Origin of the sequence: Mycobacterium sp. E3339 (assembly GCF_001666915.1) — a bacterium.
GTDB lineage: Bacteria > Actinomycetota > Actinomycetes > Mycobacteriales > Mycobacteriaceae > Mycobacterium.
In genome coordinates this window covers 1-57,671 of sequence record NZ_LZIZ01000077.1, presented here as the reverse complement: position 1 = coordinate 57,671, position 57,671 = coordinate 1, and the positions used below count along the sequence as shown (strand labels likewise).

Sequence of the window (57,671 nt, the reverse complement as noted above, 5' to 3'; positions counted from 1 at the left end):
CCGCGGCCAAGCGCGAGAAGAAGGGCATCCCCAGCGCCCGCGCCCGCATCCACGCGCTGGTCGACCCGGGCACGTTCATGGAGGTCGGGGCGTTGGCCAAGACGCCGAACGACCCGAACGCGCTCTACGGCGACGGGTGCGTCACCGGGCACGCCATGATCGACGGCCGGCCGGTCGGGGTGTTCTCCCACGATCAGACCGTCTTCCAGGGCACGGTCGGCGAGATGTTCGGCCGCAAGGTCGCCCGGCTGATGGAGTGGTGCGCGATGGTCGCCTGCCCGATCATCGGCATCCAGGACTCCGGCGGGGCCCGGATCCAGGACGCGGTCACCTCGCTGGCGTGGTACGCCGAGTTGGGCCGCCGGCACGAGGCGCTGTCGGGTCTGGTGCCGCAGATCTCCCTCATCTTCGGCAAATGCGCCGGGGGAGCGGTGTATTCGCCCATCCAAGACGACCTGCTCGTCTCGGTGCGAGACCAGGGCTACTTCTTCGTCACGGGCCCGGACGTCATCCGCGAGGTCACCGGCGAGGAGGTCACCCTCGACGAGCTGGGCGGCTCCGACGCGCAGGCCCGCTACGGCAACATCCACCAGGTGGTGGACTCCGAGGCGGAGGCGTTCCAGTACGTGCGCGACTTCCTCTCGTTCCTGCCGTCGAGCACCTTCGGCAAGCCGCCGATCGTCAACCCCGGCCTGGAGCCGGAGATCACCCCGACCGACCTGGAGCTCGACGCGATCGTGCCGGACTCCGACAACGCGGCCTACGACATGCACGAAATCCTGCTGCGCATCTTCGACGACGGCGACTTCCTCGACGTCGCCGCGCAGCACGGGCCGGCCATCATCACCGGATACGCGCGCGTCGACGGGCACCCCGTGGGGGTGATCGCCAATCAGCCCATGCACATGTCGGGGGCGATCGACAACGAGGCCTCCGACAAGGCGGCGCGGTTCATCCGGTTCTGCGACTCGTTCAACATCCCGCTGGTGTTCGTGGTGGACACCCCGGGCTTCCTGCCGGGTGCCGAGGAGGAGAAGCGCGGAATCATCAAGCGCGGCGGGCGCTTCCTGTACTCCGTCGTCGAGGCCGACGTGCCGAAGGTGACGATCACCGTGCGCAAGTCCTACGGCGGCGCCTACGCCGTGATGGGGTCCCGGCAGCTGACCGCCGACTTCAACTTCGCCTGGCCCACCGCGCGCATCGCGGTGATCGGCGCCGAGGGGGCCGCGCAGCTGCTGATGAAGCGGTTCCCCGACCCGACGACGCCCGAGGCGCAGCAGATCAAGAAGGACTTCATCGAGGGCTACAACCTCAACATGGCCATCCCGTGGACCGCCGCCGAACGCGGCTTCATCGACGCGGTCATCGACCCGCACGAGACCCGGCTTTTGCTACGCAAGTCGCTTAGGCTGTTGCGGGACAAGCAGTTGTGGTTCCGCACGGCCCGCAAGCACGGGCTGATCCCGGTCTAGCGTTCCGGTTGAACCGGCCTGGCAGGCAAGGGGATCTGCATGTCGGAAAACCAAGAGGCCGAGGTTGATCCGGTCACGGCAGCAGTACAGAAGTGGCAGTCGGTGCAAGCCACGCTGGGTCCGCAACACGAATCGACTGTCGCCGCGCTGCTGGCGCTCGCCGAGGCGCGCCAGACCGCCGGCGACACTGAGGGTGCTGTCCGTGACGCCGGCGCAGTACTCGATATGCGTCGCGATGTGCTCGGACCAGAACACCCGGAGACGCTCGTGGTGGCCGGCGCGGTGGCGCGGTGGCGTTTCCTCCTCGCTGACGTCGGTGCGGTCGACCAACTGCGCGAACTGGTTCCGACCATGGCTCGCGTGCTGGGCGCTGAGCACCCCGACACGCTCCGTGCAAGTCATGTCGTGGCCTACGTCGAGTATCCGAACGAGGATCCCGGAAGCCGGCTGGTGCGCTGGGTTCGGTTGTGCGGTGCCGAAACTCGCGCGTTCGGTGTCGAGCACGAGGTGACGCTTTCGGCTGCCTACATGGCGGCGCAGGCCCGCTACGATCTAGGTGACCCTTTCGGCGCCAGCTCGGACGCGGTGCCCGTCGTCATGTACCGCCGCCAGGTCCTGGGAAAGCATCATCCCGATACGCTGGCTGCCCAATTGGCGCGGCTGGGGTGGCTCGGGGAAGCCACAGGCGTCACCGATTTCGTTTGCAGAAGCCTCGACGAACTGATAACGGCCGCCGAAAACGCGCTCGGCCATGACGCTGAAACCAGCCTGCGGGCGCGTTACGTGCGTGCGCTTTGGGCGCCGAAAACGGCGGGTACCGAAGTGGACTGCATCTCCGAGTGGGAACTACTGGCCGAGGACCTGGCCCGCGGCCTTGGCGAGGGCCATCCGCTGAGCGTCGCTGCGCGCGAACAACGCACAGCGGCGCGCGCCGAGTGGGAGCAGGACCTCGACGAGGTGCGCGATCTTGCCTTCCATTTGTACGTCGACATGGAATCGGAAGAGCGCGGCATCGACCAGCCCCCGGGGCGGGGCTGGCTGGACACGGGAGACCTCGACGAAGACACGGTCGACAAGGTGACCGAGGATGCCGACGAGCAGCGCTCCGAGCGCGCCGAGTTGATGGAAAACATTGTGGCAGCGAAGAAAGCGCTGTCCCGAAGCGCCCGAACCGCGGGCAATGACGCCTACCAGACCCTGCTGTGGCGGTATTTCCTGGCCTGGCGGTTTTGGGAGGGGCACGAATTCGAGGCGGCCGGCGAGCGGACCCGGCGGTTGATCGACGATTGCGCGCGGCTGCTGGGAGACGACCACGAACTCACGCAGGCATCGCGAACAATGCTGCACTTCATCGACAACCGCACCTGGAGCGGTCTGCCCCTGTTCTGGGATGGCAGCGCGAGGGTCTGAAGAGGTTCCTGGTGTTCCACCACGATCCCGAAATCGGTTGTGGTTCCGCACGGCACGAAAGCACGGGCCGATTCGTCTAGATCGGCTGCCGCGCAACATCATTCGTCACACCGGCAGCGTCTCTCCGACCATACGCCGACCGTGAAACTTGATATCGCTTGCGATATCAAATCCGTGGATCGGGTGGTGTTTGTCGCACGACACGATCGGCGGCCAGTGATCGCTAGCCCGTGAACGCGCCGTCGACGAGTTCGTCGAACCGCTCCAGCGCCTCGTCGGAGTCGGCGTCGATGCCGCGCAGCGCCCCCCGATCCGCGAGGTACCGCTGCGCATAAAGCCGGGCGACCAGCGCCTTGCGCTCACCCCCACGGGTGGCGCGCTCCCAGGCGGCCTGCTCGGTGAGCAGCGCGCCGGCGTACACGTCGCCCATGAACTGAGCCAGCGGGAACAGCCGCGCCTCGGCCATGTCGCGGTCCAACTTGGACCACGCCGTGATCGCCGAGTCCAGGTCCTCGATGCGCCCGGCGACCAGCCGGGTGGTGTCGTCGTCGTCCGAGACGGACACCGCGTCGCGCAGCCGCGCCAACAACGCATCGTGCGCGCGGGTCTGCTCGATCCCGCGCCGCACATCCAGGCACAGGATGTTGTCCGGCCCCTCCCAGATGGTGTTCACCTGCGCGTCGCGCAGCAGCCGGGCCACCGGCCAGGTCTCGATATAGCCGTTGCCGCCGTGGATTTCGATCGCGTCGGACGCCGCGGTGATCCCGAGCCGGCAGGCCTTGAGCTTGGTGACCGGCACCGCGATGCGTTGGCGCATGCCGCGGGGCTGGCGATGATTGGTGGCGCCGGTACCGTCGAAAACCATTGCCTGCGCGGCTTCCACGTCGACGATCATCTCCGCGAGCTTGCGCCGCATCAGCGGCTTGTCGATGAGCGCGCCGCCGAACGCATGCCGTCGGCGGGCGTAGCACAGCGACTCGACCAGGGCGCGGCGCGCGTTGCCGAGCCCGAACAGGGCGATGCCGAGGCGCGCGGCGTTGGTCAGCTCCATCATGCGGCCCAAGCCCTTGCCGTCCGACGGGCCCGCCCCGCCGCTGGGTTCCCCGGACAGCAGAAACGCCTCCGCGTCAACGAATTCCACCTCGCCGGAGGCCACCGAGCGGGTACCGAGCTTGTCCTTCAGGCGGCGCACCCGCACCCCGTTGCGCGACCCGTCGCGGCGGGTGCGCAGCACCAGGAAGTTGGCCACGCCGCGCGTCGAGTCGGGGGCGCCCTCCGGCTTGGCCAGCACGACGAACGCCTCGCCGGCGCAGTTGGACGCAAACCATTTGAAGCCGTTCAGGATCCACGCGTCGCCGGCGCGCTTGGCGGTCGTCTCCAGCGCGCCCAGGTCCGAGCCGCCGGTGCGCTCGGTCAGTAGCTGCGCGGTCTCGCCGGCCCACTCGCCCGAGGCGAACTTGGCCAGCACGTGCTCCCGCACGTCGGGCGGCGCGTAGGCGGCCACCAGCGAGGAGACCATGCCGCCGCCGGTGCCCAGCGCGCAGCCCATTCCGATGTCGGCCTGGTTGAGCAGATAGTTGGACGCGAACAGGCTCAGGCCCGAGCTCACCTTGGCGGCGCGCGCGTCGTCGCGCAGGGCCTGCTGGGCGTCCAGGACCGCGCGCTTGGACTGGGTGAAGGACGCGGGCATGACGACCTGGCTGATGTCGTGTCCCCACCGGTCGTAGCGCTCCAGCCGCGGCGGGTTGTGGTCGGTCTCTTCCGCCCATCGAGCGACCGGGCCGCCCATCAGCTCGCCCATGCGCACCAGGTGCGGCTCCACGACCGCGAGTTCCTCGGGCTGCAGGTAGTACGCCATGGTGAATTGCAGGGTGGGGTCGGTGAGGTACCAGTTGTGACCGACGGCCCCGCGGTAGTTCTCGGTCCGGTAGCGCTGGGCTTTCTCCTCGGTGGAGAAAGGCAGCCTGTCCACCGCCTCTGCGGCGTAGTCGCTCATGGGACAAACGCTACGCGTTGGTGAGGAAGACCAGACGCACCCGGCCGATCTGGATTTCGTCGCCGTCGGCCAGCACCGCCTCGTCGACGGGCTCCCGGTTGAGATAGGTGTGATTCATGCTGCCCACGTCGATGATACGGAATTGCCCACCCGCGCTGTGGAATTCGGCGTGCCGGCGGCTGACGGTGATGTCGTCGAGGTAGATGTCGCTTTCCGGATGCCGGCCCGCGGACATGACGGGTTGGGTCAGCGTGAACCGTGAGCCGGTGTTGGGCCCGCGCTTGACGATGAGCAGCGCCGTGCCCGGGCTCAGAGTGGGCCTGTCGTCCTCCGCGGCGGTTTCCGGGGCGTCGAACTCGGCGGGAACCGCGGTGCCGATGTCACCGGTGAGTTCGTCCTCGCCCGCGCGTTCGGTTGGCCGGTGCGGTGGCGGCCCCGGGTCGCTCACGCGGCTCGCGGCAGATCCGGGTTGACCGCCGCCCCTTGAGTTGTCGGCCGTTTCGGCGCCGGTGCCCAGCCGACGTAGGTCAGGTACAGGCCGACCAGGGCGAAGACGACGCAGAGCGCGATCCACCAGCCTTGCGCGCCGATCATGTCGTTGGCCACCGAGGCGAAGAACTTGGGAAAGGCGACCAGCAGCACCCCGCGCAGGACGATCAGCCAGCCGAGCAGCGAAACGATGATCGCCGCGGCCCCCCGCCAGTTCTGGTGCGCGGCAACGATAGTGAGGCCGAGCAGCAGGATGAAGGCGCCGGTCACAAACGTCCACATCGAGTTCGCCTCGAACTGCGACAGCAGCGACTGCATGTCGGAGGCGCGGGCCACCGCCGTCACGTCGACGACGACGAGGAAGGGGCCGAGCACGCGGCACAAAAAGCGTGTCGGGGTCGTGGGCTGTTGTGGAGCGTTCATTGCCGTGCCTCTCATCCGACGCCGGTCATTCGGCGACCCCTTTATCGGAGCACTCGACCGCGGCGTCGAGATAGGGACTTAAGGCACTGGCTGCCGGGGCGGGAGTTAGACGGGCGCGACGAACTCGGAGGTGTAAAACTCCGCCGGATTCTGCGAGTTTCCGTTGGCCCGCTCGATAATCACCCACACGCCCGTGGTGCCGGGCCGAATGGTGTCTTGCACGACCGTCGTTCCATTGCCCGCCCCGTCGGTGTCCATCCCGGCGAAGGCGGTGCCGGGATCACCCGGTCCGCAGGTGCTCGACGACGGCCGCGGCATTTGGATGAGTCCGACGTCGAAGTGGGTGCCCGGCTCGGGTTCGTCGTACAGGTGCACCTCGGCGACCGCTCGTGAGCCGGAGGTATGGATCAGCGCCGAACCGGTGCCGAGCATCGGGCTCGGCACCTTGGGGGCCTCGGCCACGCGGCTGAAATCGCAGCGCCGCAAGTAGTTGTCCATGACGACCGTGGTGGCGCCCTCGGCGCCGGCCGTGGTGATTTCGAACGTCGCCGCCGGGGTGATCACCAACGTGATCGCCGCCGCACATGTTTCGACGCGTATCAGCGCGCGCATAATGCCACCTATTTGGGTCCCGTGTGAACTCGATCACAGCGGAATAGGTATTAGCCCGCCTTTGGCCGAATTAAACCTTTCCTCGGCAATTACTCAATCGTTAATTTATGCGGTTATTTGGCGGCTGCCGAATTAGGGCGAAAGCCTTTATTAATCGTCACGGCTTAATCCGGATTGGGCCCGGGGACCACCAGCCGCTGCGGGTCGCGGTGCCGAGATCGAGCTGGGCGGGCTGCGCGTCGGCGATGGTGTCGAACTTGCGCAGCGATCCCCAGTCCCGGCCCCAGTCGCGGGACAGGTAGGTGGACATCACGTGCGCCCGCAACAGCAGGTCTGTGATGCCCAGCAGGCCGCCGTTGACGCCGTCCTGCCAGGTGTCGGTGTCCTGCTTCTTGGCGTTGTAGTCCGGGGTGATCCGGAATTTCGGAATCTCGGTGACCCCGTTGACGTGCAGCATCGGCTGCTGGCACGGGAACGCCAACCCGACCGCCCAGTCCATCAGCACTGGCTGCGTCGAACCGACGTACTCCTGCAGGGAGCGCAGTTCCGGCACGCGGGGCGGGGTCAGGGCGACCCAGTCGTCCGGCGTCAGGGACAGGTCCTCGGCGACCACGCGCACCGCGACGGCGTCGGCGGGGATCTGGGCGCGCGGGAAGCGCAGGTTGCGCCACACCTTGGGCTGCTCACCGTAGAGGTCGTAGGGCACGATGCGCCCGGCCGGCAGCAGGTCGCCGCCGGGTCCCGGCTTGCCGTACTCCAGCACGACGGTCTGCCCGGTGGTGTGGTGGTGCAGCACGCTGTTGCCGGTGATCGTGCCCGCGGCGGTCACCGCCACCAGGGGGTGCCCATCGTCCGCCTTCGGCAGCTGGTACCACGCGGAGGTCAGCCTGCTCTGCTGTTGCGGCCCGGTCGTGTAGCTGCCGGCCACCGGAACCTGCTCGGGGTTGAGGCCGTACGGCAGCGGCACCGTCGACCCGTTGACGCCCGGGGTGGTCAGCTTGAGCGGCGCGTCCCAGTCGTAGTCGGTGCCGGGCTGCGGCACCGAGGTTTCCTTGACCGACTCGGCCAGGGTGCGGTCCGGCACGCCGTTGGGGGTGAACCCGGTCGGGTTGACGCCGCCCAGCGGGCCCAGCGGTCCGTAGTCGCCCGGTAAGGGCGCCATGAAGCCCGCATTGCTGTCGGGCTCGACGAGCACGTCGTCGGCCAGCCCGCATCCCCCGCTGAACTCCCGCAGGTTGTCCCAGGCGTTGGAGTAGGTGGGGTATTGACGCACGATGCCGGCCGTCATCGACGCGATGAACACCAGCGTCATGAAGCCGGCCGCCAGCGGGACGGGCGCGGCCGTCAGCGCCCGGGCCAGCCGACCCTCGCCATGGCTGGGGCCGGCGAAATGCAACCAGGCCGCGTACACCGCGGCGATCGCGAAGAGCGCGAAAAAGACTCCGCTGATGGTGATTCCGCCGATTTTCGGCATGCTGTTGTTGAACGGCACGCCGTAGCTGGAGACATACCACCAGCCATTGGTGGTGGCGAAGCACAGCGCCAACACGAACAGCACCGCCGCCAGGAACGCCATCCGGTTGCGCGACCAGCGCAGCACCTTCGGCGACACCAGCACCGTCGTCAGCGCGGCCATCGCGGCGCCCACCGCCGCGAACAGCCCGAAGTGGTGCACCCACTTGGTCGGGGTGAACATCAGGAAGAACATGGTGCCGAAGATGACACCCATCAACCGCCAGGCCGGACCGCGGGCGACGCCGGGAATTCGCTTGCGCCGCAACATGATGAACACGGCCGTGAAGAGGCACAGCGCGGTGATCAGGAAGCCGAAGCGCCGCGACAGCGAGCCGTCGACGGTGGGCAGGATCAGATAGTAGTAGCGCAGGTTCTCGGTGTACCAGGCCTGGCTGGGTCCGATCGCGGTCCGAATCCTGGTGGCTTCCAACACTGTTGACAGCGTCTGGTCGGCGAACACCACCGTCAGGATGACCGTGCCCGCGGCCAGCATGGGCGCCACCAGCGGCAAGGTGCCGACCAGCCGATGCCGGCGGACCAGGATGCGCAGGATCGGGCGGCCACCGGCGACCAGCGCGGCCACCGCGATCAGTCCGGTGGGCTGGACGCCGAGGGTGAACGCCGCGGTGATGACGGCCAGCGCGGCGGGCGTCAGCCGGCTGTAGCGCATGGAGCGCTCGATCAGCACGTAGGTGATCAGCGAGCCGACGGCGATGATCGGCTCGGGGCGAAGGCCGTTGTCGAACGGCATCCACGCGGTGAGCAGCACCATGCCCGCCGCCCAGTTCGCCGGCCTGCTGGCCGCGACCGCGGGCCCCAGTCGGGGCAGCACCTCACGGGAGAGCAGCAACCAGCACACGATCCCGGCGATCAAGTCCGGCAACCGCATCCACAGGCTGGCGTCGCTGACATGGGTCATCAGCGCCAGCAGGTTGTAATACCAGCCGAACGGGTCCTCGGGGCTGCCGAACCAGCGGAAGTAATTCGACATGTAGCCGGCGTGATCGGCCACCCGGGCCATGCCCAGGATGTAGCCGTCGTCCGACGAGTTCGCCCCGATCACGTGCCACAGCAGGAAGCCGAAGATCACCGCGACGTCGGCCAGGGTGAACGTGCGCCAGTTCGCGGGGATGAGCCGGCGCATCCGGTGGCCGTCCAACTGGTCGAGGCGCCACAGCGCGACCAGCGCGACGATCGTCGACAGGATCGCCAGCACCATCGCAGTCAGCTTCAGCGTCGTCGGCGTGGTGGAGAACCGGGTGTCGATGGTCGCCGACAACTTCAAGCCCGGCGGTGCGGGGCCGGTGAGGTCGGTGAACACCCCCACGATCTGCGGCCGCAGGTTCGGGTCGGCGAAACCACCGCTAATCGGTTTGCCCGCCGGATCATTGAGCCCGACGAAGGTGGCGAACGCGCCGGCCTTCGTCGAGGTGATCTCGATGCGCTGACATTGCGGGGACTCCACCCGGTCCCGCGGCGCGCTGGCGATCACCACATTGCGGTCGGTGACGTCCACACGCTTGCCGTTGACGACGACGAACAGGGCGTTCAGCGCGGCGTCCTTGCCCTTCTTGGGCGCCGTGCTCAGCACGACCCCGCCCTCGGCCGGCAGGGCGCGCACGGCTGAGCACGGCACGGTCGCCGTGATGTCGACCGGGGTCAGCGAAATCAGCGGCGCCGTAACGCTATTCAGTTGGCCGTTCTGTGGCCAGTTCAATGTGGCGGTGGTCTGCACGACGGGTAGCAACGGCGTGGCGACCGACAGGACGAAGCCGATCAGCCCGGCGATCGTCGCCACCCAGCGCGTCGCGCGCACGTTTTGACCGGCGGTCGCCTTGTCTTCGCGGTTGTTCACGGTCGTGACGCTCATGGCAGTGCCCGAATCGGTCCCTGCCGGCTCCAGCCGTGCACAGTCATCACACCCTGTTCGATAACGGCGTCCGGCGCCTGGTCAGCCGGCACCAACCGGAAGTACTGCTCCACCGATCCCCAGTCGCGATGCCAGTCGCCGCGCAGATACGTCGAGACCGTGGAGGTGCGCAGCATCGCCTGGGTGACCAGGAACGGGCCCCCGTCCTCGCCGGCCTGCCACCCGTTCGACGAGGCCGCCGTCTGCTTGTGATCGGGCAGGATCCGGTAGTCCGGAAGTTCGGCAACGCCAAGGTGTTCGGTGAACGGGTGCTGGCACGGGAAGTTCGCGGCGGTCGCGATGTCCATCAGCACCGGGGTGCGCGACCCGATCAACTGCTGCAAAGTCTCCAGCACCGGGACCCGCGGCGGCGTGACGGCGAACCACTGATCCGAGCTCAGGTTCGGGTCGTAGGCGACGATGCGCGCCACGTTCGCCTCGGGCGGTGCCCAGGTCAGCGGGAACCGCAGGTTGCGCCACGCCGGCTCCGGCCCGATGTCGATCGGATACACCTCTGCCAGCGGCTGCGTGGTGCCGTCGGGACGCGCGACGCCCCACTGGAGTTTTAGCTGCTGCCCATAGGTGAAGGTGCCGTCCTCCTTGTACGACCAGATGGCGCCGGCCGCCGTCACCACCACGATCGGCCGGTCCGGGCTACGCGGCGGCAGCTGGTACCACGCCGACGTCGCGGTGGCGGCCAGCGAGTTCTCGCCGTAGCTGCCCATCACCGGGGTGCGGGCCGGGTCCAGGCCGAACGGCAGCGCCGCGTGCGAGCCGTTGATCCCGACCGGGCCTTTACCGCCGGCGGTGCCGGCCGAGTCGCTCATGGTGGCATTGGGCTTGTTGGGTGACCCGGTGGAATTCACCACACCCGGCTTGGTGACTACCGGGTACGACCTCAGGTCGTCGCCGACGCCGTCGGGCTTGAAGCCGACCGGGTTGCTGCCGCCGAGCGGTCCGTCCGGGCCGAAGGTCTGCCCGGGCGCCGGCTGCAGCATGCCCGCATTCGGGTCGGGCTCGGCCAGCACGTCGTCGGCCATGGCGCAGCTGGTCGGCGAGAGCCCGGACGTCAGGGCGGCCAGGTTGGCCTTGCCGGTGGTGTAGAGCGGGTAGCGGAACACCGCGCCCTTGGTCAGGGAGGCGACTTCGCCGACCACCATGATTGTCGCGACCACCAGCAGCGGCGTCGACGCGAGAACCCGGTTGCGCCGGTTGTCCTTGACCTCGGTGTGGCCGGCGTAGTCCATCCGGAAGTGCTGCCAGGCGGCGAGCAGCCCGGTCGCGATCGACAGCGCCAGGAACATCGACGTCACCGGGTGGCTGGCGACGACCGGCTGAATGTCATACCAGGGCACCCCGTAGTTGCCGACGTAGAACCAGCCGTTGACGCCGGAGGTCGCGACCGCCAGCACGAACAGCAGCGCGGTCACGTAGAGCGTCAGGTTGCGGCGGTTGTGCAGGCCGATCCGGGCCAGGGCGAAGGCGGTCACCGCACCCAGCGCCCCGGCCAGCCCGGCGAACGCACCGAACTGGACCGCCCACTTCGTCGGCGTAAAAGTCAACAACAGCAGGCCGAACGCCGTGGTGCCGATCAACCGCCACGCCGGGCCGCTGGCCACGCCCGGGATGCGGCCGCGGCGCAGCAGGGTGACCAGCATGCCGAACATGCACAGCAGCAGCACCAGCACGGCGAATCGGCGCGCCATCGACCCGTCCGGGTTGGACTCCACCGTGAGGAAGTAGTAGCGCAGCCAGTCCTGGTACCAGGCGATGGTCGGCCCGACCTTGTATTTGATGCGCGCCGACTCCGCGACTCCTGCCAGCGTCTGACTGCGGAACACCACGATGGTGATCAACGACAGCGACGACGCCAGCACGGCGACCGGAGCCAGCAGCCCGTCGGTGGCCCGGCGCCGCCGGATGATCTGGACGATGGCCCGGGCGCCGGTCAGTAGCGCGGCGACGGCGATCAGGCCCTGCGGCGCAAGCGTCACGGTGAGCATCGCGACGAAGATCGCGACGGCGGCGGGGGCCAGGCGCTGCAGCGCGATCGCGCGCTCCACCAGCATCCAGGTGATGATCACGCCGAGCGCGATCAGCGGCTCGGGCCGCAGCCCGTTGTTGAATGGCAACCACGCGGCCAGGAACACCGCGCCCGCGGTGAACACCGCCACCCGATTCGCGGCGAGGCCGCCCCTGCCGGGGCCCAGCCTGCGCAGGATCCAGTGGCTGATGATCAGCCAGCAGGCGATCCCGGCCAGCGTGGCGGGCAGGCGCATCCAGACGCCGGCGGTGCTCACCGACGCCAGCCGGGACAGCACCCCGAGGTACCAGTCGAACGGCGCATCGGTCGCGCCGAAGTAGCGGTAGTAGTTGGCGATGTAGCTGGCCTTCGGGGCGACGCGGGCGATGGTCAGGTTGTAACCGTCGTCGGAGGAGGTGGCGCCGATGACGTGCCAGACCAGCAACGTCGCGATCACCCCGGCGTCGGCGATCCATGTCGCGATCCCGACGCGCCGCCACGAATTCCACCGGGCCCGCGGGCGGTAGCGGGCGAGCCAAGCGATCGGCGAGCGCCAGTTCACCAGCGCGCCGCCGCCGCGACTGCGGCGATCGAGCGCGGCCAACGCGACGACGGCCGTGAGGACGGCCAGGGCCCCGCCGGTCATCGCGAGCTGCTTGAGGGCGGTGGGGGCCGTGATGAACCGGGTGTCGATGTCGATGCGGGCCGACAGCCCCGGCTGGGCGGGCACCTTCAGATCCGTGAAGATGCCGCCGACTTGGGGCTTCTTTTCCGACGGCAGGATCCCGGAGGCGCCCGGGATGCCGACGAAGTCGGCCCCCGCGCTGCCCGCGTCGGCCCAGACGTGCAGCACGCTGCAGGCTCCGCCGGTGACCGCCGGGCGCGGCGTCGCCACGGCCACGGTGTCGCGGAAGGCGACCACCACCAGATCCTTGTCGGCCCGGACGAACAGCCCGTTCTTGCCGGCGTCCAACCCGCCCGCGGGCAGGGTGGAGACCACCAGGCCGCCGCCGGCGGGCAGCGTGGCGATCGCGGCGCACGGGATGGAGATGTCCAGCGCGCGCGGCGCGCCGGACACCAGGGCCGCGGTGACCTGGGTGACCTGCCCGTCGGCGGTGCCCTGCGGCCACAGCACGGTCGCGGTGGTCTGCTTCACCGGGAGCAACGGGACCAGCGCGCACAGCAGCAGTCCGACAAGCCCCGCGACGACGGCCACCAAGCGTGGGATCCGCTGGGATCGCCGATCATCGTCGTGGGGCACGAGGCTCGATCGTAAGCGAAGCCGCTATGTCCGCTGAGGACGCGGGGCCGCGCAGCGGGTCTTCGGACTGTTCAGCGGGGCAGCCGGGCGGCCAGCGTGTCCAGGCCCGGGCCGTCGAGCTCGGCGAGCGCCGCAGGTCGGCCGGACATCGCCATCAGGAGCGCCTCGCCGGGCCCGGTCACTTCGGGGCCGCGGCCGTGCGCCCACTCGATGTCGGTGGCGCGCAGGTGCAGCCCGCGGATCCGGCGGCCGGCCCCGAGCCTGGGATTGCCGGGGACCAGACCGAGCACCCGCTCGAGCCGATCGGCCGGCACGGTGCGCGGGCGGCCCAGCGCGCGGCGGATGTCCTGGTGGTGAATCGTGCCGTCGACGAGCGCGATCATGCCGCCGAAGCCCGCCGTCAGCCCGCGCGGTTCCAGATGGGCGCGCAGGAAGTCGAGCAGCTGCTGGGGGCTCAGGTCGGCGAACTCGTCGACACCGACCTGGTTGGCCCTGACCACCCAGCCCTTCGCGAAGCGCCTCAGCAGCCCCAGCGCGCCGAGCTCCTCGTAGCTGATCATATGCGCGACAACGTCTTTGACGGTCCAGCGCGTGCACAGGCTGGGCGCGTCCCACTGCTGTGGCGTCAGGGTGGCGAGGAATTCGGCCAGCTCGGCCCGCTCGTCGCGGGCCATGCTCATCAGGGTGGCCGTCATGTCCGCGGTGCCTACGTCTTGCGCAGCGGCGCGGGACTCCACAGCCCGCTGCGCGTGGTCGTACCCAGCTGCAGCCGGGCGGGCTGGGCGTCGGCGTAATACGGCGTCAACCGTTGCAGCGAGCCCCAGTCACGCGACCAGTCGTCCTTCAGATAGGTGGCCATGGTGGTCGCCTTCAGCAGCAGCTCGGTGACCCCCAGCGGGCCACCACCGTTGTTGTCCATCACCGGCGAATTCGCTTCGGCGCCAAAGCGATCCGGCAGGATGCGCCACTTCGGCGTCTCGTCGACGCCGTTCTGGTGGCCGAACGGCCGCTGGCACGGGAACGCCAGCCCGACCAGCCAGTCCAGGAACACCGGGTCTTTGGATCCGACCACGTCCTGCAGCGTGCGCAGCTGCGGGATCCGCGGCGGTGTGAGCGCGATCCAGTGCTGCGGCGCCAGGTCCTCGTCGTCGGCGACCAACCGCAGCTGGGTGGCGTTACTGGGGATGGCCGACAGCGGCAACCGCAAGTTGCGCCACGCCGGCGAGGCCCCGACGTCGGCGAACTGGAACGACCCGCCGGGGTGTCCGCCGGCGGCCTCCTCGTCGGTGGCCCACTGAACCTGGACCTCGCGGGGGTCGAAGCGGCCGGCCGCGCTGACCACCAGCAGCGGCCCCGCCTTGTCGCGGGCCGGCAGGCGGTACCAGCCCGACCGCAGGTGGGCGGGCACCTGGATGCCGGGGCGCCAGCTGCCCAGGACGGGCGTGCGCGAGGGATCCAGGCTGTAGGGCAGCTGGGCCACCGAACCGTTGATTCCCGGCGCCGGGTTGGTGCCGCCTTCCGTGCCGGCCTCGGCGCCGGTGACCAGCTTGTCGTCGTTGATGAAGCTGCGGTCGCCCGGACGCTCCATCACCGGGTCGGCGCGGACGTCGGCGGGAATGCCGTTGGGGGTGAAGGCTTCCGACAAGCCCGCTCCCAGCGCGTCGCCCACCGAGGCGCCCACCGGGGCCAGCGCCCCGGCGTTGGGATCCTGTTCCACGAGCACGTCCTCGGCCAGGCCGCAGGACTTGCCGGCCAAAGCCTGCAGGTTGGAGCGGCCCACCGACCAGGCGGGGTACTGGTCGGTCATCGCCAGGGTCAGCGACGCGACCTCGAACACGACCAGCAACCATGTCGCAATTGCCAAGGGGGACTGGATGATTCCGGTCGCGCGGGTCCGGGACGACCCGTTGTTCGGTGAAACGAAATGGAACCATGCCGCCACCAGCAGCACCAGAACGGTCAGGCCGAGCAGCGCCGTGGCGAAGGCGTAATGCCACGCCGGGAACGAATTCGACCATGGCACACCGAAATTGGACACATACCACCAGCCGTTGACACTCGCGAACGACAACGCCGCCAGGAACAGCACCACCGCGGCGAACATGGTGCGGTTGCGCCGGGACCTCATCGCTGCGGCGGTCACCGCGACCGCGGCCAGCGCACCCAGCGATCCGGCCAACCCGGCGAACACCCCGAAGTGATGGGTCCACTTGGTGGGCGTGAACATCATCGCGATGAACGAGATGATGGTGATGCCGACGATGCGGCGGCTGGGCCCGGCGGCCGTGCCCGGAATTCGGCCCTTGCGCAACGACATTGCCACGGTGATCGCCAGCGCCAGGATCAGCGCCAGCACGGCGAAGCGGCGCGCGACCGACCCGTCGGGGCTGGCCATGAACAACCGCTCGTATCGGATGTGCTCGTCGAACCAACTCAGGCTGGGCCCGACGGCGCGCTTGAGCATGCTGGCCTGGATCTCACCGGCCAGCGTCTGGTCCCGGAAGATCAGGATGGTGGTGACGGTGACCGCGGCGAGCAGCGGCGCCACCAGGGGCAGCGCGCCGAACCGTTTGGACCTGCGGTGCAGGATGGTGCGCAGCGGCCCGATCGCGACCAGCAGGGCGCCGATGGAGGCGATGCCCGTCGGCCCGGAGAACAGGGTCAGCGCGCCGATGATGCAGGCGACCGCCACCGGCAGCAGCCGGCTGGTGGCCACCGCGCGCTCCACCGAGCACCAGGTGAGCAGGATGCCCAGCGCGATGATCGGCTCGGGGCGCAGGCCGTTGTTGAGCGGCAGCCACACCGCCAGGAACATGCCGGCCGCCGTCCACGCCGCACCGCGGTTTCGTTTGACGGCGTGGCCCAGGCGGGGCATCACTTCCCGGCTGATCACCCACCAGCACGTCAGCGCCATGGCCAGGGTGGGCAGTCGCATCCAGATGCTGGCCGTGCTGACGTGGGCCCACAGCGCCAGCAGGTCGTAGTACCAGCCGAAGGGGGCCTCCGGCGTGCCGAACCAGCGGTAGTAGTTGGCCATGTAGCCGGCGTGCTCGGACACCCGGGCCATGGTCAGGATGTAGCCGTCGTCGGAGGTGTTCGCACCGACGAACTGCCACCACACCAGAACGGCGATGACCAGCGCGTCCAGCCCGCTGACCGACCACCAGCGCGACGGCAGGAAGCGGCGGTGCCGGGTGCCGTCGGCGGTGTCGAGCAGATGCAGCGCGACCAGTGCGGCGGCCGTCAGGACGACCCCGAGGATCATCGCGGCCATCTTCAGCTGCGTCGGGCTGCTGCTGTAGCGGGTGTCGACGGTCGCCGAGAAGCTCAGGCCGGACGGGGTCGGCCCGGCGAGATCGGTGAAGACGCCGACGATCTGGGGCCGGAAGTCGTAGCCGCTCTTCTCCCCGCGCAGCGGCGCGCCGGGGTGCTCGGTGTTGGGGCCCTGGGTCAGCCCGACGAATTCGGCGGTGACCTTCTCGGCGTGCGCGGTGAAGGTCAACCGCTGGCAGGCCGGGCTGAGCACCTGGCTGAGCGGCGCGGTGACGACCGCGACGTTGCGCACCACCACCACCAGGTAGTCGTTGGCGCGCTGGATGAGCAGCCCGCGGTCGACGGCCTTGGGCGCCTGCTTGGGCACGGTGGACAACAGCACGGTCTTGCCGGCGTTCTGCGGTCCGGCCAGCCCGGCGGCGGCCTGGCAAGGCACGGTGATGTTGAGGTCGGTGGCCACGTACCCGATCAGGGGGGCGTCGACGCTTGCGAACGTGCCGTTTTGCGGCCAGTTCAGCTGCGCGGTGGTCTGATTGACCGGCAGCAGCGGGGTGGCGAGGGCCAGCAAAGCCCCGAGCAGCCCGGCGACGATTGCAACCCACCGAGTGATCCGGTGGTTCGCTCCCGTGTCGGTCACGGTGGTAGATGCTAGTTCTTCGACGCCCGGCGGCCCCTTTTGAGGCACGGTGTCGGTGCTCATCAGCGGCTCGGTCCGGGCTTGCGGATGGCCACCACGAACGGGCCGGCGCTGTGGACGACGAACTGCGGGCTCTCGAAGAGCGCGGCCCGCAGGTCGACGGTGTAGCGACGGACGTTGGGCTGGTTGGGGTAGACGTCCTCGGCGAGCCGCAGGGTGTAGTTGCCGTTTGCGCCGCGGCGCATCAGAAACACCGTCGGCGGCGGCCAGGGGCAGGTGTCCAGCGCGTGGAGGAGCTCGTCGGCGGACTTGAGTTTGGACCACTTGTTGATCTGGGCGGCCCGCAGGTCGAACTGCGCCAGCGGGTTGGCGTAGTGCGACGTCAGTCCCTGAAATCCCCAATAGGGATAGAACGACAGGAAGCTGTAGTCGGCGGTCATCACGACGGTCTGGTCGCGCGGCCGGCCGGTCACGGTCGTGATGGTGTGGTCGATGTCGGGGTAGAACTTCTCCGAGCTCGGCGGCCTGCGGTCGCCGCGCTGCCCGTTGCCGTCGGTGTCGGTGTAGGCGACGGTGAGGTCGGGCCGCAGCACGTCGGGAATGTCCTGGCTGAAAGCGATCGCCGCGGCCAGGCCGACGGCGCCGGCCAGGGGGAGCACGGCCCGGCTGCGCGCGGACAGCGCCCGCGTCGCCTCGACGAACCCGAACGCCCCGGCGGCCACCAGCAGCACCGTCAGGGTGGGCTGCAACCGGAACGACAGCAGCGTGGTGCGCGCCAGCGTGGTGAGCATCGACAGCAGCGACCATAGGTAAACGGCCAGCACGCCGATGGCCAGGGCGCCGGCCCGGACCGACGACCTCGCGCGCACGACCAGCCACAGCGCGCCCAGCAGGCAGACCGCCCCCAGCAGGGAGAACTGCAGCATCGGGAAGGTCAGCACGGCGCCGTCGGCCGGCAGGTAATGCGCGGCGCTGCCGGAGTTGCTCACCGGGCTGCCGACCGCCCGCAACAGGAACGGCAGCCAGGTGGTGCTCGCGATGGCCGCCGCAATTACCGCGATGACGGCCAGCCGACGCAGCGGCTCGAGCGCCGCCCTGAAACCGCCCTGCCGCCAGCGCGACCCGGCCACCCACAGGCCCATCACGCCGAACGTGAAGGCGCTGAAGCCGAACAGCAGCGTGTACCACGTCGCGGTGAAGCCCAGGAAAAGGCCGGCGGCGATGACGGCGGCCCAGCCGCTTCGCGCCTGTGGCTCCGCCGCCGCCTCGAGCGTCACGCCAGTGTGGCCGTCGGCGTCCGGCGTCACGCTGGCGTGACGCTCGGGGGGATCCCGCCGTTCGCCGGCGCGCAGCCCCGACCAGGTCAGCACCAGCACCGGCGGCAGCAGCACGGTGATCATCGCGGCGTACGGCTCGGGCGAACCGTAGGCGAGCGTCGCCGCGGCCGTCGCGGTGGTGACGATCAGCGCGTACTCGAACCGGATCATCCGCCACCACAGCACCAGCGCGACGGCGACCGCGATGGTGATCGAGGTGACGGCCCAGGGCTTGTACACCTCCCAGGCCGGCGTTCCGCTCAGCGCCGCGGCCCGCCCGCCGATCCAGAACCAGCCCGGCGGGTAGAACGGCGGCAGCCCGATGTAGGTCATGTCGCGCAGGGCCGGACTGTCGGCCAGCCGGGTCAGGTACTCGGTGCGGAACTGCTGATCGACGGAGACGCCGAACAGGTACAGCTTGGTCGCGCCCAGCGGCATGCCTAGGGTCACCACGGTGAACGCCGACACGAACACCAGCCCGGCCAGCTGCGCGGGCCGGCGCCACCGTCGCCATGCCCAACCCGCGGCTACCAGACCGGCCAGGCAGCCCACCTGTCCCACCGTGGTGAGCGCGTGCAGCTGGTTGGACGACGGGAAGGCGGGCCACTGCACCCGGGAGATCGCGGTCAGCGAGACCACGGCGACGACGACGGCCACCGCCACCGCCACGAACATCTGGCCTAGGCTGGCCAGGGCGTTACGCATGATCAGATGGGCAGCTTGCGGAAGATGGGCCGCGGGATGTGTCGCAACACCATCATCACGTACCGGAATGCTCCTGGCGCCCAAACCAATTCCTTACCCTTTGCGGCCGAGGTGACCGCGAGGTTGGCGACGTACTCCTTGTCGACGGTCAGCGGCGCTTCCTTGACGTGCGCGCTCATCCGGGTGCGGACCTGGCCGGGGCGGATCACCAGGACGCGAACCCCGTACTCGCGCAGGGCTTCTCCGAGTCCGAGGTAAAAGCCGTCCAGTCCCGCCTTGGTGGAGCCGTAGACGAAGTTGGACCGCCGCACCCGTTCCCCCGCGGCCGAGCTCATCGCGATGATCTGGCCGAAGCCCTGGGCCCGCATCTTCTCGCCGAGCAGCACTCCCACCGAAACCGCTGCGGTGTAATTGATTTCGGCGGCGAGCACGGCTTTCCGCTGGTCTTGCCACAGCTCTTCGGCGTCCCCGAGAATCCCGAAGGCGACGATGGCCACGTCGACGTCGCCGTGGGCGAACGCCTCCTCGATCATCTTCGGGTGGCTGTCGGGGTCGGTGGCTTCGAAGTCGATCAGCTCCACCGACCGCGCGCCCGCGGCCTTCATCTGGGCGACTGCGGCGTCGCGGCCCGGGTCATCGGGCATGGCGGCCAGCACGATCCGGGCGTGCGCGTTCTGCAGGTAACGCTCGCAGATGGCCAGCCCGATCTCCGAGGTACCGCCGAGCAGCAGGATGGTCTGCGGGTTACCCACAGCGTCGAGCACCATTTACAACAGCTCCAAACGTCGGGCCATGTCCGAGGCGAACACCCCCGAGGGATCCACCTTGCGGCGCACCGCGATCCACTCGTCGATGCGCGGGTACATGGCGTGAAAGGTTTCGGCGCTGGCACGAGAATCCTTGGCCGTGTAGACCCGGCCACCGAATTGCAGCACGCGCCGGTCGAGTTCGTTGAGGAACTCGTTGATCCCCGGCTTGTTGGGGAAGTCCATCGCCACGTTCCACCCGGCCATCGGAAAGCTCAGGGGCGCGCGGTTGCCCGGGCCGAACAGTTTGAAAACGTTCAACGCCGAGTAGTGGCCGCTGGTCTGGATCCAGCGGATGATGGCCTTGAATTCGTCCATCGCGTCCGGCGGAACTAGGAACTGGTGCTGGGCGAAACCCATTGGGCCGTAGGCATTATTCCATCCGCTGACCAGGTCGAGCATGTGGTAGAACTGCGACAGGTTCATGACCTTGCCGGAATAGGTGCCGCCCAGCCGGTAGTACACCTCGCCGATGGCCATGAACGACAGCTTGTTCATCGCGCTGACCGGAAACACGTTCGGCACCGTCAACAGTTGCGGCGCATCGAATTTCAGCGGATTCTTGGCCAGCTTCGCCGGCAATTGGTCCAGCTTCGCCAGGCTGCCCCGGCTGACCGCGGCCCGGCCTAGCTTGGGCGGCGGACTGATCAGGTCGAACCAGGCGCTCGAGTAGGTGTAGTTGGCCTCGCTGCCGTCGAGGTGGACCGCGACCGTCTCGTCGAGGTCCTTGGTGGCGACGCCGTCGGCGATGAAATAGGCCGTCTCCGTGGGTGTCATCTCGATGGTCGCGCGCAGCACGATCCCGGTCAGGCCGTTGCCGCCGACCGTGACCCAGAACAGCTCGGCGTCCGAGGCGTCCGGGCCGTCGGGGGTGATGGTGCGGATGGTGCCGTCGGCCATCAGCAGGTCCATCGAGCGGACGTGGTTGCCGAAGCTGCCCGCGCTGTGATGGTTCTTGCCGTGGATGTCGCAGGCGATCGCGCCGCCGACGGTGACCTGACGGGTGCCCGGCAGCACCGGAACCCACAGCCCGAAGGGCAGCGCCGCCTTCATCAGCTGGTCCAGGCTCACCCCTGCGTCGACATCGACCAGCCGGGTGTCGGCGCTGATCGAGTGGATGCGATTGAGCCCGGTCATGTCGATCACCAGGCCGCCCCCGTTCTGGGCGTTGTCCCCGTAGGACCGGCCCAGCCCGCGGGCGATGACGCCCCGCCCGTTCGGGCCGCCGGACTCGGCCACCCGCGCGACGGCCTTGGCGATCACCTCCGGATCGCGGGTCGAGAGCACCTCGGCCACCGACGGCGCGGTGCGGCCGAAGCCGGTCAGCCGGGTGGGGGTGGTTCCAAGGTCGGTGCTCAACATCGTCAAAGAGGCTACCGCCTGCCCGCGCGACGATGCGGGACGCTTGCGTCCCGAGGAGGAGGCGGGCAAGACCGCCGTGCGCAGGTGGCTCAGCGGATGCGGAAGATAACGGCTCGCTGCACGACGAAGTTGATCACCGTCGCGGTGCCCTGCGCGATCACGAACGCGACGGGTATCGCCCACCCGCGATAGTGCATTAGCGCAAGGCACAGGTGGTTCAGCCCGACCTGCACGGCGAAGGTGATGCCGTAGAGGATCATCACCGCGACGAAACGCGCGGTGCTGGGCGCCGCCTGGAACGTCCACCGGCGGTTGATCAGGTAGGCGGTGATGGTGCCGACGACGAAGCTGGTCGCCTTGGCCAGGTCGACCTGGACGCCCACCGCTTTGTACAGCGCCAGGTACAGGCCGAAGTCGACGATCCCGGCCAGGCCGCCGGTGACGACGAAACGCATCACCTGAGTCGTCAGGCTCAACTGCGGGCTGGGCGGTGCGGCATCGGGCGGCGGGGCAACCATCGGGGGGAGTCTATCCGGGCCGGCGGGCTGCGCCGGGGACGCTACGGGACGCTTTAGCGGGGCAGCTTGACCGCTATCAGCTCGACCTGATCCTCGCCCTGCGGCGTGGAGTAGGTCACCGTGTCGCCCGCCTTGTGTCCGGCCAACGCCTGGGCCAGGGGGCTGCGCGCGGTCAGCGTCTCGCCTTCCCGACCCACGGGCGTCTCTTCCACGATCGAGATCACGTGCATGGTGACCACTTCGCCGTCGGAGAAGCGCAGGGTCACCTCGGTGCCACCGGGCAGCGTCTCCGAGGCGTCGGGGTCGGACGGTCCGGTGCGCAGCCGGCGGTCCAGCTCGTTGATCCGGTCGCTGAGCCCCACCAGCTCCTCGGCGCGCTGGATCGCCTCGGCGGCGTCGCCGTGATCGCCCACCATGCCACGGTCGTTGCGGACCTCTACCTCGAGGCGGTCGCGCCGCTGCCGCAGCCGGTCGAGCTCCGCGGCCAGGCTCTCTTTCGCCGCGTCCGCCACTGATTGGGCTTTCTTAGCCACTTCCGTCGACCTTTCGCCTGCGGCCAGTTGGTTCGCCAATTATTCATTCATACGCCGCATATCCGCGTACACGCTTTCCTGAGAAACCCCCGAGGCCGACCGGGCAGGGTCCGGGGGCGCCGTTTCGCCGGCTCACACACCCGGGCGTCCGTCGCTGTGCGTCGTGGAGATTTCGTCGACGGCGGTCCACCGGGCGCGCTGGCTTGCCCGGGTCCGGCGGGAACCCCGGGAATCCGACAGCGCCGCGTGGCCCTCACGGCCGATTGACCTTGCGGCACAGAGCATTTCAGTAAAGCCGCCGCGTTCGGGTCCGATGCCTGGCCGTGCTTCGAATTGTCGTGCAAGTCAATAGGTTTCCAGTTTCCGTACCGAAGGAATCTTTTGGTGAGTTTTCTATGAACTTCGTCCAATCAGCGATAGGATTTCGTTCGCTACGGGGGCCCACTGAACTGTTCGAAGAGAGCAGGCCATGGACTTTGGGTCGCTGCCCCCCGAGGTCAACTCCGGGCTGATGTACACCGGTCCCGGATCGGGCCCGCTGCTGGCCGCGGCGGCAGCCTGGGATGCGGTAGCCGCAGAGCTGGAGTCGGCGGCCGCGGGCTATTCCTCCGAACTGACGGGCTTGACCGGGCTCTGGTTTGGGCCGTCGTCGATGGCGATGAATGTGGCGGCCGCACCCTATGTGGCATGGTTGGCCGCCGCTGCCGCCCAGGCCGGGGTCACGGCCACGCAGGCGTTTGCGGCGGCTGCCGCGTATGAGGCGGCATATCTGATGACGGTGCCGCCGCCGCTGATCGCCGAGAACCGGGCGCAACTGATGGCGTTGATCGCAACGAACTTCTTCGGGCAGAACACGCCTGCGATCGCGGCGACCGAGGCCGAGTACATGGCGATGTGGGTACAGGATGCGGTCGCGATGTACGGGTATGCCGTCGATTCGGCGGCCGCCAGTGCCTTGCAGTCGTATAGCGAGCCGCCGCAGACGACCAACCCGGCGGGCCAGAACGCCCAGGGCGGCGCGGTAGCCCAAAGCGCTGCGAACACCGCGGGATCCCAGACGCAGTCGGTGATTCAACAGCAGCTGACCTCGATCGCGACCCAGCAGCTGACCCCGACGACGGACACGCAACAACTGACCTCGACCGCGGCGACCCAGCAGCTGAGCTCGGCCGCGGAGAGCCAGCAGCTGGGCATGCCCATCGCGACCCAACAACTCACCCCGACGGTTTCGCAGCAGTCCGTCACGCCGACGACGACCACGCAGTCGGTTACGCCGATGGCGACCACGCCGCAGTCCGTCACGTCGACGTCGACCACGCAGTCGGTTACCCCGATGGCGACCACGCCGCAGTCGGCTGCGCCCGCGGCGACGTCACAATCGGTCACGCCCACCGCCTCCACGCAATCGGTTGCCCCCGCGGCGACGTCACAGTCGGTCACGCCCGCCGCCACCTCGCCGCAATCGGCCGCCCCGGCGGCGTCCACGCAGTCGGTGGCGCCGGCCGCGTCCCAGCCGCCGCTGTCGATCACCCACGTCATCATCAACGGCGTCGATCCGATCGACCTTCAGGGCACGATCCTGAACGGCCAAGTCGTCGAAGTCACCGCGGGCAATCCTGCCGTCACCCTGCCCGGCCAGACGCTCACCGTCGCCAGTGGCGGGCAGCTCATCATCGATGCGAACGCCAGCTACACCGACACCGGCACCCTGGCCATCAGCTCCGGCGGCGTGGTCACCGACAGCGGCACTCTGACCGTCAGCTCCGGCGGCATCCTGACCGACAGTGGCTCTCTGACCGTCAGCTCCGGCGGCGCGCTCACGGTGAGTACGGGCGGCGCCGACACCGGCTTCCTCTCGGTGACCGGCGGCGGCACGCTTACCGTCAACGGCGGCACGGTCACCGTCAACTCCGGCGGTGTCCTGACCGTGGGCACCACCACAGCCAACAGCGGCACCCTCACCATTACCGGCGGCGGCACTGTGTCCGACGGCGGGACGCTCACGGTCAACAGCGGCGGCGCCCTCAACGTCAGCACAGCGACCACCGGGGACACCGGCAGCCTCACGGTGACCGGCGGCGGCAACCTGACCGACACCGGCGGCAGTTTCACGGTCAACAGCGGCGGCACGCTCAACGTCAGCAATGCCACCGTTACCGGTGACACCGGCAGCGTCACTCTGAGCGGCACCACCCTGACCGACAGCGGGACGGTCAACGTCAACAGCGGCGGCACGCTCACCGGCGGTGTGGGATTCAGCGAGGGCGACATCACCGTCACCAGCGGCGGCACCCTGAACGTCAACAGCGGCGGCACTGTTGCCCTCAACTTCGGCGCCCTCACCGTGGACTCCGGCGGCCAGGCCTTCGACGGCGGCGCTATCACCACCGGCGCGCCCGGCACCGCGGGTGGCCTGGAGGTCTACGGCAATCTCACCGTCACCCAGGGCGGCAGCCTCACCCTCAGTTCCAGCTGCGACGCCGATATCTGGACCGGCGGCACCCTCGCCGTCAACCAGGGCGGCCAGGTCACTGCCGCCGGCGGCAATCTCATCTTCAACGGCGGCAGCCTGGTCGACAGCGGCACCGTCACCGTCAACGGCGGACAGTTCGCCGCCGGCGGCGGCACCGTGACCGTCAACAGCACCGGCGTCCTCACCTTTAACGGCGGCCAGTTCGGCCTCAGCACCAGCACCGTCAACGACTCCGGCGCGATCACGCTCAACAGCGGTACCTCCGTGCAGCTCCTGGGCACCAACACCATCACGGTCAATAGCGGCGGCACGTTCACCAACGGCATCACCCTCAACCTCCCGGCCAACACCACCATCAGTGCCAGCGGCGGGACCGTCGAAATCAGCAATGGCGGTGCCCTCACCATCCCGTCCGGCAACACCCTCGCGGTCACCCAAGGCGGCGCGCTCACTGTCGACAGTGGCGGCAGTCTCACCGTCAGCCACGGTGGTGCGGTCACGGTGGGCACGGCCAGCACCAACAGCGGCAGCTTCACGGTCGGCGGCACTGCGTCCGACGCCGGGACGGTCACGGTCGGCCACGGCGGCACTCTCACCGTCGGCACGGGTGGCACCAATACCGGCAGCCTGACGGTGACCGGAGGCGGCACCCTGTCTGACGGCGGGGCGACCACCGTCAACTCCGGCGGCACGCTGTCCGTGGGCACCACCACTGCCAACAGCGGCACCCTCACGGTGACCGGCGGCGGCAGCCTGTCCGACGGGGGCACTCTCACCGTCAATTCCGGCGGCACCCTCAACGTCAGCACCGCGACTACCGGGGACACCGGCAGCCTGACGATCACCAGTGGGGGCTCGTTGTCCGACGCGGGGACGGTCACGGTCAACAACGGCGGCACGCTGACCGTGAGCACGGGTGGCACCGACACGGGCAGCCTGACCGTTGGCGGCTTCCTGAAAGACTTCGGCACGGTCGCCATCAACACCGGCGGCACTATCACCGATAACACCGGCGGCAGCGTTTTCGTCTATTCCGGTGGCACCTTCACCGACGCCGGCACCCTCAACCTGAATGGTGGTGCCCTTACCCTCTCCGGCGGCACGCTGGACGTGGCCAGCGGCGGGGTTGTCAACGACGCCGGCTCATTCTCGGTGGGCAGTGGCACCGGCACCCTGACCATCGACAATGGCGGCACCTTCACGGTCGAGAACGGCGGCTACCTGCTCAGCAACCCGGGCACCATCACCGACTCCGGCTCGGTGGTTGTCGACAATGGCGGCTATGTGGGCTTCGCCAACAGCAGCTTCAACGTCACCGACGGCGGCTCGTTGACCATTCAGTCCGGCGGTGCGTTCAGCGACAACAGTGCCATGACTGTGACCTCTGGCGGCACGGTGACCGACTCCGGCGCGTTGACGGTCCAGCATGGCGCCACGCTGACGATCAGCCAGGGTGGTACCGACACCGGCAGTCTGACGGTGAGCGGCGGCGGCACGCTGTCCGACAGCGGGACCATCACGGTCAATAGCGGCGGCACGCTGACGATCAGCCAGGGTGGTGCCGACACGGGTGGCCTGACGGTGACCAGTGGTGGCACGTTGTCCGACGCCGGGACAGTCACGGTCGGCCAGGGCGGCACCCTCACCGTGAGCACGGGGGTCGGCACCGACACCGGCAGCCTGACCGTGACCGGTGGCGGCACGCTTTCAGACGGCGGGGCGCTTGCGGTCAACCACGGCGGCACGCTCAGTGTCAGCACTACGACCGCCGGGGACACCGGCAGCCTGACCGTGACCGGCGGCGGCAGCCTGACCGATACCAGCGGCACCCTGACCGTCAACGGCGGCGGCACGCTCAACGTCAGCAATGCCACCGTCACCGGCGACACCGGCAGCTTCACCGTGAGCGGCACCAACACCACCGTCACCGTGAATTCCGGGGGCGCGCTCAACGTCAACAGCGGCGGCACCATGACGCTGAACGGCGGCAACATCCTCACCGTCAATTCTGGCGGTGCAGTCACCGACAGCGGCACCTTCACCGCCGGCTCCAACCTGAGTAGCAGCAGCGTCAATGTCAACGGCAGTTTCACCGTCAACTCCGGCGGCCTCGTCGACATCAACGACGGCACCCAGTTCGAAATGTTCAGCGGCGGCAGTCTGACCGTCAACCACGGCGGCACGGTCGTCGTCGGCGGCCATGGCACCTTCGGCGGCGTCCTGGGCGCCCAACCCGGCGGCGCAATCACCGATAGCGGCACCATCACCGTCAACAGCGGCGCCCAGCTCTTCGTCAGCGCCGGCCACCCCCTGACCGTCAACACCACGGCCTCCATCGTCTTCAACAGCGGCGGCAATTTCTCGGCTATCGGCGTAACCATCAACGACTCGGGCGCTATGACGTTCAATAACGGCTCGGTGCTACTTCAGGTGAGCGGCAACACCATTAACGACTCGGGCGCTTTCACGCTCAATAACGGCACCCAGATATTCCAGTTCACTGGCAACGCGATCACGGTCGAGCACGGCGGCACGTTCACTGAGGGCATGACCCTGAATTTGGGCACCAACACCGTTACCGACAGCGGGACGTTCGAGATCACCAATAGCGGCGCGTTGACTGTCCCGTCCGGCAACACCGTTCAGGTCACCCAAGGCGGCGCGCTCACGGTCGACAGCGGCGGCAGCCTCACCGTGAGCAACGGCGGTGGCCTCACCGTGAGTACGGGTGGCACCGACACGGGCAGCCTCACCGTCGGCGGCACCGTGACCGACAGCGGGACGGTCACGGTCGGTCACGGCGGCACGCTGACGGTCAACAGCGGCGGCAACGTAGTCGACTACGGCGCTTTGACCGTCAACTCGGGCGGCACGCTCACCGACGCCGGGACGTTCCAGGTCGTCAACGGCGGGACGATGACCATCGACAGCGGCGGCACGGTCACCGTCGACAACGGTGGCGTCTTCTCCAACTACGGGGCCCTTGCCGATTCCGGCACGCTGACCGTCGACAACGGCGGGCACCTCTACACCATCGATCCGATGACGGTCACTAACGGCGGCACACTGACCGTCGATCAGGGCGGCACGCTGTTCGACTACGGACCCTTGACGGTCGACTCGGGCGGCACCCTGACCGACAACGGCACCCTGACCATCACTCAAACGGGCAACCTGAGCGACGCGGGCACACTGACCGTGAGCCCCGGCAGCACCCTGAACGACTACGGCACCCTCACCGTCAGCAGCGGCGGCACCCTTACCGACTCCGGCAGCATGACCGTCTACTCGGGCGGCAGCCTGGTCGACAACGGCACACTCACTGTCAACGACGGCGGCAGCTTGGGAGTCTTCTCGGGCGGAACCCTGACCGACAGCGGCACTCTCACCGTCGATGACGGCAGCTTCCTCGGTAACTTCGGCACCACGACGGTCGATGCGGGCGGCACGCTGACCGTCGAGCACGGCGGCTCACTGGGTAACTTCGGCGGCACGATGGAAGTCAGCAGCGGCGGCACAATCAACGTCAACTCCGGCGGCACCTTCACCGAGGGCGCGGCGCTGACGATCGACCACGGCGGCGCGTTGATCGACAACGGCACGCTCACCGTCAGCCCCGGCGGCGTGGTCAACGACGCCGGTGCATTCTCCATCAACTCCGGTGGTGTGGTCACCATCGACCCCACCGGTGTCATGAGTGTCACCGGCGGGACGTTGACGGTCGACGACGGCTCCTATTTGATCGTCCACACCGGGGCCACCGTGCCGCTAAACCAGGGCGGCGCGCTGATTATCGGGCCCCACGAAATGGTCACCATCGGTCAGGGCGGCTCTTTCACCACCCACGGCGTCGTCGGCCAGGTGATCATCAGCCCGGCGGGCCCGCCGAGCCCGGTGCCGGAGGCAGTCGCCGGCGCGGCCTCACCTGGCCTGTCGGGGACCTCGGGCCTGTCGGGTCTCTCGGGAATCCAGTCTCAACGGGACAATGGGATGCTGGACATGGATCTCGGCGACCTGTCCAACGTGTTGTCCGACGACCTCGCCTACAGTGGCGATTAGTGTTGCAGCACAGGCGAATTCACGAATTACTTGATTCGGAGTTCGTGGTGAGCGGCGGCGCGGCGGCTTCGTCGTCGTAGTAGTCGACGGTGCCGCGCAGGGCGTCGAAAATGGCCCGGCCCTGCGCCACCAGCCCGCTGGCCACCTCGGTGAGTCCCTCGGCGCCGTTGAGCACCGTCACGTTCGCGTTGGCGAGCCCCCGGGCCGCCTTCTCCACGATCTCGGGCAGCTGATCGATCAGCGCCTTGTCCAGCGCGACCCGGTTGTGCGACGCCGCGGCCTCGGCCTGGATCTTCATCTTCTCCGCGTCGGCGACGGCCAGGATCCGCACGCGTTCGGCTTCGGCCTCGGCGGGCTTGACCACCTCGGCAACCAGTTCCTGCTGGCGCAGTTCGGCGGCGCGCTGGGCCAGCTCGGTGCGCATCTGCAGCACCTCGCGCTGGGCCTCGGCTTCGGCGAGCGGCCCCGCCTGCGCGGCCTCGGCCTGGGCCTTGTCGACCTCGGCCTTGTACTGCGCCTTGACGATTGCGGTCTCGCGGGCGAATTCCGCCTGCTTGCGCTGCGATTCCTGCTCGGCTTCGGCGGCCGCCTGATTCGCCTGGGCCTGGGCGATCTGGGCCTGCTGCTGGATGGCCGCGTTGTGCGGCGCCGACATCGCGTTGATGTAGCCGAGCCCGTCGTCGTCGATGGATTGGATCTGCAGCGCGTCGACGGTGAGCCCGATGCGGGCCATCTCCTCCTTGGAGCCGTCGAGCACCTCGGTCGCCAGTTTCTGGCGTTCCCGGATGATCTGCTCGACGGTCATCGAGCCGATGATCGACCGCAGGTGGCCGGCGAAGATGCGGCCCGTCAGCACGGACATCTGATCCTGTTCGGACAGGAATCGCTGGGCGGCGCTGATGATGCTTTCGGTGTCGTTGCCAACCTTGAACGCGATCACCGCCCGGACGTTGAGCGTGATGCCCTGCTGGGTCACGCATTTCTCGGCCACCTCGGCCTCACACATCGCCAGCGTGAGGAAGCGGGCCTTGCGGAAGAACGGCATGATGAAGGCGCCGTGGCCGGTCACGACGCGAAATGGGGCGTTGCTCTTGCTTCGGCCGCCCGAGATCAGCATCGCCTCGTCGGGGGAGGGCACCTTGTAACCGAGCATGGGGACTCCTTTTGGGTTTCGCTGTTGTATCCCGGACGATCCGGGCGGTCAATTCAGATCAGGCGAGGCCGTGCCAGGGTTCGACGACCACCGTCCGGGCTTCCCTGACCTCCACCACCAGCACCTCGGCGCCCTTCGGCAGCGGCTCGTCGGACCACGCCAGGAAGGCCTCCTTGGCGCCGCGCACGGTGACCAGTACCTCCCCGGCGCCGCGGTCGCCACGGGTTGCCACGGTCAACGTCCCAACGCAGCCGATTGCCGAGGCGTCGCTCACGAACGCATACTCCCGCATCGGCATTGCGAGCGTCGTGTTTCGTTCTAAACGGGTCCCGCCGTCAGGGTGACGACGTTGTTGCGGCTCTCGCGCGCCTTGATCCGCGATACCCAGACGCGGCCGCCGGTCGCCCGCTCGACGATGCGTTCGACCGTCTCGAAGGTCCAGGCGGCCGTGCCGGCCATCCCGGTGTCGTCCATGATCCGCAGGTCGATGACGCCCCGGTCGGCCAGCAACTCGAACAGGTCGCGCTGGGGGTCGTCGACGGCGATCAGCGTGGTGTGGTCGAACTGGTCGCGCAGCGCCGTCTTGACCTCGTCGAGGGTGCCCTCGTCGATCACCGCCTCGGTTTCGGGTTCGGTTTCGGCGCAGGCGAATTCGATGTCAAAGGCCCGCTCGAAGCCGTGCAGGAAGAAGCGTTTGCCTTGGTTGGCCCACGAGCGGTGGCAGCAGGGCAAGTTGTCGAACAACTTGCGCAGGTGGAACCGGGCCGTGCGGCCCAGCGGGGCGTCGGCGCGGTGCATCGTGGCCACGCGGGCGCCGTCGAGGTAGATGGTGTTGCCCATGGACCGCAGCCTCTGTCGCGCTCCTTGCGGGATCCTCAAAGGATCCTTGGAGGCCTATCGTTGATGACATGAACGTCGGTCCGGTGAAGTGGTCGACAGTCGTGGCGGCCCCGCTGTGCGCCGCGCTGCTTTCTGCCGCCCCGGCCGCGGCGGATCCACCCGACGATGCCTTCCTCGGGGCCCTCGCCGACAACGGGATCGTCATCAACGACCCGGGCACCGCGATCTCGATGGCCCGCTCGGTGTGCGCCGGGCTGGACAACAACCAGCGGTCGAGCCTGCTCGCGATGAAGGTGATGAAAGACACCAGTCTGACGGCGCGACAGGCCGGGTTCTTCGTCGGCCTTTCGGTGTCCGCCTACTGCCCGCAATACAAAGGGCAGATCGATGATTCGCTCGCCTGGCTCGATCCCGGCCCGCCGCTCATGTGAGCTAGACCCAGTACGGCACCCGGGCCCGGTATTGCCGCATCGCGACCGCCGCCAACAACCAGCCGACCACGGTGAGCACCGCCACCACGGCCCAGTGCCGCAACTCCTGATGGGCGCCGAGCAGCGGCGCGCGCACGATGTCGAGATAGTGCAGCAGCGGGTTGAGCTCGACGATCTTCGACCACCGGCCCGCGCCCTGCTGCCGCAGCGTGTCGTCGTTCCAGATGATCGGCGTCATGAAGAACAACAGCTGCACCACCGAGAACAGCAGCGGCCCGATGTCGCGGTAGCGGGTGGCCAGGATGCCGAAACACAGTGACACCCAAATGCAATTCAGCACGATCAACGCCAGCGCCGGGATCACCGACAGGTCCGCCCACGACCACGGCTTCGGATAGATCATCGCGATGACGACGTAGATGACGATGTTGTGCGCGAACAAGATCATCTGCCGCCACACCAGGCGGTACACGTGCACCGACAGCGGGGTGGGGAGTTGCTTGATCAGACCCTCGTTGGCGACGAAGACGTCGGCGCCCTCCAGAATGGCCGCGTTGATGAGGTTCCAGATGATCAGGCCGAGCGTCACGTAGGGCAGGTGCACGGACAGCTCGAGGTGAAAGAGCTTGGAGTACAAGCCGCCCATCGCGACGGCGGTGGTGCCGGTCGCGATGGTGATCCAGAACGGCCCCAGCACCGAGCGGCGGTAGCGCTGCTTGATGTCCTGCCAGCCCAGGTGCAGCCACAACTCGTGCCGGCGGAAGCCCGCGACCAGATCGCCCCGGGCGCGGGTGAAGGTCCGCGACTGGGCAGCGGCGTCCAGAAACGTCATTGCGTGCCTCCCGGACTCGATGGTGGCGACCCGCCGAACTGCTCCCGACGGCCCAAGCGGCGCAACCGAATCCACTCCGCCAGGCCCCTGGGGTCGCGGCGGGTCAGCAGAAAGTACCAGCCGAACCGCACCCACTCCTGCACCTGCAGCTTGCGCAGCCCCGGCTGGGACAACAGGTAGCCGCGGTTGCGATAGGTGTAGAACCGCTTGGTCGGGTCGTCGGGGTACTGGGTGTGCATGCGGCCGCCCAGGATCGGCCGGAATTCCGCGGACCCGCAGGGGTGCAAGTAGATCGCGTCCAGGCAGGTGCCGAACGGTAGGCCCGACCGCACCAGTCGCCGATGCATCTCGACCTCGTCGCCGCGGATGAACAGCCGCAGGTCGGGGACGCCGATCGCTTCGAGCGTGGACGCCCGGAACAACGCGCCGTTGAACAGCGACGCGATGCCGGGCAGCAGGTCCTGCCCGGGCTCGGTGCGCAATTCGCTTGCGCGCCTGCGCCATACCAGCCCGCGGCGCAGCGGGAACGCGAGCCGCTCGGGGTCGTCGAGGTTGCACACCATCGGTGACACCTCGGCCAGGCCGTGCTTCTGCGCGCACGCCAGCAGGGTGGCCAGCACGTGCGAGTCCTGCGGCCGCCCGTCGTCGTCGGCCAGCCACACCCAGTCGGCCCCCTGCGCCAACGCGTGCAACATGCCCAGCGCGAAACCGCCTGCGCCGCCGAGGTTTCGGCGGGAGGCCAGGTAGCTGGTCGGGATCGGCTGGCCGGCGACCAGGTCGCGGACCCGGCCGTCGCCGCACCCGTCGTTATCGACGATGATCAGGTGATCGGGCAACCTGGTCTGGCTGCTCAGGGTGCCCAGCGACTTGGCCAGCTCGTCGGGGCGCCGGTGGGTGACGACGACGGCGACGACGGACTCACTCATCCCCGGATGCTCTTTGCGCCAGCGGCTTTTCTGCGGCCGTCTCGGCCAGCACCTCGCGTACGTGCCGGGCCGCGTCCTCACCCTCGTAGGCGCGCACCACGTCTTCGATGCCGCCGGACTGGCGGATCACGCCGTGGTCGATCCACATCGCCGTCTTACAGAGGCGGGCGAGGAATTCGTTGGAATGGCTGGCGAATACCAGGATTCCGGACCGCTCGACCAAGCCCTGCAACCGGGACTGGGCCTTCTTCAAGAAGTCGGCGTCCACCGCGCCGATGCCCTCGTCGAGCAGCAGGATCTCGGGGTCGATGCTGGTGACCACGCCCATGGCGAGCCGCACCCGCATGCCGGTCGAGTACGTGCGCAGCGGCATCGACAGGTAGTCGCCCAACTCGGTGAACTCGGCGATCTCGTCGACCTTGGCCAGCATCTGCTTGCGGGTCTGCCCCAGGAACAGCCCGCGGATGATGATGTTCTCGTAGCCAGAGATCTCGGGGTCCATGCCGACTCCGAGGTCGAAGACCGGTGCGACCCGGCCGGTGACCTGCGCCCAGCCGCGGGTGGGCTCGTAGATCCCCGAAAGTAGGCGCAGCAGAGTCGATTTCCCCGCGCCGTTGTGGCCGACCAGCCCGACCCGGTCACCCAGCTCGAGCGACATGGTGATGTCGCGCAGCGCCTCGACGACGACCACGTTGGACGCGTTGCGGCCGATGGTGCCGCCCGCCTTGCCCAGGAAGGCTTTCTTCAGCGAGCGCGACTTCGCGTCGAAAATGGGAAATTCCACCCACGCGTTGTGCGTCTCGATGTGAGGACCCGCCACCGTGCTTCGCTTTACAGGTACTGACCGTGCCCGGATCCGCCGGGCTTGCCGATGCCCGGGGGCAGCGCGCCCTGACGCATCTTCTCCAGCTGCGCGCGGGCGGCCATCTGCTGCGCGAACAGCGCCGTCTGGATGCCATGGAACAGGCCCTCCAGCCAGCCGACCAGCTGCGCCTGGGCGATGCGCAATTCGGCGTCGGACGGCGCCGCGTCCTCGTTGAACGGCAGGGTGAGGCGGTCGAGCTCTTCGCGAAGTTCCGGCGCCAGGCCCTCTTCCAGTTCGCGGATGCTGGTCGCGTGGATCTCGCGCAGCCGGTTGCGGCTGGCCTCGTCGAGGGGTGCGGCGCGGACCTCCTCGAGCAGTTGCTTGATCATCGTTCCGATGCGCATCACCTTGGCCGGCTGCTCGACCAGATCGGTCAGTGAGCGCTCGTCGGAGTCATCCTCCGCCACCGCCATGATCCGCGGGTCGACGCCGCCGATGATCTCAATGCCATCGTCGTCGTTGCCGGTACTCATCCATCACCATCCTTTGCGCACTAAGAGTGCGGCGCCGCGCCGTCGTTTCCGCGCCATTCGTAGATTCGGGCTCCACCGTTGTCGTAGATCAGCGCCCACGACTTCGATTTATCCAGTGACACTAGTCCGTCGGGTACGGCGAAGCCCCGGACCGTCGGCATGCTCGTGTAGATGTACCGGATATTGAGCGCTTTGATCGCCTCGACCACCCGGGGATCGGACTCACCCTTGCGGGCGCCGGCCCAGAAGATGTAGCGGTTGGGGCCGGGGCCCATTTGCTGCGGGTAGTCGTAGTGGGTCCAAAGCGGGTGCAGGTCGGCGACGGCGTACATCCACGCCGTGCCGTCGGTGTTGGCGTTGCCGATCACGGTGGTGTGCGCCCCGGGCAGCTTGGACAGATAGGCCATGGCCATCAGGTCGCGCTGGTCGATCATCACCGAGTCGTACTTGTCGCCGAACAGGACCAGGTGCCGATAGAAGTAGTGGCGGGCGGTGAACACGGTCGTGGCCACCAGCAGGACCGCGGTGGCCGCGGTCCAGGCCGGCGCCGGCAAGGGTTTGAATCGGCCGGCGACTCGTCGGGCGCCGGCCATCACCACCATGACGATCAAGAACAATGCGACACCGGCCATCGGCTCGAGCAGCAGCGTGATGGCGGCCGAAATGCGGCGCGGGTCCTTGTAGAAAAACTCCCCGAACGCGCCGGCCACCGCGCCGAGCGGGCCGCCGAGCGGTGTTCCCGCGTCGACGTCGACCACCACGAGCAACAGCCACACCGCCAGCGGCCACCAGATCCTCTTGTAGGCGAAGATGATTCCGCCGACGATCGCCAGCGTCATCAGCCCGTACTGGTACGGGAAGTCGTTGAGATGACGCGAGTGCTGGAAGACGGCATCCCACACCCCCCGCTTCTTGCTGAGCTTGGTCAGGAATGAGTGCCCGGCGATGATGTCTTCCTGCTGGCGGACGCTGATGAACTGCGGCAGCAGGATCAGCGCGGTGGTCACCGTCACGCCGGCGAGCGTCATTGCGTCGGCGAGCCGCCCGCGCACCGGATTCCACAGCACGTCCAGCAACCACCAGGCCACCAGGAACAGCACGACGATGAACCCGCCGGTCAGGTGCACGGACATCAGCCCGACGAAGGCCAGCACCGCTAAGGGGATCCGGTCGCGGTGCCGCAGCGTCGAGGCGATCAGCACGAAGGTGGGGACGACGACGCCGTAGGCGGCCAGGTTGGGCATCGCGGCGACGCCGAACTCGACGTAGGGCAGGGAGGTGAACGAAACGGAGAGCGCGGCGGTGGTGGCGGCCGCCGCGGCGGTGCGCCATTCCCCCCAGCGCCCCCGCAGCAGCTTCCAGGTCAGCATCGCCGCGCCGGCGGGGAACAGCCACACCGAGGCCGCCACCGAGCTCACCGTGTAGCCGGTCGTGGGCGCCGCCCCGGTGAGCTGACAGAACACCGCCACCCACGCGTGGAACACCGACGGGTAGTACAGCGTCTGATGCGTCTCGACGTTGCGCAGCTCGCCCATGTGGGTGGACGACGCCTGCCCGGTGTCCAGGATGAACCGCACCTCGTTGGCGTGCCAGACGGCGTCCCACGTGCTCGGCACCGTCTGCCAGTGGGCGGCCAGGCCGCGGTAGGCCGCCCACATGATCAACAGCGCACCCAGCAGCACCCCGGCCGCCACGGTCAGCGCCGGCAACCGGCCGATCCCGCGCGCCTCGGCCTCGGTGTCGCGGAAGCGGCCGAGCAGCAGCTGCAGGACCGTCATCGCCAGGCACACCACGATCAGCGTGGCCAGCGCGGTCCAGCCGTTCCACGGGATTCCGACGGCGCCGAACGGGATGATCGCCAGCGCGATGGCGCCGTAGGTCAGCGCCGGGCCGACCGCGACGGCGATGGGCCAACTCAGCTGACTGATTCGCGCGATGACCGCCCCGGGCGCTATCAGCAAGAACAATGCGATCAGCGTTCCGAACCAGAGGCCCACTCGACTAGTATGGCTGGCCGGGTGTCCTGCCTCTTCGAAGCCACCGGCACGCTGGAACGGCTCGAGCGTCTCCGGGCACCCGCTACCGTCACAGTTTCGCGGAGAAGCGGAAGCTCTAAGGTGGCTGGCATGGCTTACGACGTCGCCCGGGTGCGCGGACTGCATCCGTCGCTGGGTGACGGGTGGGTGCACTTCGACGCACCGACCGGGATGCTGATCCCCGATTCCGTCGCGACCACGGTCTCCACGGCGTTCCGCCGGTCCAGCGCCACCGCGGTGGGTGCGCACCCGTCGGCGCAGCGCAGCGCCGCGATCCTGGAGGCCGCGCGGGCCGCGGTGGCCGACCTCTTCAACGTCGACCCGGCGGGGGTGGTGCTCGGCGCCGACCGCGCGATCCTGTTGTCGGCGCTGGCCGAGACGTCGTCCTCGCGGGCCGGGCTGGGCTACGAGGTGATCGTCAGCCGCCTCGACGACGAAGCGAACATCGCCCCGTGGCTGCGGGCGGCGCACCGCTACGGCGCCAAGGTGAAGTGGGCCGAGATCGACATCGAGACCGGCGAGCTGCCGACCTGGCAGTGGGAGGGCTTGATCGGCAAGTCGACCCGGCTGGTGGCCGTCTCATCGGCGTCCGCGGCGCTGGGCACGGTCACCGACCTGCGGGCGATGACCAAGCTGGTGCACGACGTCGGCGGGTTGGTGGTCGTCGACCATTCCGCCGCCGCGCCCTACCGCCTGCTCGACGTGAAGGAAACCGATGCCGACGTGGTGGCGGTGAACGCGCTGGCGTGGGGCGGCCCGCCGATCGGCGCGGTGGTGTTCCGCGACCCGGCGCTGCTCAACTCGTTCGGCTCGATATCGACGGACCCCAAGGACACCGGGGCGGCGCGCCTCGAGATCGGTGCGCACCAATTCGGTCTGCTGGCCGGCGTGGTCGCCAGCATCGAGTATCTGGCGGCGCTCGACGAGTCGGCCCGCGGCAGCAGGCGCGAACGCCTCTCGGTGTCGATGCAGTCGGCCGGCCTGTACATGAACCGGATCTTCGACTATCTGATGGTGTCGTTGCGGTCGTTGCCCCTGGTGATGGTCATCGGACGGCCGGAGGTGCGCATACCCGTCGTCAGTTTCGCGTTGAACGGGGTACCCGCCGAGCGGGTGGTGCAGCGGTTGGCCGACAACGGGATCCTCGCCGTCACGTGCGAGAACTCCCGCGCCCTGGACGTGCTGGGCGTCAACGACGTCGGCGGCGCGGTGACCGTCGGGCTGGCGCACTACTCGACGACGGCGGAGGTCGACCAGTTGGTGCGCGCGCTGGCGTCTTTGGGCTGACGGCCGCTCCCCTTTCGCCGAACGTGACGTCACGGCGGCGAAACCCGCGGAACGTCACCCTCAGTTCACGCTCGGCGGCCTAGACGGTCAGCACGACCTTTCCGGTCACCTTGCTCGACGTCAGCTGTTGGTGTGCCTCGCCGGCCTTTCGGATGGGCAGGCGGGCGCCGATGATGGGCCGGACGCGGCCCTCGGCGATCATCGGCCACACCGACCCGATCACCGCCTGCACGATCTCCGTCTTGCTGTTGGGCCCGGTGACCGGGCGCGCCCGCAGGGTGGTGCCGATGACGCGGGCGCGCTTCATCAGCAGCTTGGCGATGTTGAGCTCACCCTTGATGCCGCCCTGCATCCCGATGATGACCAGCTGCCCGTCGACGGCCAGGGCGTCGAGGTTGCGGTCCAGGTAGGCGGCGCCCATGATGTCGAAAATCACGTCGGCGCCGCCGCTTTCCCGCAGCCGCTCGACGAAATCCTCGTCGCGGTAGTTGATGGTGATCTCGGCGCCGAGCTCGCGGCAGAACTCCAGCTTCTCGGCCGAACCGGCCGTGACGGCCACCCGCGCACCCAGCGCGCGGGCGACCTGAATCGCGTGGGTCCCGATGCCGCTGGCGCCGCCGTGCATCAGCAGCAGCTGGCCCTTGCCCAGGTGGGCGGTCAGGACCAGGTTGGACCACACCGTGCAGGCCACCTCCGGCAGCCCGGCCGCGTCGACGAGGTCGACACCGGAGGGAATCGGCATCACCTGACCCGCGGGCACGGCGACGTACTCGGCGTATCCGCCACCGGCCAGCAGCGCGCAAACCTCTTGTCCCGCTTGCCAACCCGTGACGCCGTCACCGGTTTCGGCGATCACGCCGGACACCTCCATGCCGATGATTTCGCTGGCGCCCGGCGGCGGGGGGTACTTGCCGGCGGCCTGCAGCACGTCGGCGCGGTTCACGCCCGCCGCGGCGACCTTGATCAGCACCTCGCCCGGGCCGGCGGACGCGTCCGGCACCTCCTGCCAGGAAAGCTGGTCGGGGGATTCGGCGACGATTGCGCGCATGGTGGCCACGCTACCGAGTCCCGCTACCCTAATCAGCGGTGGCGTGGCAGAGCGGCCTAATGCACTCGCCTTGAAAGCGAGAGACGGCTAACACCGTCCGGGGGTTCAAATCCCTCCGCCACCGCTGGTGTCGGGTGCCCACTCGTCGGGGGCAAACGCTAGTAGCTGCGGTCGCCCTCGCTGTCGTCGAAGAAGCGCCATTCGCCGTCGGCTTCGACCTCCATGCGCCAGCCCAGTTCGTTGCCCTCGACCGCCTCATCGGCGAACCACGCGTGCGCCTTGTCGGCGCTTTCGATGTCCTTGGTCGCGACGACGTCGCCCTTCGGGTTGAGCACTCGGTAGGTAGCCATGGCGGCAGTGTTCCCACCCGAGGGCGCCCTCAACCGGCGGGGATCTCCGCGGTGATCTTGTCCAGCAGGGCGGTGTAGCGCTTGGCTTCCGGATCGCGGCCGGGTTTGCCGCTGCTCACCACGCCGGCCGCCAGGCCGCGCGCCGGGTCGGCCCAGATCGCGATGTTGACCAGGCCGAGGTTGCCGAAGGCGTGCGGCGCGTGGCGCCCGAACGGCCCCCACCGGTCGGTGCCCAGGATGAAGCCGGTGCCCCACCGCGCGGGTTGCAGCCCGACGGCGAAATCCGGTCGCAGCCGGCGGCATTCCTTGACCGCGCCGTACATCGTCTCGGGGCTGACCACCCGCACCCCGTCGAGAGTGCCGCCGCGGCGCCAGATTTCGGCGAACCTGGACATCTCGTTGGCGGTCGACACCGTGTTGGACGACGGGATGATCGTGGTGAGGAAGAGCGGGGTGTTGGTGATGGGGATCTGCTCGTGCACCGTCCCGCCGATCGCCTTGCGGAAGATCTGCGCGACCACCGGCGGCAACGGTCGGCCGGTCGCGTGACTCGGGGCGACCAAGGGCAGGTCCTCCTTGGCGACGCCGAAGTTGGTCCACCGGAAGCCGAGCGGGTCGAGGATCTCGGTCGCCAAAATCTCGCGGATCTCCTTGCCGGTGGCGGCGTAGACGATCTCGCGAACGAGCGGACCCCAGGTGAGCGCGTGGTAGATGTGCACCAACCCCGGCCGGTACAGGGGGCGCAGCTCGCTCAGCTTCTGCTGCGCGTACTCATGGTCGTCCGCGCGTCGGACGTCCGGCTTGGGTCCGGTGGGGAAGGGCAGCCCGGCGCTGTGCGTCATGACGTGGCGGATGGTGATCCGGTCCTTGCCGTGGCTGGTGAACGTGGGGATGTAATCGCAGACGCGGTCGTCGAGCGAAAACACCCCGCGCTCGACGAGCATGTGCACCACGGTCGCCGCCATCCCCTTGGCCGCGGAGTACACGCAGAACGGCGTGTCCGGTGTGACGCGGATCTTCTCGGCGTCTGGCGGGTCGGTCGGGGCGTTGCCCCAGCCGTGGCCGATCGCCCGGTTGAGCACGACGCGCCCGTTGTGGCGGAGGCACAGCTGGATGGCGGGGTGAAAGCCGGCCGCATACCAGTGCCGCGCGGCCGCCCAGATCCGGTCGACGGCGGCGCCGTCGATCTCGGAGTGGTCTTCGTCGCCGATCGTCGTCACGGCGTCCAAGTCGGCCGGGACGCGGATTCTCCCGTCTGATGTCACCTCAGCGAGGGTACGTGTCGGCGGCTCACTCGCCGGTGAACTGCGGCGGGCGCTTCTCGAATGTCGCCGCGATGCCCTCGGTCAGGTCCTTGGACGGTAGGAAGGCCGCGTTCCAGGCGGCGACGTAGCGCAGGCTCTCCGACACGGCCGCGGCACGCTGCTGGTCGAGGACGTCCTTGACGCCGTGGACGGTCAGCGGCGGGTTGGCGGCGATCTCGGCGGCGGTGGCGTGCGCGGCGGCCAGCGTGGCGTCAGCGTCGGCGTACACGTCGTTGACCAGGCCGATCTTCTCCGCGCGGGCCGCGTCGATGTCCTTGCCGGTCAGCGCCAGCTCGCGCAGGTGGCCGTCGCCCAGGATCATCGGCAGGCGGGCCAGGCTGCCCACGTCGGCGACGATGGCGAGCTTGACCTCGCGCACCGAGAATTTGGCGTCGGCGCTGGCGTAGCGGATGTCGACCGCCGAGATGAGGTCGACGCCGCCGCCGATGCACCAGCCATGCACCGACGCGATGGTCGGGGTGCGGCAGTCCGCGACCGCGGTGATCGCGCCCTGCATCCGTTTGACCTCGCGGTGGAACACCGCGCGGGGGCCGGCCAGCGCGTCCCCGGACAGCAGCGGGGTGAACGACCCACCCATCGTGGGCACGTCCAGGCCGTAGCTGAAGTTCTTGCCCGAACCGGTCAGCACGATCGCCCGCACCTCGGGGTCGGCGTCCAGCGCCGCGAACAGCTCCGGCATCTCCGACCAGAACGCCGGGCCCATCGCGTTGCCCTTGCCCGGCCCGATCAGCGTCACCTGGGCGACGTGATCTTTCGTTTCCACCGTGACGGATTCGTATGCTTGCGCCATATCGAGACCGTAGCGTGGCAAATATGGCTCCTGATTTGCGGCCCGGCCCGCATTCCCCGCCCACCGACGAACTGCACAGCGCCGAGGACACCCTCGGGGTGCTGCAGCGGGTGCTGCACACCATCGCCGCCGACGACCTGTCCCGCCAGACGCCGTGCGCGGAGTTCGACGTGGCGCAGTTGACCGATCACCTGTTGAAGTCGATCACCGCGCTGGGCGGCATGGTCGGCGCGGAGATCCCCGAAGCCGACGACGGTGATTCGGTGGAACGGCGGGTGGTCGCGGCGGCCCGGCCCGCGCTGGACGCCTGGCATCGGCACGGCCTGGACGGGTCGGTGCCGTTCGGCAAAGGGGAGATGCCCGCCAAGGGCGCGTGCGGCGTCCTGTCGATCGAATTCCTGGTCCACGCTTGGGATTACGCCGCCGCGGTGGGACACGAGGTGAACGCGCCCGAGCCGCTGTCCGAGTACGTGCTGGGGCTGGCCCGCAACATCATCCGGCCCGAGTTCCGCGGTGGCGCCGGCTTCGACGACCCGGTCGACGTGCCCGAGGACGCCGGCGCGCTCGAGCGGTTGGTCGCCTTCACCGGCCGCGACCCGGCGCGGTAATTCGGGCCGGTGTGCGGCCATCACGCCCATATCGCGCGCCCATCGCGCCCATCGCGTGTCCATCGCGTGTGCGATGAGGGCTTTGGGAGTGCGCTCACGGCGCATTTCGGCCCGGATCCCCGCCCTGGCTACACACTCAAAGCCGTAGACGCACGCTGGTCGAGCTGCTACACCCGCTCCAGGTAGAAGTAGTAATACCGGCCGTTATCCCGGACGCCCTTGCCGTTCATGATGCCCATCACGGCGTCGTCGTCGATCTTCTTGAAGTGGTCGTGCACGGGCTGGCCGTCATAGACCATCGTCGCGGTGACCTCGCCGCGGAACTCTTCCAGCCACAGGCTGGCCTCGCCCTTGCCCATCTCGACGTTGGAGAACTTGTTGCCGTCGGCGTCGAGGCAGACCAGCGGCTGCACGTCGCGGACCGATTTGAAGGTCTTGCCGAACCAGCCGGCCTTCTCCAGCTGACCGTTCATCCGGTGGCCGGTGCGGAACTCGCCGCCCTTCCACTCGCCGAGCATGCCCTCGATGGTCGCGGGCTCGAGCCCCGCCCAGAAGTCGTCGAGTTCGGCGTCGGGAATGTCGCCGTCACGCTCCTTGAACTCGGTGAACAGTTTGCGCGCCAAGTTCAACGGACGACTCCTTACGGTTCGGTGCGGGAAATCCAGTCGCAGGCGAATTGCAGCAGCGCGTCATTCTCCTCCACCGCACCGATGGTGACGCGCACCCCCTCGCCGGCGAACGGTCGCACCACCAGCCGCGCGTTGGCGGCCTGCTCGGTGAAGTCCTCGGTCCGGGCGCCCAGCGGCAGCCAGACGAAGTTGGCCTGCGACGGCGGCAGGGTGAACCCGGCGCCGCGCAGCTCGGCGGTGACCCGGGTCCGCTCGGCGACCAGCGCGTCGGTGCGGGCCATCAGTTCGCCGGACGCCTCCAGCGAGGCGATCGCGGCCGCCTGCGCGACGTTCGTCACCGCGAACGGCATGACGACCTTGTCGAGTGCGGTGATCAGGTCGGGGTGGCTGACCGCATACCCGACGCGCAGGCCCGCCAGTCCGTAGGCCTTCGAAAAGGTCCGCAGCACAACGACATTGCTGCGGTTGAGGGCCAGATCGAGGCTGTTGGGCAGCATGCCGTCGCGGATGTATTCGACGTAGGCCTCGTCGATGGCGATCAGGATGTGCGGCGGCACGGCCTCGACGAAACGCCTCAGGGCTTCGGGATCGACCACCGTCGACGTCGGATTGTTCGGGTTGCAGACGAAGATCAGCCGGGTGCGGTCGGTGATCGCGGCGAGCATGGCGTCGAGGTCGTGGGTGTGGTCGGTCAACGGCACTTTGACCGCGGTGGCGCCGGACACCTGGACGATGGGCAGGTAGCACTCGAAGCTGCGCCAGCCCATCATCACCTCGTCGCCGGCGGATGCGGTGATTTGCACCAGCTGCTGGCACAGGGTGACGGAACCGCTACCGACTGCGATGTGTTCGGGGGCGACGTCGGGGCCCAGGTGCATGGCCAGCGCCGCCTTGAGGTCGACGCTGGCGTTGTCCGGGTAGCGGTTGACGACGGCAACGGCACGCTCGATCGCCGCATGCACGCTGGGCAGCGGGCCGTGCACGGTCTCGTTGCTGGCCAGTTTGATGGAGCCCGGCACGTTCTTGCCGGGCACATACACTGGCAATCCGGCCAGTTCGGGACGCAGGCGGGCGGTCACTTCGACAGTTTATGTCGCGAATGTGTACAGTATGGCCGGTTCCGCGAGACCGGACCGGGGTCGGGTACCCTCGAAAAGTCCAAAAGGGAGGCGTGCCAGAGCGGCCGAATGGGGCTCACTGCTAATGAGTTGTCCCCCTCAAAGGGGACCGGAGGTTCAAATCCTCTCGCCTCCGCTGACTCCAGTTGGAGGAGCACAACGTAAGACAACTGAACGACCGGCGCCCGTAGCTCAACGGATAGAGCATCTGACTACGGATCAGAAGGTTAGGGGTTCGAATCCCTTCGGGCGCGCTCTAATCGCCGTGGCCGCTTCACATCCCGGTTGATCCCCGGCCGAAAACCGTTGTGTACCAACCTTGCCGGCGACGGCCGAGGATCCCTACCGTCCCCCGAACGGGCCCCCGAACGGCCCGCGGCGCGGGGGAACCGTCACGGTTTGGGTGACGGTGCTGGTCTCGGTGCTCGGTGAGGCCGTGACGGTGCTCGGCGGCTCCGTCGTGGTGGGGGTCGGGGTGTCGGTGCTGGGGGTGTCCGTGCTCGGCGGGGGGACCGTCTCGGTGACGGTCTCGGTCGGCGCCGGCGCCCCACCGCCGCCGTGGTGCCGGGACGGTTGCGAAGTCGTGGTGGCCACCGTGGTGGACGGAACGGTGGTGGTGGTGGTCGTTGTCGTCGCCGCCGGGCCGTGGGCGGGCGAACCGGTCGCGAGTTTGACCACCGCGAACACCAGCGCGGCGAGCACGATCACCCCGAGCGCGCCGGCCGCGACCAGCGCCGCCGGACGGCGGTACAACGGGGTGGGCGGCTCCGGCTCGGGCGCCGGCTCGTCGTAGTACCCGCCATACGCGGCTTGGGTCGGCTCGGAGTAGTAGTCGGGTTCCTCGGGGTAAGGCACGAACGCAGATGTTAGTGGATCAGGCCGCGCCGTCGATGAGGCGCAGCGCCCGCTCGAACAGGTGCACCGTGGCCGCGTGCAGCTGATCGCCGACCTCTTTTTCGGCCTTCCCCGCGCAGGCCCGCGCCAGCGTCCCCTCGATCACGATGCCCAGCTTGAAGCAGGCCAGCACGGTGTACCAGGTGATGTGGGACAGGTCGCGGGTGGTGTTGGCGGCGTAGCGTTCGAACAGCTCGTCGGTGCTGGCCAGCCCGTCCTGACCGCCCAGGGCGTGGCTGAACACGCTGGAGCCGTCGGGCTGGCGCCAGGTGGCCAACAGCCAGCCCAGGTCCAGCAGCGGGTCGCCGATGGTGCACATTTCCCAGTCGACGATCGCGACCACGTCCGGCCCGGTGCGGGAGAACATCACGTTGGCGGCGTGGTAGTCGCCGTGCATGATGCCGGGTGTCCAGGTTGTCGGCCGGTGGCGGTCCAGCCAGCTCGAGACCTCCTCGATGCCCGGGATGTCGGGCCCGGGGTAGCCGTCGTACTCGCTGTAGGAGTCCAGCTCCGAAAGCCAGCGCGGCACCTGGCGTTCCAGAAAGCCCTCCGGCTTGCCGAAGTCGGCGAGACCGACCGCCACATGGTCGACCGCGCCCAGCTTGGCCAGCGCGTCGGCCATCGAGAGGCCCATGCCGTGCCGCACACTTCGATCGCCGGCATGCAACGGCGGCAGCCCCTCGCCGGCGTTGAACCCGTCGACCGGGTCCATCAGGTAGAAGACGGCGTCGCCCAGCAGGCCGGGGTCCTCGCACGCCGCGATCAGATGCGGGTGCGGCACATCGGAGCCGGCCAGTGCGGCAAGGACTTTCGTTTCCCGCAGGATGACGCTGTTGCTCCGCGGGCGCAGGTGCCGCGGCCCGCGCCGCAGCACGTAGGGCCGGCCGGCCCGGGTGAACCGCAGCATGACGTTCTGGGTGCCGCCGGTGACGGCGGAAACATCCTGAATCGGGCCCGCGCCGAGCCCCCGCTGGGACATCCACGTCGCTACGGCGTCGAGGTCGACCCCGGCCACGGCCAGTTCGTGCGGCGTGCGCGTCATCGCGGCGCTCCCTTCGGCAACCTGTGGGCCCACTGGGAAAGAGCGTAAGTCACCGCCTGAACGCGGCCGGGGGTGGCGGAGGCTGGAACAATAGTGTGCGGAACTAACTGACTCTCGGGCCTGGAAGGGACTGGCGATGCCGCGTACCGACAACGACTCCTGGGACATCACCCAAAGCGTGGGGGCCACCGCATTGGGCGTCGCCGCGGCGCGGGCAGCCGAGACGGCGAGCGAGGATCCCCTGATCAACGATCCCTTCGCGCGGGTGTTCGTGGACGCCGCGGGCGAGGGCATGTGGAGCATCTACGCGGATCCCGCGGCGCTGGCCAAGGCGGTGGAGCTGGAGCCGGAAGTGGGGTCGCGGATCCAGCTGATGATCGACTTCATGGCCACGCGCACAGCGTTTTTCGACGAGTTTTTCCTGGGCGCGGCGGACGCCGGCGTCCGCCAGGTGGTCATCCTGGCCGCCGGCCTGGACGCGCGGACCTGGCGATTGCCCTGGCCGGACGGCACGGTTGTCTACGAGCTGGACCAGCCCAAGGTGCTGGAGTTCAAGTCCAACACGCTGCGCGAGCACGGCGCCGAACCCAAGGCGCAACTGGTGAACGTCGCCATCGATCTGCGGCAGGACTGGCCAACGGCGTTGCGGGAGGCCGGGTTTGACCCGTCGGGGCCGGCGGCCTGGTCGGCGGAGGGCCTGGTTCGTTACCTGCCCGCGCAGGCCCAGGACTTGCTGTTCGAGCGCGTCCACTCGCTGAGCGCGCAGGGCAGTTGGCTCGCCTCCAACGTGCCCGGTGAGGGTTTCACCGACCCCGACGTCGTCCGGCGCCAGCGCGAGGACATGCAGCGCATGCGTGCCGCGGCGGCCAAGTTGGTCGACGCCGAGATCACCGATTTCGACGACCTCTGGTACGCGGAGGAGCGCACGCCGGTCGACGGCTGGCTTCGCGAACGGGGCTGGGACGTCGCCACGGCGACGTTTTCGGAGTTGATGGCTCGCTACGGCCGACGCGTACCGCAGGGATCCGAGCACGCGATGCCCCCCACGCTGTATGTCTCCGCGCAGCGCCGCGGCTAGCGCGGACGACACTCAAACGCCCACGCGCGCATGGCCGCTACCCTCACCGGTGTGGCTGATCGACCGGCACGAGTGCGCGACGTGCACGAGATCGCCGCGTCGATGCCGCACGTGCAGCGTCTCGAGGGCCCGAAGGGCAACGCGATCTATCAGGTGGGCGGCAAGTCTTTCGTCTTCTTCCGCACGCCGCAGCCCGATGCCACCGATCCCGACACCGGCGAACGATATGCCGACGTGATCATGCTCTGGGTGGAGTCCGAGAGCGACAAGCTGGCGTTGATCCAGGACCCCGCGTCACCGTTCTTCAGCACCGACCACTTCGACGGGCATCCCTCGGTGCTGGTGCGGGCCGCCCGGCTCGGCGAAATCGGCAGGACGGAACTGGCCGAGCTCATCCAGGACGCGTGGCTTTCGCGAGCCTCCAAGCGGCGGGCCGCGGCGTGGCTCGCCGAGCACGCCTGATCCCAGCGGGCTCCGCTGGGGCACTGCCGAATTCATCCCGGGCCATGTTTAGACGCAAGTCGAATGGGTAACTACCGTCCACGAGAAATTTTTCTCGTCCACATTGGAGGTCACCATGCGTGGCAGCGGAATCATCGGCACCATTGCCTTGGTATGGCTGCTGATCGGGGTTTTTGCGGCATGGCAACGCGATTACTTCAAGGGTGACTCAACCAGTTGTGTCACGGCTGGAAACATCGCGTTGACCGTGGTCGCGGGCCCTTTGAATTACGCGGGCGTCAACCCGAAAGTCAAGGATTGCCATGTCCCGCAGCCCAGCTCGATGCCCAGCAGCATAGAACCCCTCACATTAAGGAAAGTGTCATGATTGTCCTCGGTGCGATCCTGTTAATTCTCGGATTTGTTTTCGGTATCCATTTGCTGTGGGTACTCGGTATCGTCTTGCTCGTTATCGGGGCCATCTTGTGGATTATGGGCTCCGTCGGGCGTCCGGTCGCCGGCCGGCGCTACTGGTATTAGCCACCTCGCCGGGAAAACGGGATCGCGCGACTGCCGGGCAGTCGCGCGATCCCGTTCACAGGCAGCGCAAAGGTAAGCCATAGCCACGGCTCAGCGCGGTGCGCATACTGGAACGTGTGACACAGCCGCGAGCATCCGTCGAGCGGGTTGTCATGTGTCGCGCCGACGGCAATCCGATCAACGTTCTGGTGGTGGACGACGAGTCCGTCCTGGCCGAGATGGTGTCGATGGCGCTGCGGTACGAGGGCTGGAACATCGCCACGGCCAGTGACGGGTCATCGGCGATCGCCGCGGCCCGCGCCCAGCGCCCGGATGTGGTCGTCCTCGACGTGATGCTGCCCGACATGAGCGGGCTCGACGTCCTGCACAAGCTGCGCGAGGAGAACCCCCAGCTGCCGGTGCTCCTGCTGACGGCCAAGGATGCCGTCGAAGACCGCATCGCCGGGTTGACCGCGGGCGGCGACGACTATGTCACCAAACCGTTCAGCATCGAAGAGGTGGTGCTGCGGCTGCGGGCGCTGCTGCGGCGCACCGGCGTGACGACGGTGGACAGCGGCGCGCAACTGGTGGTCGGCGACCTGGTGCTCGACGAGGACAGTCACGAGGTCACCCGCGCGGGCGAGCCGATCGCGTTGACCTCCACCGAATTCGAGTTGCTGCGCTTCATGATGCGCAATTCCAAGCGGGTGCTGAGCAAGGCCCAGATCCTCGACCGGGTGTGGAGCTATGACTTCGGCGGCCGGTCCAACATCGTCGAGCTGTACATCTCGTACCTGCGCAAGAAGATCGACAACGGCCGCGAGCCCATGATCCACACGCTGCGCGGCGCGGGCTATGTCCTCAAGCCGGCCCGCTAGGAGCGATCGCAAGCCCGGCGAAGCCGGGCGCCGCGGGTCGCGACCGTTGGCTAGGAGCGATCGCAAGCCCGGCGAAGCCGGGCGCCGCGGGGTGCGACCGTTGGCCAGCTCGCGCCGGGCCTGGTCGCTGCGCTTGCGGCTGCTGGTCGGGCAGATCGTCGTGCTGGCCATCGTGTGCGTCGGCATCACCGCGGTGACCGAGCTGGCGCTGAACCATCACCTGGTGAAGCAGCTCGACGGCCAACTCGCCGGCACGTCGTTCCGCTCGGCACTGATGTATCCCGAACCGAACCGGCCGCGGCGCGACCACTCCTACTATCAGCGGCCCGGCCCGGGCCCCCGATTCCTGGACGCCCCCGGTCAGCCGGCCGGCATGGTCGCCGCGGTGATCAACCACGGCAAGACGGTCGATGCCGGCTACCTCACCAGCAGTGGGACCCGGGCCGCGCTGACCTCAACCGCCCAGACCCAACTGGAACAGATCGCCGACAGCCGCGCGCCCGTGACCCTGAACCTGGACGGCCTCGGCCGTTACCGGGTGGTCGCGGCCCCGAGCCGAAACGGCGGCGACACCATCGTCACCGGCCTGTCGATGTCGAATGTCGACGCCACCCTGATCCGGATGCTGATCATCTTCGCGATCGTCACCGTGATAGCGCTGGCGGCCGCGACCATCGCCGGGGTGATCATCATCCGGCGGGCGCTGGCGCCGCTGCGTCGCGTCGCGCAGACCGCGAGCAACGTGGCCGACCTGCCGCTGGACCGCGGCGAGGTCCAGCTGCCGGTCCGGGTCCGCGAATCCGACGCGAACCCGGCCACCGAAGTGGGCCAGCTCGGATCGGCCCTCAACCGGATGCTTGACCACATCGCGGCCGCGCTGTCGGCGCGGCAGGCGAGCGAGACCCGGGTGCGCCAGTTCGTCGCCGACGCCAGTCACGAACTGCGCACGCCGCTGGCCGCGATCCGCGGCTACACCGAACTCACCCAGCGCATGGACCGCGAAGGCGGGGACCGGGAGGCAATAGCCCACGCCATGAGCCGGGTGGCCTCCGAGACCGAACGGATGACGCGCCTGGTCGAGGACCTGCTGCTATTGGCCCGCCTGGATTCCGGCCGGCCGCTGGAGCGCGAACCGGTCGATTTGTCGCGGCTGGCGGTCGACGCGGTCAACGACGCGCACGTCGCCGGAGGAGACCATCAGTGGGAGCTCGACCTGCCCGAAGAGCCCGTGATCGTCACGGGTGATGGCGCCCGGCTGCACCAGGTGCTGACCAACCTGCTCGCCAACGCCCGCCTGCACACCGGCGCGGGCACGGTCGTGACCACGCGGTTGACCACCGAGCCGGCACACACCGTGCTGCAGGTCATCGATAACGGACCCGGCATCCCGGCGGCGTTGCAGTCCGAAGTGTTCGAGCGGTTCGCCCGCGGAGACACCTCGCGTTCGCGCAAGGGCGGCAGCACCGGACTGGGTCTGGCGATCGTGTCCGCTGTGGTCAAGGCGCACGACGGCACGATCGCGGTGAAAAGTTCACCCGGCCATACCGAGTTCACGGTGCGGTTGCCACTGAACGGGTGGCAACCGCCCGCGAGCTCAGCTAGCTAGAGCAGTTGACGTCGATTTCGAACGGCTTGTTCACCGGTTGCATCGGGTTGGCCATGTCGACCCCGGTGGCTGTGCCGGTGATCTTGTAGCTGTTGCCGTTCTTTTCGGCGGAGGCGTTGCCCTGGCCGGTCCCGGAGGTGTAGCCGAGCGTCACGCCGTTGACATTGCCCAGCCCAACCGATTTCACCTGGGGCGGATTGGCGTCGGTGAGCACGGCGGCGATTCCGGTCGCCGCACCGCCGATCGCGATGTTCACGTTGCCGCCTGCGGTCGTGCACACGACCGAGCCGCTCACGTTCTGGTCCTTGCCGTCGATGAGGACCTTGGTTCCGCTGGCAGCGCCCGCCGAGGTGTTGATGGCCGAACTAGTGCCCGAACCGCCCGAACTCGACTTGTTGCTGGAACAGCCGGAAATACCGGCGGCTAGAACTGCCGCTCCAACCGCCGCGACCATCAGTCCACGCTTCACGTGATCTCCTTCGCCCGAAAGTTGCGACCCTCGGCATTGAGGGCCGTCTGGGCAGTATGCGGGTTAACTGGACTCAATATCTAGGGTTCGAGGTAATTGTTTGCATGTTCATTGGTCGGTTGCCAATGAACGCTGTGCGGAATGGCCGCGCAATGGCAATGTATTGGCGTGGAACACAAACGCCCCACCGCGGTCATCGAGGCGGCACACGGCGCGCACGCGCTGCCATTCGATGACGACGCGGACTTCGACAACGCCGATCGTGGCTTCATCGCCGCCCTGTCGCCGTGCGTCATCAAGGCCGCCGACGGACGGGTGGTCTGCGACAACGACGCGTACTCCTTCCTCGGCGGCCCCGCTCCGACGTCGGTGCACCCCAGCCTGTGGCGGCAGTCGACGCTGGCCGCGAAACAAGGCCTCTACGAAGTGATTCCGGGCATCTACCAGGTCCGTGGGCTCGACATCTCCAACGTCACGTTCGTCGAAACGGACACCGGCATCATCGTTATCGACCCGCTGGTCTCCACCGAGGTCGCGGCCGCCGCCCTCGGCCTGTACCGCACGCACCGCGGCGGCGACCGCCCCGTCGTCGCGGTGATCTACACGCACAGCCATGTCGACCATTTCGGCGGCGTCCTGGGCGTCACCTCGCAGGCGGAGGTCGACTCCGGTGCGGTGGCCGTGCTGGCGCCGGACGGTTTCGTCGAGCACGCCGTGCAGGAGAACGTCTACGCCGGCCCGGCCATGACGCGCCGAGCGACCTACATGTACGGCTCCCTGCTGCCGCGCGGCCCGATGGGCCAGGTGGGCTGCGGGCTGGGCCAGGCCCCGTCCACCGGCGAGGTGGCGATCATCGTCCCGACCATCGACATCCGCGAGACCGGCGAGAAGCACACCATCGACGGCGTGGAGATCGAATTCCAGATGGCGCCCGGCACCGAGGCCCCGGCCGAAATGCATTTCTACTTCCCGGCTTTCCGCGCGCTGTGCATGGCCGAAAACGCCACGCACAACCTGCACAACCTGCTGACGCTGCGCGGCGCGCTGGTGCGCGACCCGCACGCCTGGTCCGGCTACCTCACCGAGGCGATCGACACCTTCGCCGACCGCGCCGACGTGGTGTTCGCCTCGCACCACTGGCCGACCTGGGGCCGGGACAGCATCGTCGAGTTTCTATCCCTGCAACGCGACATGTACGCCTATCTGCACGACCAGACGCTGCGACTGCTCAATAGGGGCTACACCGGTGTTGAGATCGCGGAGATGTTCCGGATGCCGCCCGCGCTCGAACGCGCCTGGCACACCCACGGTTATTACGGGTCGGTCAGCCACAACGTGAAGGCGGTCTACCAGCGCTACATGGGCTGGTTCGACGGCAACCCGGGCCGGTTGTGGCCGCATCCGCCGGAGGCTCTCGCGCCGCGTTACGTCGAGGCGATGGGTGGAATCGACCGGGTAGTGGGCCTGGCTCAGGCGGCGTACGACGCCGGCGACTTTCGTTGGGCGGCAACGCTGCTGGATCACGCGACCTTCGCCGACGACGGGCACGCCGGTGCCCGCGAGCTGTACGCCGACACGCTCGAACAGCTGGCCTACGGCGCGGAGAACGCGACCTGGCGCAACTTCTTCCTCAGCGGCGCAACCGAATTGCGAAGCGGCAACTTCGGCACCGCGGCTCAGGTCGCCTCGCCCACGATGCTGTCCCAGTTGACACCGGAGCAGATCTTCGACAGCCTCGCGATCCGGGTCGACGGGCCGAGAAGCTGGGATCTCGATGTCGCGATCGATATCGCCTTCGCGGATCTGGACGTCAACTACCGGCTCACCCTGCGCAACGGGGTGCTGGTGTACCGCAGGGCGGCGGCCGATCCGGCGACGGCCACCGTTACGGTCAAGCTGGACAGCAAGTCTCGGATCCTGACGGCGGCGCTGGGCGACTTCGCCTCGCCCGGCCTGCAGATATCGGGCGACCAGGACGCGCTGCGGGCCTTCTTGGGGGTGCTGGACCAGCCGGACCCGAGCTTCAACATCGTCACGCCGTGACGTCGATGACGACCTTGCCCATCACTTTGCGGTCGGCCACATGCCGCAGCGCGGCGGCGGTGTCGGACAACGGGAATCGCGCCCCGATGTACGGCCGGATCGTTCCGGCGGCGAACATCTCCGACAATTCCCGCATGTCGCGGACGGCCTCGTCGGGGTGGTCTGTCATGAAGGTGCGGATCTCCATGCCGCGCACGCAGATGTCTTTGAGCAGAACGAGGTTCAGCGGGATGGCCGGTATCGTCCCGGCCGCGTAGCCCAGCGTGACGAAGGTGCCGCCGCGCGCCAGCGCGCGCAGCGCCGGCTCCGCGTACGGCCCGCCCACCGGGTCGATGACCACCCTGGCGGCGTCGCCGGTGAGCTCGCGGATGCGTGACTTCAAGTCCTCCCGGTCGTAGTCGACGGTCGCCTCGGCGCCGCGTTGGCGGCAGAGTTCGAGTTTGTCGGCGTTCGACGCCGCGGCGAGCACCCGCGCTTTCAGGGCGACGGCCAGGTCGACGGCGGCCAGCCCCACGCCGCCCGCCGCGCCCAGCACGACCACCCAATCCCCTTGCGCCACCGCGGCGGTCGAGCGCAACGCGTGATACGCGGTGCGGTAGGTGACGCCGAAGGCGGCCGCCGAGGCGAAGTCGGCGTCGTCGGGGACGAGCGTCGCCTGGCTCGCGTCCAGCAACGCCTGCTCGGCGAACGCCCCGAAAGTGGTTCCGGCCACGCGCTGCCCTGGGCGAAACGGCGCGCCGTCGCCGGCGGCAATCACCTCACCGGCGATCTCGTTGCCCGGGATGAACGGCGGCGGGATCTTGACCTGATACTTGCCGGCGATGAACAGGACGTCGGGGAAGTTGACGGCGGCGGCGTGGACGCGCACCAACAGCTGCCCGGGACCGGCCACGGGATCGTCGACGTCCTCGAGAACCAGATCTTCCGGGGTGCCGTAGGAACGGCAGACGACCGCGCGCATCAACTGACCCCCAGGCCGCGTAGACAGAATTGCACCAGGTGTGCGATGTCGTCGGGCTTCGGCCGGTCGCCCGAGCCCACGTATCGGCGCATCGTCGCCGCCGCGCAACTGAACACGGCCTCCACGTCCCGCTCGACGTCGCTGCTGCCCAGCGCCGCAACGGGTTCGACGAGCAGATCGCGCAGCGGCCGCATCATCTCCTGATCCGCCGCCCGCCAATTCGTGCCGGCCGACATCTGCCCGGCGGCCGCGCGGCTCATGCTGATCAGGTGCGGGTCGGCCACCTGCGCGAGCGTGCCCTCGATCCAGCGCGCGACCTGGTCGCGGGGCTTCGGCTCCTTGGCCATCTGGTGCTCGAGGTAGGACACCACGATGCCCACCCCGCGTTCCATCACGGCCAGGATCAGTTCGTCCTTGCCGGCGAAATAGCGGTAGAACGCCTTGTTCGACGAGCCCGCCTCGGTGACGATGTCGCTGACCCGCGGCGGTTCGGGCGCGACGCGTTCCATGACGCGCACGGCGGCGGCCAGGATGCGCTCGACCTCCTCGGTGGCTTCGCGCTGGCGGTCGTCGAGCGCCCGCTCGACCGCCGCGGTCACCCTGCTGGTCACGGCGAATCGGGCAGCGCCGGAACCCGGTCGATGAGGTCGCCGTACTTGGACCGGGCGGCCTCGCGCCGGATGTCCAGCAGCTCGCTCGGCCATTCGGCGTCCTCGGCCTCGTACCCCTTGAGCAGCAGCCGGGCCAGGTTCACCTTGTGGGCCTCGGTCGGCCCGTCGGCCAGCCCGAGCGCAACCCCGCCGAGCAGCACGTTGACCAGCGGCAGCTGGTCGGTGGTGCCGAGGGCGCCGTGCACCTGGATCGCGCGCAGCCCAATCGATTTGAGCACCTGCGACGCCAGTATCTTGCACGCGCCGATCTCGGCGCGGGCTGCGTGCTCCCCGGCGGTGTCGATCAGCCATGCCGCGTGCAGCACCGCCAACCGGAACGGCATCAACTCGGTGTAGGAGTCGGCGATGAACGCCTGCACCAGCTGCTTGTCGGCCAGTGAACTACCTTGTGTGAAGCGGCTTTTCGCGCGCCGGGCCATCATCTCCACCGCGCGTTGGGCCACCCCGATCGAGCGCATCGCGTGGTGCAGGCGCCCACCGGCGAGCCGGGTCTGCAGGATCATGAAGCCCTGCCCGGCTTCGCCCAGCAGCGCGTCCGACGGCACCCGGACCCCGTCGTAGTGCACCAGCGAGTGCCCGGGCTCGTGCGGCAGCGCGCCGACCAGGTGGTGGGTGGCCTCGATGGTCAGCCCCTCGCTACCGGCCGGCACCAGAAAGGTCGAGGCGCCGCGGTGGACGGGCACGTCCGGGTCGGTGATCGCGACGACGATGAAGAAGGACGCGACGGAGGCGTTGGAGGAGAAGTACTTTCGCCCGGTGATCACCCAGTCGTCGCCATCACGGAAGGCGCGCGTGCGGAAGACTCGCGGATCGGCCCCGCCCTGCGGCTCGGTCATCGAAAAGCACGAGAAGATCTCCCCGGACAACAGCCCGGCGAGATAGCGGTCCTTTTGTTCCTGCGTACCGAAGCGGGCGATGATCTCGGCGTTGCCCGTGTCCGGCGCCTGGGTGCCGAACACGATCGGCGCCCAGGGGCTGCGGCCCAGGATTTCGTTGATCAACGTCAGCTTCACCGCGCCGAAGCCCTGACCGCCGAGTTCGGGGCCCAAATGCGGTGCCCACAGGCCTTTGTCGCGGACCTGCTGCTTGAGCGGATCGACGATGCGCCGGCGCTCGTCGTTCAGCGGCAGGAACTCGCAACCCGGAAACAGCACCTCGAGGGGTTCCACCTCCTGGCGGACGAACTCGCGGACCCAGTCGATCTTCTCGGCAAATTCCGGTTCGGTGGAGAAGTCCCAAGACATTCGATCGCTCCTATCTGCTAGGGGATTCCGCCGTCGGCGCGCAGGATGGAGCCGGTGGTGAAACTGGACGCATCGGACGCCAAAAACAGTGCGGCGCCCACGATTTCGGCCGGCTCCCCGGCCCGCTGCAGGGCCAGGTGCGCGAACGGCTTGCCGTGGGCCGCCTCGAGGTTCCAGGCCTTGCTCACGTCGGTCAGGAACGGGCCGGCCATCAGCGTGTTGACCCGCACCGCCGGCCCGAATGCCTTCGCCAAGGCTTCGGTCATGGCGTTGAGGCCGGCCTTGGCGGCGGCATAGGGGACGATGTCGGGTGTCGGGCGCAGCGATCCGGCCGTGCTCACGTTGATGATCGACCCGCGCCCGGCCGCCACCATGCGCTCGCCAACCAGGGCCGACAACCGGAACGGGCCCTTGAGGTTGAGGTTGACCACCGCGTCGAACAGCTTCTCGGTGACGTCGGTCAGCTTGTCGTACAGCGGCGACATGCCCGCGTTGTTGATCAATACGTCGACCTTGCCGAACCGGTCATAGGTCGCCTCGACCAAGCCGTCGAGCTGGTCCCAGCGGCCCACGTGCACCTGATACGGCATGGCTGCGCGCCCGGTCTCGGCCTCGATCTCCTTGGCGGTGGCCACGCAGTTGTCCATGTTGCGGCTGGCGATCACCACGTCGGCGCCGCAGCGGGCGGCGCCGAACGCCATCTCGCGGCCCAGCCCGCGGCTGCCGCCGGTGACCAGCACCACCCGGTCGGTGAGGTCGAAAAGCCGCTCCACGTAAGCCATTTCAGTGTGCCCTCGCCAGCTCGGCCGCCGTGGCGATGAGCTGGGGGATCATCGCCCCGAAGGCGCCTTGAATCTTGGAGTCCACCTTGCCGGTTCGCACGCCGGCCGCATAGGTCTTCTCCAGCACGATGCCGAGCTTCCAATTCGCCAGCACCAGGTAATAGTCGATGTTCTCCGTCGACAGCCCGCTGATCTGCTGGTAGTGCTCGAGCAATTCGCCGCGCCTGGGCATGCCGCCCATGTCCAGATAGAACCCGTCGGCTCGGGGCTCCTCTCCGTCGTAGCCCAGCAGGCACCACGCCAGGTCCAGCAACGGGTCGCCGACGGTCGTCATCTCCCAGTCGACGATCGCGGCCAGTCGCGCCGGCTCCCCGTGCGCGAACATCACGTTGGCGAACTGGTAGTCGCCGTGCATGATGCCCGGCCGGTAATGCGCCGGGCGGTTGTTGCGCAGCCAGTCGGCGGCCTCCTCGAGCCCGGGCAGCTCGCGCACCCTGTAGGCGTCGAGGAAGGCCAGCCAGCGGTCGACCTGCCGCTCGTGGAAGCCGTCCGGACGACCGAAACCGTCCAGGCCCTGGGCCCGCCAATCCACCCGGCCCAGCTTGGCCGCGCCCTCGACGAGCTGGAAGGCCAGCCCGCGCCGGGCGGCAAGGTCGGTGTCGAACGGCGGTTGCCAGCCCCCGTCCATCGGGCTCCACCCGTCGATGGCCTGCATGACGTAGAACGGCATGCCGAGCACGGTGCCGGTGTCGTCGGCGGCGATCAGCGCCGCGTGCGGGACGTCGGTGCCGGACAGCGCGCGCACCAAGCGGATCTCGCGCAGCAGGCCGTCGATGCGGGCGGCGTCCGCGCGGGCGCCGGGCATCCGCAACACCATCCGCTCGCCGCCGCGGTCGAGCAGGTACAGCGTGTTCTGCGAGCCGCCCTTCAGCTGCTCCAGCCGCGGTGGTTCACCGTTTCCCGGGGCGCCGTTGGAGTCCAGCCAGCGGCCAAGCACACCCGCGTCCAGTTGGGTCTGACCTACCGTCGTCATCCGCACACCCCACTCTCTGTGCGGAGAATAGCATTCTCCTACGCGGACGGGCCGGATCAGCCCGGCTTGTGGGCGCTGAGCAGAAAGCCCGACGCCATGAAGTGGCCTTCGCCGTCGTGTTCCAGGTGTGGCAGCGGGTAGTCGGGCGACGCATTGCCGTAGACCTTGGTCGGCCGCAGATCGTCGACCCGCCACAGCTCCGACACGGCGTCACGCAACTCGGCTTCGGCGAAGCCGCGCGGGCCGCCCTGACTCGCGTCGCCGAGCGCGCCGGTGGCGAAGGCCAGGATGTACAGCGCCGCGCCGGGGGCGGCCGCCCGGAAGATCGACTGCAGGTAATCCTGGCGCCGTTCCGGCGGCAGCGCGTGCAGCAGCCCGCTGTCCAGGACGGTCGAGAAGCGGTCGTCATAGCCGCGGAAGTTGGTGACGTCGGCTTGGGCGAAAGTCGCTGTGGTCAGCCCCCGTTCCGCGGCCGCGGCGGCCGCGGCCTCGATGGCTGTGGCGCTG

The 57,671-nt window shown here is 68.5% G+C and carries 49 protein-coding genes and 3 tRNA genes (1 of these 52 running past the window's edge); 16 read left to right on the top strand and 36 right to left on the bottom strand.

Annotated elements, in window-relative coordinates:
* Both A5702_RS06990 and A5702_RS06985 read left to right on the top strand, forming a co-directional pair.
* On the top strand, positions 1-1,472 hold the 3' portion of the coding sequence (locus tag A5702_RS06990) for an acyl-CoA carboxylase subunit beta (protein WP_231965008.1). The gene continues 22 nt to the left of window position 1, outside the view; only the last 1,472 of its 1,494 coding nucleotides appear in the window; the start codon falls outside the window, past its left edge; it ends in the stop codon at positions 1,470-1,472.
* Positions 1,473-1,511: 39 nt separating this feature from the next.
* Complete coding sequence (locus A5702_RS06985; protein WP_082955973.1) at positions 1,512-2,882, top strand: tetratricopeptide repeat protein; 1,371 nt, start codon at positions 1,512-1,514, stop codon at positions 2,880-2,882.
* A 223-nt stretch (positions 2,883-3,105) separates the two neighbouring features.
* Here the strand turns inward: A5702_RS06985 and A5702_RS06980 are convergent, their stop codons facing one another.
* From A5702_RS06980 to A5702_RS06920, 13 genes are all read right to left on the bottom strand, one after another.
* Positions 3,106-4,878, bottom strand: a complete 1,773-nt coding sequence (locus A5702_RS06980; RefSeq protein ID WP_068219410.1) for an acyl-CoA dehydrogenase family protein — start codon at positions 4,876-4,878, stop codon at positions 3,106-3,108.
* A gap of 10 nt (positions 4,879-4,888) precedes the next feature.
* A complete protein-coding gene (locus A5702_RS06975) occupies positions 4,889-5,326 on the bottom strand; it encodes an FHA domain-containing protein (RefSeq protein ID WP_067823781.1) in 438 nt (145 codons plus the stop codon).
* Positions 5,323-5,790 carry a hypothetical protein gene (locus A5702_RS06970; protein ID WP_067823778.1) on the bottom strand — a complete coding sequence of 156 codons (468 nt, stop codon included), beginning with the start codon at positions 5,788-5,790 and terminating at the stop codon, positions 5,323-5,325. Before A5702_RS06970 ends, A5702_RS06975 begins: the two co-directional genes overlap by 4 nt.
* Before the next feature lie 105 nt (positions 5,791-5,895).
* Positions 5,896-6,402 carry a hypothetical protein gene (locus A5702_RS06965; protein WP_068219408.1) on the bottom strand — a complete coding sequence of 169 codons (507 nt, stop codon included), beginning with the start codon at positions 6,400-6,402 and terminating at the stop codon, positions 5,896-5,898.
* A gap of 157 nt (positions 6,403-6,559) precedes the next feature.
* Positions 6,560-9,787: an arabinosyltransferase domain-containing protein gene (locus A5702_RS06960; protein ID WP_068219406.1), complete on the bottom strand. Its 3,228-nt coding sequence runs from the start codon at positions 9,785-9,787 to the stop codon at positions 6,560-6,562.
* Positions 9,784-13,110: an arabinosyltransferase domain-containing protein gene (locus A5702_RS06955; RefSeq protein WP_068219401.1), complete on the bottom strand. Its 3,327-nt coding sequence runs from the start codon at positions 13,108-13,110 to the stop codon at positions 9,784-9,786. Before A5702_RS06955 ends, A5702_RS06960 begins: the two co-directional genes overlap by 4 nt.
* Positions 13,111-13,181: 71 nt before the next feature.
* Positions 13,182-13,805, bottom strand: a complete 624-nt coding sequence (locus tag A5702_RS06950; protein ID WP_068219430.1) for a maleylpyruvate isomerase family mycothiol-dependent enzyme — start codon at positions 13,803-13,805, stop codon at positions 13,182-13,184.
* 11 nt (positions 13,806-13,816) lie between these two features.
* Positions 13,817-17,083, bottom strand: a complete 3,267-nt coding sequence (locus A5702_RS06945) for an arabinosyltransferase domain-containing protein (RefSeq protein ID WP_156669514.1) — start codon at positions 17,081-17,083, stop codon at positions 13,817-13,819.
* Complete coding sequence (locus A5702_RS06940) at positions 17,083-19,041, bottom strand: galactan 5-O-arabinofuranosyltransferase (RefSeq protein ID WP_068219398.1); 1,959 nt, start codon at positions 19,039-19,041, stop codon at positions 17,083-17,085. Before A5702_RS06940 ends, A5702_RS06945 begins: the two co-directional genes overlap by 1 nt.
* A 2-nt stretch (positions 19,042-19,043) precedes the next feature.
* Entirely contained in the window at positions 19,044-19,808 is a 765-nt protein-coding gene (locus tag A5702_RS06935) for a decaprenylphospho-beta-D-erythro-pentofuranosid-2-ulose 2-reductase (protein ID WP_055404588.1), read from the bottom strand.
* Positions 19,809-21,209: an FAD-binding oxidoreductase gene (locus tag A5702_RS06930; RefSeq protein WP_068219393.1), complete on the bottom strand. Its 1,401-nt coding sequence runs from the start codon at positions 21,207-21,209 to the stop codon at positions 19,809-19,811.
* An 89-nt stretch (positions 21,210-21,298) separates the two neighbouring features.
* The gene (locus tag A5702_RS06925) at positions 21,299-21,664 is read right to left on the bottom strand and encodes a GtrA family protein (RefSeq protein ID WP_156349657.1); all 366 of its coding nucleotides are present in this window, start codon (positions 21,662-21,664) and stop codon (positions 21,299-21,301) included.
* A 116-nt stretch (positions 21,665-21,780) separates the two neighbouring features.
* Positions 21,781-22,260, bottom strand: a complete 480-nt coding sequence (locus A5702_RS06920) for a GreA/GreB family elongation factor (protein WP_055404591.1) — start codon at positions 22,258-22,260, stop codon at positions 21,781-21,783.
* A gap of 469 nt (positions 22,261-22,729) precedes the next feature.
* Here A5702_RS06920 and A5702_RS06915 point away from each other — a divergent pair, with 469 nt between their 5' ends.
* Entirely contained in the window at positions 22,730-28,792 is a 6,063-nt protein-coding gene (locus A5702_RS06915; protein WP_068219386.1) for a PPE domain-containing protein, read from the top strand.
* A 19-nt stretch (positions 28,793-28,811) separates the two neighbouring features.
* Here A5702_RS06915 and A5702_RS06910 read toward each other — a convergent pair whose 3' ends face one another.
* From A5702_RS06910 to A5702_RS06900, 3 genes are read right to left on the bottom strand one after another with little or no spacing between them, the layout of a single operon-like run.
* Positions 28,812-29,945 (bottom strand): flotillin family protein, encoded by a 1,134-nt coding sequence (locus A5702_RS06910; RefSeq protein ID WP_068219367.1) that lies wholly within the window; start codon positions 29,943-29,945, stop codon positions 28,812-28,814.
* A gap of 58 nt (positions 29,946-30,003) precedes the next feature.
* Positions 30,004-30,219: a hypothetical protein gene (locus tag A5702_RS06905; protein WP_082459932.1), complete on the bottom strand. Its 216-nt coding sequence runs from the start codon at positions 30,217-30,219 to the stop codon at positions 30,004-30,006.
* Positions 30,220-30,263: 44 nt separating this feature from the next.
* Positions 30,264-30,785, bottom strand: a complete 522-nt coding sequence (locus A5702_RS06900; protein ID WP_055404594.1) for a 6-carboxytetrahydropterin synthase — start codon at positions 30,783-30,785, stop codon at positions 30,264-30,266.
* A gap of 68 nt (positions 30,786-30,853) precedes the next feature.
* On the opposite strand from A5702_RS06900, the gene A5702_RS06895 reads away from it, so the two are divergent.
* Positions 30,854-31,216 carry a DUF732 domain-containing protein gene (locus tag A5702_RS06895; RefSeq protein ID WP_055404595.1) on the top strand — a complete coding sequence of 121 codons (363 nt, stop codon included), beginning with the start codon at positions 30,854-30,856 and terminating at the stop codon, positions 31,214-31,216.
* 1 nt (position 31,217) lies between these two features.
* Here the strand turns inward: A5702_RS06895 and A5702_RS06890 are convergent, their stop codons facing one another.
* Genes A5702_RS06890 through A5702_RS06870 form a run of 5 tightly spaced genes read right to left on the bottom strand, consistent with a single transcriptional unit; the run spans position 31,218 to position 36,309 of the window.
* On the bottom strand, positions 31,218-32,048 hold the full coding sequence (locus tag A5702_RS06890; RefSeq protein WP_067823752.1) for an ABC transporter permease: 831 nt from the start codon (positions 32,046-32,048) through the stop codon (positions 31,218-31,220).
* Positions 32,045-32,974, bottom strand: a complete 930-nt coding sequence (locus tag A5702_RS06885) for a glycosyltransferase (protein ID WP_068219361.1) — start codon at positions 32,972-32,974, stop codon at positions 32,045-32,047. Before A5702_RS06885 ends, A5702_RS06890 begins: the two co-directional genes overlap by 4 nt.
* Positions 32,967-33,794 carry an ABC transporter ATP-binding protein gene (locus A5702_RS06880; protein WP_055405602.1) on the bottom strand — a complete coding sequence of 276 codons (828 nt, stop codon included), beginning with the start codon at positions 33,792-33,794 and terminating at the stop codon, positions 32,967-32,969. Before A5702_RS06880 ends, A5702_RS06885 begins: the two co-directional genes overlap by 8 nt.
* 11 nt (positions 33,795-33,805) lie before the next feature.
* Positions 33,806-34,312, bottom strand: a complete 507-nt coding sequence (locus A5702_RS06875) for a bacterial proteasome activator family protein (protein WP_055405601.1) — start codon at positions 34,310-34,312, stop codon at positions 33,806-33,808.
* Between the two features lie 20 nt (positions 34,313-34,332).
* Positions 34,333-36,309 carry a DUF6541 family protein gene (locus A5702_RS06870; RefSeq protein WP_068219357.1) on the bottom strand — a complete coding sequence of 659 codons (1,977 nt, stop codon included), beginning with the start codon at positions 36,307-36,309 and terminating at the stop codon, positions 34,333-34,335.
* A 129-nt stretch (positions 36,310-36,438) separates the two neighbouring features.
* Between A5702_RS06870 and A5702_RS06865 the strand changes: the two genes are divergently transcribed.
* Positions 36,439-37,635 (top strand): cysteine desulfurase-like protein, encoded by a 1,197-nt coding sequence (locus A5702_RS06865; RefSeq protein ID WP_068219353.1) that lies wholly within the window; start codon positions 36,439-36,441, stop codon positions 37,633-37,635.
* 79 nt (positions 37,636-37,714) lie between these two features.
* Here A5702_RS06865 and A5702_RS06860 read toward each other — a convergent pair whose 3' ends face one another.
* Positions 37,715-38,683, bottom strand: coding sequence for an NAD(P)H-quinone oxidoreductase (locus tag A5702_RS06860; protein ID WP_068219425.1), 969 nt, complete (start codon positions 38,681-38,683; stop codon positions 37,715-37,717).
* Between the two features lie 37 nt (positions 38,684-38,720).
* Between A5702_RS06860 and A5702_RS06855 the strand changes: the two genes are divergently transcribed.
* Positions 38,721-38,807 (top strand) — tRNA-Ser (locus A5702_RS06855).
* Positions 38,808-38,841: 34 nt separating this feature from the next.
* On the opposite strand, the gene A5702_RS06850 is transcribed toward A5702_RS06855, so the two are convergent.
* The 3 genes from A5702_RS06850 to A5702_RS06840 are packed head-to-tail and all read right to left on the bottom strand — an operon-like array spanning position 38,842 to position 41,148.
* On the bottom strand, positions 38,842-39,033 hold the full coding sequence (locus A5702_RS06850; protein ID WP_055405523.1) for a hypothetical protein: 192 nt from the start codon (positions 39,031-39,033) through the stop codon (positions 38,842-38,844).
* Between the two features lie 29 nt (positions 39,034-39,062).
* A complete protein-coding gene (gene lipE / locus A5702_RS06845) occupies positions 39,063-40,298 on the bottom strand; it encodes a lipase LipE (protein WP_068219350.1) in 1,236 nt (411 codons plus the stop codon).
* 25 nt (positions 40,299-40,323) lie between these two features.
* Complete coding sequence (locus tag A5702_RS06840; protein WP_055405525.1) at positions 40,324-41,148, bottom strand: crotonase/enoyl-CoA hydratase family protein; 825 nt, start codon at positions 41,146-41,148, stop codon at positions 40,324-40,326.
* Positions 41,149-41,171: 23 nt separating this feature from the next.
* On the opposite strand from A5702_RS06840, the gene A5702_RS06835 reads away from it, so the two are divergent.
* Positions 41,172-41,756, top strand: a complete 585-nt coding sequence (locus tag A5702_RS06835) for a TIGR03086 family metal-binding protein (RefSeq protein ID WP_197499836.1) — start codon at positions 41,172-41,174, stop codon at positions 41,754-41,756.
* 167 nt (positions 41,757-41,923) lie between these two features.
* Here A5702_RS06835 and A5702_RS06830 read toward each other — a convergent pair whose 3' ends face one another.
* Entirely contained in the window at positions 41,924-42,385 is a 462-nt protein-coding gene (locus tag A5702_RS06830) for a DUF4334 domain-containing protein (RefSeq protein ID WP_068219348.1), read from the bottom strand.
* 11 nt (positions 42,386-42,396) lie between these two features.
* A complete protein-coding gene (gene hisC, locus A5702_RS06825; RefSeq protein ID WP_055405528.1) occupies positions 42,397-43,464 on the bottom strand; it encodes a histidinol-phosphate transaminase in 1,068 nt (355 codons plus the stop codon).
* Positions 43,465-43,550: 86 nt separating this feature from the next.
* Here hisC and A5702_RS06820 point away from each other — a divergent pair.
* Positions 43,551-43,639: transfer RNA gene (locus A5702_RS06820), tRNA-Ser, on the top strand.
* A 45-nt stretch (positions 43,640-43,684) separates the two neighbouring features.
* Positions 43,685-43,757, top strand: a tRNA-Arg gene (locus A5702_RS06815).
* Between the two features lie 88 nt (positions 43,758-43,845).
* Here A5702_RS06815 and A5702_RS06810 read toward each other — a convergent pair.
* Together A5702_RS06810 and A5702_RS06805 are read right to left on the bottom strand one after the other, a co-directional pair.
* Positions 43,846-44,358 (bottom strand): hypothetical protein, encoded by a 513-nt coding sequence (locus tag A5702_RS06810; protein WP_068219342.1) that lies wholly within the window; start codon positions 44,356-44,358, stop codon positions 43,846-43,848.
* Between the two features lie 19 nt (positions 44,359-44,377).
* Positions 44,378-45,376 carry a phosphotransferase family protein gene (locus A5702_RS06805; RefSeq protein ID WP_369817876.1) on the bottom strand — a complete coding sequence of 333 codons (999 nt, stop codon included), beginning with the start codon at positions 45,374-45,376 and terminating at the stop codon, positions 44,378-44,380.
* A gap of 199 nt (positions 45,377-45,575) precedes the next feature.
* Between A5702_RS06805 and A5702_RS06800 the strand changes: the two genes are divergently transcribed.
* The 6 genes from A5702_RS06800 to A5702_RS06785 all read left to right on the top strand — a co-directional run bounded on the left by A5702_RS06800 (position 45,576) and on the right by A5702_RS06785 (position 49,961).
* On the top strand, positions 45,576-46,517 hold the full coding sequence (locus A5702_RS06800; RefSeq protein ID WP_068219336.1) for a class I SAM-dependent methyltransferase: 942 nt from the start codon (positions 45,576-45,578) through the stop codon (positions 46,515-46,517).
* 51 nt (positions 46,518-46,568) lie between these two features.
* Positions 46,569-46,979, top strand: a complete 411-nt coding sequence (locus A5702_RS06795) for an MmcQ/YjbR family DNA-binding protein (RefSeq protein ID WP_067823840.1) — start codon at positions 46,569-46,571, stop codon at positions 46,977-46,979.
* Between the two features lie 103 nt (positions 46,980-47,082).
* Positions 47,083-47,346 (top strand): hypothetical protein, encoded by a 264-nt coding sequence (locus A5702_RS25505; RefSeq protein WP_082459989.1) that lies wholly within the window; start codon positions 47,083-47,085, stop codon positions 47,344-47,346.
* Entirely contained in the window at positions 47,343-47,498 is a 156-nt protein-coding gene (locus A5702_RS26650) for a DUF6131 family protein (protein WP_197506511.1), read from the top strand. The genes A5702_RS25505 and A5702_RS26650 overlap by 4 nt, the downstream gene beginning before the upstream one ends.
* A 152-nt stretch (positions 47,499-47,650) precedes the next feature.
* Positions 47,651-48,355 (top strand): two-component system response regulator TcrX, encoded by a 705-nt coding sequence (tcrX, locus tag A5702_RS06790; RefSeq protein ID WP_055405310.1) that lies wholly within the window; start codon positions 47,651-47,653, stop codon positions 48,353-48,355.
* Between the two features lie 100 nt (positions 48,356-48,455).
* Positions 48,456-49,961, top strand: a complete 1,506-nt coding sequence (locus tag A5702_RS06785; RefSeq protein WP_055405311.1) for a cell wall metabolism sensor histidine kinase WalK — start codon at positions 48,456-48,458, stop codon at positions 49,959-49,961.
* Here A5702_RS06785 and A5702_RS06780 read toward each other — a convergent pair.
* Positions 49,954-50,430, bottom strand: a complete 477-nt coding sequence (locus tag A5702_RS06780) for a lipoprotein LpqH (RefSeq protein ID WP_055405309.1) — start codon at positions 50,428-50,430, stop codon at positions 49,954-49,956. The genes A5702_RS06785 and A5702_RS06780 overlap by 8 nt on opposite strands.
* Positions 50,431-50,592: 162 nt before the next feature.
* On the opposite strand from A5702_RS06780, the gene A5702_RS06775 reads away from it, so the two are divergent.
* The gene (locus A5702_RS06775) at positions 50,593-52,473 is read left to right on the top strand and encodes an alkyl/aryl-sulfatase (RefSeq protein ID WP_197506512.1); all 1,881 of its coding nucleotides are present in this window, start codon (positions 50,593-50,595) and stop codon (positions 52,471-52,473) included.
* Here A5702_RS06775 and A5702_RS06770 read toward each other — a convergent pair.
* The 6 genes from A5702_RS06770 to A5702_RS06745 all read right to left on the bottom strand — a co-directional run.
* Positions 52,463-53,434, bottom strand: a complete 972-nt coding sequence (locus A5702_RS06770; RefSeq protein ID WP_068219324.1) for an NADPH:quinone oxidoreductase family protein — start codon at positions 53,432-53,434, stop codon at positions 52,463-52,465. The two genes, A5702_RS06775 and A5702_RS06770, sit on opposite strands and share 11 nt — an antisense overlap.
* Entirely contained in the window at positions 53,434-54,045 is a 612-nt protein-coding gene (locus A5702_RS06765; protein ID WP_068219322.1) for a TetR/AcrR family transcriptional regulator, read from the bottom strand. The genes A5702_RS06770 and A5702_RS06765 overlap by 1 nt, the downstream gene beginning before the upstream one ends.
* Positions 54,042-55,349, bottom strand: coding sequence for an acyl-CoA dehydrogenase family protein (locus A5702_RS06760; RefSeq protein WP_068219320.1), 1,308 nt, complete (start codon positions 55,347-55,349; stop codon positions 54,042-54,044). Before A5702_RS06760 ends, A5702_RS06765 begins: the two co-directional genes overlap by 4 nt.
* Positions 55,350-55,366: 17 nt before the next feature.
* Complete coding sequence (locus A5702_RS06755) at positions 55,367-56,131, bottom strand: SDR family NAD(P)-dependent oxidoreductase (RefSeq protein ID WP_068219319.1); 765 nt, start codon at positions 56,129-56,131, stop codon at positions 55,367-55,369.
* 1 nt (position 56,132) lies between these two features.
* Positions 56,133-57,164, bottom strand: coding sequence for a phosphotransferase family protein (locus tag A5702_RS06750; RefSeq protein WP_068219318.1), 1,032 nt, complete (start codon positions 57,162-57,164; stop codon positions 56,133-56,135).
* Positions 57,165-57,220: 56 nt separating this feature from the next.
* A partial coding sequence (locus tag A5702_RS06745) for a class I SAM-dependent methyltransferase (protein WP_068219315.1) occupies positions 57,221-57,671 on the bottom strand: 451 nt, incomplete at its 5' end.

What these genes read in the sequence shown, in the direction of transcription:
- A5702_RS06935 (WP_055404588.1), bottom strand. Translation starts at nt 19,808, where the DNA reads ATGGTGCTCGACGCTGTGGGTAACCCGCAGACCATCCTGCTGCTCGGC.
- A5702_RS06970 (WP_067823778.1), bottom strand. Translation starts at nt 5,790, where the DNA reads ATGAACGCTCCACAACAGCCCACGACCCCGACACGCTTTTTGTGCCGC.
- A5702_RS06985 (WP_082955973.1), top strand. Translation starts at nt 1,512, where the DNA reads ATGTCGGAAAACCAAGAGGCCGAGGTTGATCCGGTCACGGCAGCAGTA.
- A5702_RS06965 (WP_068219408.1), bottom strand. Translation starts at nt 6,402, where the DNA reads ATGCGCGCGCTGATACGCGTCGAAACATGTGCGGCGGCGATCACGTTG.
- A5702_RS06770 (WP_068219324.1), bottom strand. Translation starts at nt 53,434, where the DNA reads ATGCGCGCGGTCGTCTGCCGTTCCTACGGCACCCCGGAAGATCTGGTT.
- A5702_RS06805 (WP_369817876.1), bottom strand. Translation starts at nt 45,376, where the DNA reads ATGTCCCAGCGGGGGCTCGGCGCGGGCCCGATTCAGGATGTTTCCGCC.
- A5702_RS06840 (WP_055405525.1), bottom strand. Translation starts at nt 41,148, where the DNA reads ATGGCGCAAGCATACGAATCCGTCACGGTGGAAACGAAAGATCACGTC.
- A5702_RS06940 (WP_068219398.1), bottom strand. Translation starts at nt 19,041, where the DNA reads ATGCGTAACGCCCTGGCCAGCCTAGGCCAGATGTTCGTGGCGGTGGCG.
- A5702_RS06755 (WP_068219319.1), bottom strand. Translation starts at nt 56,131, where the DNA reads ATGGCTTACGTGGAGCGGCTTTTCGACCTCACCGACCGGGTGGTGCTG.
- A5702_RS26650 (WP_197506511.1), top strand. Translation starts at nt 47,343, where the DNA reads ATGATTGTCCTCGGTGCGATCCTGTTAATTCTCGGATTTGTTTTCGGT.
- A5702_RS06895 (WP_055404595.1), top strand. Translation starts at nt 30,854, where the DNA reads ATGAACGTCGGTCCGGTGAAGTGGTCGACAGTCGTGGCGGCCCCGCTG.
- A5702_RS06950 (WP_068219430.1), bottom strand. Translation starts at nt 13,805, where the DNA reads ATGACGGCCACCCTGATGAGCATGGCCCGCGACGAGCGGGCCGAGCTG.
- A5702_RS06925 (WP_156349657.1), bottom strand. Translation starts at nt 21,664, where the DNA reads ATGCGTTTCGTCGTCACCGGCGGCCTGGCCGGGATCGTCGACTTCGGC.
- A5702_RS06750 (WP_068219318.1), bottom strand. Translation starts at nt 57,164, where the DNA reads ATGACGACGGTAGGTCAGACCCAACTGGACGCGGGTGTGCTTGGCCGC.
- A5702_RS06885 (WP_068219361.1), bottom strand. Translation starts at nt 32,974, where the DNA reads ATGAGTGAGTCCGTCGTCGCCGTCGTCGTCACCCACCGGCGCCCCGAC.
- A5702_RS06910 (WP_068219367.1), bottom strand. Translation starts at nt 29,945, where the DNA reads ATGCTCGGTTACAAGGTGCCCTCCCCCGACGAGGCGATGCTGATCTCG.
- A5702_RS06980 (WP_068219410.1), bottom strand. Translation starts at nt 4,878, where the DNA reads ATGAGCGACTACGCCGCAGAGGCGGTGGACAGGCTGCCTTTCTCCACC.
- A5702_RS06835 (WP_197499836.1), top strand. Translation starts at nt 41,172, where the DNA reads ATGGCTCCTGATTTGCGGCCCGGCCCGCATTCCCCGCCCACCGACGAA.
- A5702_RS06900 (WP_055404594.1), bottom strand. Translation starts at nt 30,785, where the DNA reads ATGGGCAACACCATCTACCTCGACGGCGCCCGCGTGGCCACGATGCAC.
- A5702_RS06930 (WP_068219393.1), bottom strand. Translation starts at nt 21,209, where the DNA reads ATGTTGAGCACCGACCTTGGAACCACCCCCACCCGGCTGACCGGCTTC.
- A5702_RS06960 (WP_068219406.1), bottom strand. Translation starts at nt 9,787, where the DNA reads ATGAGCGTCACGACCGTGAACAACCGCGAAGACAAGGCGACCGCCGGT.
- tcrX (WP_055405310.1), top strand. Translation starts at nt 47,651, where the DNA reads ATGTGTCGCGCCGACGGCAATCCGATCAACGTTCTGGTGGTGGACGAC.
- A5702_RS06875 (WP_055405601.1), bottom strand. Translation starts at nt 34,312, where the DNA reads ATGAGTACCGGCAACGACGACGATGGCATTGAGATCATCGGCGGCGTC.
- A5702_RS06915 (WP_068219386.1), top strand. Translation starts at nt 22,730, where the DNA reads ATGGACTTTGGGTCGCTGCCCCCCGAGGTCAACTCCGGGCTGATGTAC.
- A5702_RS06760 (WP_068219320.1), bottom strand. Translation starts at nt 55,349, where the DNA reads ATGTCTTGGGACTTCTCCACCGAACCGGAATTTGCCGAGAAGATCGAC.
- A5702_RS06800 (WP_068219336.1), top strand. Translation starts at nt 45,576, where the DNA reads ATGCCGCGTACCGACAACGACTCCTGGGACATCACCCAAAGCGTGGGG.
- A5702_RS06890 (WP_067823752.1), bottom strand. Translation starts at nt 32,048, where the DNA reads ATGACGTTTCTGGACGCCGCTGCCCAGTCGCGGACCTTCACCCGCGCC.
- A5702_RS06850 (WP_055405523.1), bottom strand. Translation starts at nt 39,033, where the DNA reads ATGGCTACCTACCGAGTGCTCAACCCGAAGGGCGACGTCGTCGCGACC.
- A5702_RS06945 (WP_156669514.1), bottom strand. Translation starts at nt 17,083, where the DNA reads ATGAGCACCGACACCGTGCCTCAAAAGGGGCCGCCGGGCGTCGAAGAA.
- A5702_RS06860 (WP_068219425.1), bottom strand. Translation starts at nt 38,683, where the DNA reads ATGCGCGCAATCGTCGCCGAATCCCCCGACCAGCTTTCCTGGCAGGAG.
- A5702_RS06865 (WP_068219353.1), top strand. Translation starts at nt 36,439, where the DNA reads ATGGCTTACGACGTCGCCCGGGTGCGCGGACTGCATCCGTCGCTGGGT.